Here is a 57,424-nt window from a genome sequence, read left to right as displayed (position 1 = left end):
CTTTCTAATGTTTGCTTGGTGCCAGCCAGCGTGAGGTCGCCGACCGGCATCGAGCGATACCAATTGCTGCTTCTCGGTCACTCAGCCGAGAGTCTGAGCTCATATCACGCTTCGACTTTAGTACGCACAAAGGGAGATTGACGCTTTACTTTTGAGGTGAGAATGTCGTCAGGAGGATGGGAAGTGAAGGTAAATGCCTTTTTTGTGAGCATAGGTTGGATGGCGCTGTTTGCAACTTCGGCAATGGCCCAGGTCTACCGATGCGAAGTGAACGGAAAAGCCAGCTATTCAGACGAACCATGCCTGGGTGCCAAGCGTGTGGATGTCACTCCTACTCGCGGGCTGGACAAGCTTTCCGGTAAAAGTCAGAAGAGCAGCGAGGTCCGTCGGGAAGAACACAATAAGCTACTGGCTGATTTCGAGCGACCGATACTGCGGAGAACGCCCGAAGAACGTGCGACGTACAGCAGGCGTGCACGGAACAATCTGACCCCCGAGGAGATGGCCGAGTGCTATGTGAGAGACCCTCGAATCGAGAGCCTTGAAAAAGAAGAAAAGACGGCAAATGGGGCGGAGCTGAAGCAAGTGCAGCAACAGCTTTTGAAGGAACGCAAGCGTCAGCGGGAGTTGAAGTGTTGAGCGGCTTCGCGTCCATGTCATAGCGGAGTTTCGTCGCAGCGTCTTGCCGACGGGACGCCCTCAGCGTTAAGGCGCCCTGGCCACAAATTCCAGCGCTCCATTGTTACGGAGTGGCCACACAAAATCTGGACGACTACTTTGGCTGGCAGAGCATCATCGAGTTGGACGATTCCGTAGGCTGCAAGGGGCTCTTGACTGCTTCATTTCGTTAGGCAATTGAATGCGCTGATTGGGGAATGAATTCCGCCGAAAGCGCAATCAACTTATTGAGTTGCCACGAGAATTCACCGTCAAACGCTTCGTGATGCGCCACCGCGCCATATCCGCCGTCCGCATACACCATTGCATAGGCCGAGTAGCTTGCCGCTTGTATCGCCTTCCCATTGACGGCATTCGCAATGGCGTAGCTTGCTGATACTGCCGCATGGCCACATCCGTCAATGGACTTCGATCCGCGATGCCGGTTGGCAAGCTGATCCGCGTCCTTTTGAACCTGCAAAAGGACCACGGCATCCAGAGTGCCCTCCAGATATTTTCCCAGAAGGTTCAGGCACTCCACGACTTCCGGCTCTTCCAACAAATGCTCGATGCGCTTGGCGCAGGCATATCCAAACGCCAGTCTGAGCCGCTCATTCTCGGGGGCAGAAAGACAAATGCTGTTTGCGTAAGTTTCAAGCTGCTGGTTCATTTCAGTTGATCCTTGAATGCCTATGGCAAATATGAATCATTCCGAAAGCTTTTGCAAATCCTTCTCTGCGAACCGATCTGGCTGGGGCACACACCTCAAAAATTCTGGAACTCAGGCTTTTGGCTTGACCTGCCTCTTTTGCGCGTGATAGGTGAGGGAGGCGCCGATACAAAATGCCAATTCATCCGTAGGCAAGTCGTCGGAGATGTTGAAAAGCAAAGCGCGATTACCTTCAAAGTTGAAATCATCTCGGAACAGGGTGCGAAATGTATCAACGAGGTTCGTATTGCAATTGAAGTAGAGCGCAAATTGTTCAGGTTGCTTGCTCTTCCAGTCCATTCTGATGGTGCTGCCACTCTTGCTTGCTGCCGTCACATACGCTGGTTCGCCCCATTTCAGGGTCTCCTGGATTTCGCCAACGCCATCTGTCGCAGCCGCCACTTTGAATACCAGATCTCGAAGGGACAGCATCTTTTTGCGCACAGGCGGCGGATAGGCACTGAAGCGAGCTTCAACCGCAGGGTCCGCAAAGGCCTTCATAAAAACTCTCCAATGCGCCAATAACTGGCTCACTGCAAGTTTAAACAAAGTACGGCCTAACGCAACTTGCAAAGGGGCAGAGTTGCCAGCTTGTGATTCCGATGTCAGGCAAGCGAATACTTGAAGCTGCGGGCCAGGAATTCCAAAGTGCGGTTATCCGCCAGCTCAGCCGATTCGGTGTGAAATTCAGTCCGGTCACGGTTAGCAAAGCCGTGGTCTGCATCGGGGTAGACGATGACCTCTGCGTCGTCCAGGCCCGCCAGTGCTTCACGCAACGAGCGGCGGAATTCGGGCTTGGTGCGTTCGTCGTGGTACGCCAGATGGATTTGCTGCGGAATGCCGATGCTGCTGGCTGTGTCAATGCCGTTGGGTAGATTGCCTGGGTAGTAGGAGACGATGGCGGCCGCCGTGGCCAGGCTGGCGGCTTGGTACGAGTAGAGGCCACCCCAGCCCAACGCGACGATGGCCAGTGGCAGGTTCTCGCCTTGAGGAATGTGGGCACGCAGGGCCTGGGCTGTTTGGGCGATGTCGGAGACGATCTGGTCAGATTGCAATTGGCCGATGGCTTTGCGGGCGTTGTCGCGGTCGGCGTATTCAAAGTCCAGATTGGGCGCTACGCGCCAGAGCAGATCGGGGGCCGCAGCGGCATAGCCTGCCCTGGCCAGCCAGTCAGTCACGCGGCGCACTTCCTTGTTCACGCCGTAGATTTCCTGGGTGACGATGATCAGGCCTTTGGCCGGGCCTTCTGGCAGCGCCAGGTAGGCGGTGAAGTTGCCTTTTTCGGTTTGGATCTTCAATGTCATGGGGTCGGTGTCCTTGGGGCTTGGATGGGATAGGTGATGAGCTCGCGCTAGTTCGTGGTGGCTTCTTCGATTTCAGGCTTTGCGTCAAGGCCTGAGCCTGGTTGCTCATCTGGCTCGGCCGCAAGCAGGAAGGCATCTACCTCGGTCCAGTCCTGGCCTGGCTCCAGAAACACGGCGCAGGAGCGGATGCGGGCATAGTCGACGCTGGCCGCGTCGCGCAGACCCCATGGCGCCTCACCGCGTTGAACCGCGTCTGCGGCCTTGAGTAATTGGCGCCTGACGTGGATGATGGTCTTGTCGCTCTGGCTCAGGTATTCACGCGTGCGGTCGACAATGGAGCCCATGGACTCTTGCACGATCATGTCTTCTTCAAAGAAATGACGGTTGGGGAACCCACTGAAATGGCCTTCCTTCATCGCGGCGCGGTCTTGTCCCCACATGTCGTCCGGGCCGCTGGTGGGGTTGAGGAAGTTGTCTGGGTCTGGGTTGGCATAACGCCAGAAATCATCGATCTCTCCAGGCTCAAACGCAGCGTCTGTGCGGTAGTTCAACACCCACTGCGTGCAGGTCTCGTCATCGATGGGCACGGACATGACCAGTTTGCGGCGCGTGGGCTTGCCAGGAAAGCCAGGCAGGAACGAGCAGTAGGGCGCCACGAACTCGCGGATCTTGGCAAAGCGGCGGCCATCACCAAAATCACGCACCGCACCTTCTCGGAAGCCGTAGGGCTTTTCCAGAATTTCGAATGTGGGGGACGAGACGGAAGTCGTGGCTGTGAAGTTGGCACGCATGCCTTCAGACATGGGTGATTCGCTTACGGGGCGGCTGAAGAGCACCCCGCTGTGCAGAAAGCTCAGGTGCGCTGAATCAAGCACGGATTCCAGCAGTTGGAGCCAGTTGCTTTTGATGAGGCCGGAGCGCACGTCAATCTGGTCGTCTTGCAGGTCGACGAACTCGAAGGCAGGGAAGGGCGGTGCCGGATTTTCTTTGTCTATGTGTACCCAGACCATGCCGCCGGCTTCACGCACGGTGTAGTGTTTGAGTGGCACTTTGCGCGCAAAGGCTTCGCGGCGTTCGGGCTGTTCTGTGGGCACGTCTACCGTCTTGCCACTGACGTCAAACTTCCAGCCGTGGTAGAGGCAACGCAGGCCATTGCCTTCGTTGCGAGCCAGCGCGAGAGACGCGCATCTGTGCGGGCAGGCTTCGTCAAAGAAGCCCACTCGGCCATCGGTGGCGCGAAAGACCACAAAGTTCTCACCCAGCAGTCGTATGCGCAGCGGCGCCCCGTCTCTTTCCAGGCGAGCTGAGCGGGTCACAGGGTGCCAGTAGCGGCGCAGAGTCTTGCCCATAGGCGTGCCGGGCCCTACGCGGCACAGTTTTTCATTGTCTTCGTGGGTCAGCATGCGGCCTGCTCCTGTGTGCGCTGCGGTGGATGAATCAGTTGACGCAAGCGCGGTAGAACACGCGGCTTTGCTTGGCGAAGTCGCCGATGCCGCGGTGCTGCACGGTGCGGTTGTCCCAGAGCACCAGGGTGCCAGGTGTCCAGCTGAATCGGCCTTGTACTTCGGGTGACTTGATGGCTTCAAACAAGATGGTGAGCAGGCTTTGGCTGACGGTGCGGCTGACGCCCTTGATGTAGGTGGTGTAGGACTCGTTGACGAAGAGTTGCTTCTTGCCGGTCTCGGGGTGCACCCGAACGATGGAGGTTTCAATGGGTGCATTCAGGGCGCGCTGGCGTGCGTATTCCTGCTTGTCGAGAAAGCGGTCAGACATGTGTCCGGTGGCGTCCCAGTAGTGCACTGCCGTCAACGTTTCCAGGTACGCTGTAAATAGCGGGTCCAGTCGCTCGTAAGCGGCTACGGCGTTGCTGAAGAGCGTGTCGCCACCGAACTCGGGAACGGCCTTGCCAAACAGTGCGGTGTAGTTGGGTGGGTTGGGGCGGAAAGCCTGGTCGATGTGCCAGATGTAGTTGCGGGCTACTTTTTTGTCTGTGGAGTCAACGATGTTGGCCTGGGTCTCTTTGGATACCGCAGGGGTTTGAGGGCCACTGTAGAGCACAACCTCCCCAAAGGCTTCCAGAAACTCCGTGAAGTTCTGCCCGGTGACCGTGCCGGGTTCGAACGACAGAAGGCCGTGCTGGAGCAATGCCTGTTTCAGTGCGTGTTGAGCTGACTCTGGTAGCGTGCCTCCGCTGTATCGCAAGCCTTTGACAATTGCCCCGACAGCAGGTTGCCAAGGCGTGATGGTGAAGTCCAGCGCAGGGGTGTTGACTGCGATGGGGTTCTCTAGAAGTTCGGCTTCAGCAACGGACACGGTGAGCTCCGGAACAGACTGTTGGAAGAGGGCGAGATTGGCTCTGGCGTGCTCTCGCTCGTTTTCATCCTTGCGCGTTGGATGAACTGAGTGCGGGCACAGAGACATTCTTCGCTTCTGCCATTCATCTGCAAAGGACGCAGTTCATGTATGAATAGTTGAAATCCGAGCTTGGGTGCTCACGGAGTCGACTCTATTCTTTGCTGCTCTTTCTTTATTTCACGACGGGGTTTTGATGACACGCAGTGCTTCTTCGGTAATCGACCTGGCAGGTCGATTTGCAAAAGCTGTTTCGCGATTAACGATCGTATTGGGGTTGGCGCTGGCCACCACGGTGACGTTTTCGCAGACCAAGATCAAGTTCGGTTTGATCGGGACCAATGAATCACAGCTGCCTATCTGGGTGGCGGTGAATGAGGGCCTGTTCAAGGCGGAGAAGATCGAGATCGACCCCATCGCGTTTCGGGGCGGTGGCGTAGCGGTGCAGGCTTTGGTGGGTGGGTCTATTGATCTGGCTGCGTTTGCAACGGACCATGTTCTGCGTTTGAACAACAGGGGAGTACAGGCGCGCTACCTGATTGGTATCGACCGCTTCATTACGCACATTCTGGTGATTCCTGCGAACAAGGATTACAAGAGCTTGCGTGATTTGAAGGGCAAGAAAATTGTGGTGTCTGCGCCTGGCAGCTATTCGGACAACGTGCTGCGTTGGTCTATTAAAGAACTTGGACTGGATCCGGACAAGGACTTCACCATCATTGGTACGGGAGGTGCTACGGCGGGACGTGCGGGCCTGGATTCTGGACAGGTGGATGCGCTGATGACCACGACGCCCGATCTCATCAACGATGAGATTGAGTCGCCTGGCAAGTATCGGATCTTGTACGACTGGCGCACGATTCCGCATTCTGGTCAGGCCGTGATTGGCAAGAAGGAATGGGTAGACAAGAACCCTGAAGTGGCCAAGGGGGTGGCACGAGCGATCTACAAGGCTGAGCAGTTGATTCAGAACGACCCAGCAGCTACGCAGCGCGGGGTGAAGAAGCTGTTTCCTGAGCGCAGTGATGAGTTTGTGAAGCGCTTTGCAGCGGCGGCGCCCAAGATTTTGTCGGCGGACGGGCAGATATCGCCACCGGGGTTTTTGAAGATGATTGATATCTTGCGGTCGGTGGAGCCGGATTTGAAACCTATCAAGCAGGTGGATGTGGACTTGACGGATAAGCTGTTGGGGCGCTGATTCTCGGGTTCATGCTTTTTTGAGAATGCCAGGCGTTTGCTTGGCATTTTTTTGGGTGTACCGTTGTGCAAAGAGGTTTAAGGGTTGGGTGTTCGAGGTTTGATGGGACTTGGTTTTGGGGCGTGCGGAGGAGGGGCAGTGCCCGATGGACCTCCAGCTCCGGCGTGGCGGTTTGGTGATTGGGAACGGGGAGAATTGCCGAGCAGGAGCTCGGCGGTCCCAGGAAACAGCCGAACAGCCACTCCCGGCCAAGTCTGGGTTTCAGCTTGTGTGTGCTTCGCTTGAGGGAAGTTGGTTGGAGGCTTCGTGGGGGAAGCGCTTTGCGACTGCCAACCACCTGTTTGGAATTTTTTGGCGGTAGAAAGGATGAGGAAGATGCCAAGCTGGAGCTTGGCGCTCCCAGGGAACAGCCAATGCCGGCTAGGTCCAGGTCTCGGGCCGGAGTGCTTGGGTTTAGGGAAGATGGTTAGGGTGCTTCGCGGGAAGCCTTCTACAGCTGCCAAGAACTTGCTTGGAAATTTTTTGGCGATAGAAGGGGGATGAGTTGCCAAGCTGGAGCTTGGCGCTCCCAGGGAGCGGCTAATCCGTCGGGCGGCGCAACGGGTCAGGCGGCTCGGACTGACTCGGTCATGATGTCGTTCCAGATGGCGTCGACATACCGGTGGAATGCGGGCAGCTTGCGCACATTGCGTGAATCGCGTGGGCGGGGCAGGTCTATCTGGTATTCAGACTTGATGCGGCCAGGCCGGCCAGTCATGACGACGACGCGGTCTGACATGCTGACGGCCTCTTCAATGTCATGCGTGACGAACACAACGCCTTTGCGGAAGCGGCTCCAGATACTCAGCAACTCTTGACCCATGAGCAGCTTGGTCTGAGCGTCCAGTGCGCCAAAGGGTTCATCCATCAAATAGATGTCTGGTGAATACGCCAGCAAGCGGCAAAGCGCCACGCGTTGGCGCATGCCTCCGGAGAGGGCGCGGGGATAGTAAGCGCCAAACTGTTCCAGGCCGATGAGGGCGAGTAGTTCGTCTATACGTTTCTCGCGGTCGTTGACCGGATACCCTGCGCACTCCAGGCCGACGGCTATGTTTTCACGTACGTTGGCCCAGGGCAAGAGGACATCACGCTGAAACATGAAGCCAATGCCGGGCGGTGTTCCTCTGACGGGTTTGCCCCGCACCAGGACTTCACCTGACGCCGCTTCAGCCAAGCCGGAGATCAGCTTGAGCAGTGTGGATTTTCCGCAGCCGCTGGGGCCGACGATGGAGAGAAACTCACCCTCCTTCAGGTTCAGGCTGACATCTGCCAGGGCCAGCACCGTGCCGCCGTAGTCCATGGCGACATTCTTGATTTCCACTGCAGGCTCAGCTGAATTCAGGGCAGCTTGCCGCAAGAGTTCGGGGTCGGAGACGATCGCATTCATGGTGTCTTGCCCAGGTCAGTAGCGGTTGCGAATCAGGCGGACTTCGGCGAGCTTGACCAGCTCGTTCAAGACGATGCCGACCACCATGAGAATGACCAGGCCGGTAAAGACCCCAATCACATCTATTCGCCCGGCGGCATGCTCTACGTACCAGCCCAGGCCACGGTTGGAGCCGAGCAGTTCTCCAACCACTGACCCAATCAGGGCCAGGCCAACCCCCACACGAATAGAAGCAAAGATCCACGGCACGATGGAGGGCAGGGTCACCTTGCGGAAGATATAGGTGCGAGAGGCCCGCATAGCCTTGAGCATGTCGACCAGGTCGCGGTCCACACCGCGCATGCCTTCATAGGTGTTGAGGATCACCACGAACACCACCAGTGAAAAAGCCATGACGATCTTGGACATGGGGCCAATGCCAAACCACAGGATGAACAGCGGCGCGAGGGCGATGCGCGGAATGCTGTAGAGCCCCAGGAAGAAAGGCTCCAGCACACGTTCCACAAACTTGCTGTAGGCGAACAGCAGGCCCACAGGAACACCCACCACCAGACTGAGCAGCAGCCCTGCGGCGGCCTGGGTGACGGTGGGCGTCAGGTGCCAGAGCAAGTCGTTTGAGACGATCAGGCTCCACAGGCGCTGCGCGACCTTGCTGGGCTGGCCTATCCAGAACGGATCCAGCAGCCAGCGTGCGGCTGCTTCCCACAGCAGAACGAAGGCGACCGCAAATACAATGCGGGCGATGATGACGCGCGTGTTCTCACGGCGAGCCCTGTACTCGGCAGGGGTAAGCGCGGGGCGAAGCGCCTGCGCCTGCGGGGGCTCGGGGTTCGCTGCTCTGTCTTCGGCGTAAGAACCCGGTGGCTTGGCGCGGTAGATAAATGTCGGTGCGGTGCTCATGTGCTGACCGCTTCTTTATATGGGGCTGCAGCACGAGTCGGGTGTTCCAGCGGCAGGTCTTCACGATTGCCCCATTCGCCCCAGGAGCCGGTGTAATTGCGCGGTGCGGAGAAACCTGCCAGCTTCAGCGCAAAATAGGTATGCGCAGCCCTCACACCGCCCCCGCAGTAAACCGCAACTTCGCGGTCTGGCTGAAGGCCCAGGTCGTAGAAGGCCGCGCGCAGTTCGGACGCTGGTTTGAAACGCCCCAATGCGTCAATGTTGTCGACGTAGTCGCGATGGGACGCACCGGGAATGGCGCCGGCGCGATTGGCGCGGATCTCTTCGCCAAAGTATTCGGCGGCGCGTCGGGTATCCAGAATTTGCAGATGGGTGTCGTCCTGGCGCGTGAGAATTTCTGCGTGGCCAATGACGGCCTGAGGCACTGGAATGGCCTTGAAGTGAGTCGGAGCGTAGATCGGCGCTTGAGTGGTCAGTTCGGTTTGCTGGAGCGCGGCAATCCCGCCGTCGAGCAGGGAGACGGCTGGGTGGCCCAGGTACTCCAACAGCCATGCGCCGCGTGCGGCGCGTGAGTCAGAGCGGTTTTCGTAGAAAACCACGCGTTGTTCACGCGTGATGCCCAGCAGGGAAAAGATCCATTCATACTGGGAAACCAGAGCCTTCAAGCCTGTGGGAGACGTGTCGTGATGGGCGAAAAGACCGACGTCCAGATGCCGCGCACCGGGAAGATGGCCTTGCCAATAATCGTTGGCAGGCCGGGTGTCGATCACCACCACATTGGAGTCTGACAAATGGGCTGAGAGCCATTGTTCGTCGACCAACAATAGGTGCAGGCTGCCTGGGGCGGCATCGTTCTTGATAACTGCTGAGCTCACGCTGGGCTACTCCTGAAACATTGAGGCTGGAAGGCGTTCAATGAGAATAAGAGTTACCTTGCAGTGTCAGAAGGACTATTTCCGTATATCGTTATTTCAAACGAGATGGGGCATGTGGGGGGCGAGTCAGCGCCCGGGCATGCGCAGCGCCTGAATGGAATCGTGCTTGCGGACTGGACTCGACAGTACCAGCGATGTCGTCACCGAGCCATGCACGGCCAAGGCGTCTACCACGCGCTCTAAATTTGCAGGTTCTGCAATGGCGCAACGCACCACGAAACAGTCCTGCCCGGTCACGCGGTCAACTTCCAGCACTTCGGGCATGCTCTCGAACAATTTCAGATAGGGCGCTATGCCTTGGTGATTGGTTTCAATGCGAATGATGGCGTTCAGGCTTACGCCAATCTTGCTCAGATTCACGCGTGCGCCGTAACCCTCGATCACGCCCGCTTCCTCGAGCTTGTGTACGCGTTCGCTCATGGCCGGTTGCGAGAGGCCAATGCGCTTTCCCAGTGCTGCGAGACTTTGTCGCGCATCTAGCTGCAGTGCCTGAACTATCAACCAGTCTTTCTTGTCGAGTTGCATAGATTCAAAAGGAAATAGGTGCGCGACTCTTAAAGGCTGCCGATACTTTATCGGTTTGCGAAGCATGTTTCCGATGTTTTGCCCTGTTCGATCAGAACCTTGTCGCCTATCGTACAAGCTCAACCCCAGTTTATTAAAGAATATCAATGCAACTCATCGGCATGCTCGACTCGCCCTACGTTCGACGCGTGGCTATTTCTCTGCACCTGCTGGAATTGCCGTTTGAACACCAGCCCCTCTCCGTGTTCAGCACCTTCGAGCAGTTCAGCCAAATCAACCCGATTGTGAAAGCTCCCACGCTAGTAACTAATGATGGTACGGTGCTGATGGACTCAACACTGATCTTGCAATGGGCCGAATCACTCTCTTCGCATAGTCTCACTCCTGCCGATTCAAGGCAGCAGCTGCGCGACCTCAGGCGCACCGGACTGGCCCTGGCAGCATGTGAAAAGGCAGTACAGATGGTTTATGAGCGCCAATTGCGGCCCAGCGAAAAACAGCACCAGCCGTGGCTGGACCGGGTGGGCCGCCAGTTGGATGCTGCTTACGCTGCTCTGGAGACAGAGTTTTCGCGCGGCTCAGAAGAAGTCGAATCCAACCGAATGACGCATGGCCAGATTGCTACAGCCGTGGCCTGGAGCTTCACTCAGTTGGTGCTGCCTGGACGGATACTGGCGTCAGCGCACCCTGCCATTGAGCAATTCACGACAACAGCCGAACAATGGCCCGCCTTCCGTGCCTGTCCTCAGGTGGATTCCGGCCAGTGAGGTTGGGAGCAGCGTTAGCGCCGCTACCCCATCACCGGTTGGCAGGCCCCCAATCCTCTGCCTCAGGCAGAGGGGGCTAAGACATTCGAGCAGGGGAGGATGAAGAGGAAATGGCGCTGCGCCAGCCTTCCTGGGTGATCATTGAAGCGGACGGTGAAGCGGCTCAGCGCCGCACTTCATCTACCAGGGCGCGGAACTCGTCGATGTCTTCAAAGCTGCGGTACACGCTGGCAAAACGTACGTAAGCGACTTTGTCGAGCTTCTTCAATTCGCGCATGACCAGCTCGCCTATGCGGGAAGAGGGCAGCTCGCGCGCGGCGGCGGAGAGAATTTTTTCTTCTATGCGCTCTATGGCAGTGTCTTGCTGCTCAGTACTGACCGGGCGTTTGCGTAGCGCGAGGTCCAGGGAGTCTTGCAGCTTGGCGCGGGAATACGGCACCCGCCGGCCGTCTTTCTTGACGATGCTGGGAAAGCTGACGTCAGGCCGTTCGTAGGTTGTAAAGCGCTTGGCGCAATGAGCACACTGGCGGCGCCGGCGGATGAAATCGCCTTCGTCGGAGACGCGGGTGTCGACCACCTGCGTCTCGTTATGGGCACAAAAAGGACACTTCATCTGCTTGCTCGGTAATGACCGGCGCTACCGGCGTGGCCGCCGATGAGAAACGACGGATGGGCCATGGTAGCGCTCATTGGTCACACGTGGCAAGCAGCTGGTTTGCCTGTCAGCCGCGGTAGACCGGGAAGCGGCGTGTCAGGTCGGCCACCTTGGCGCGCACGGCGTTCAGGTTGGCTTCGTCGCGTGGGTTGTCCAGCACGTCTGCCACCAGGTTGGCCGTGGCACGGGCTTCTTCTTCCTTGAAGCCGCGCGTGGTCATGGCGGGAGAGCCGATACGCACGCCACTGGTCACCATAGGCTTCTCAGGGTCGTTCGGAATCGAGTTCTTGTTGATGGTCATGTGCGCTGCGCCGAGAACGGCTTCAGCTTCCTTGCCGGTGATGCCTTTGGGACGCAGGTCCACCAACATCACATGGCTTTCAGTGCCACCGCTCACGATGCGCAGACCACGCTGGGTCAGCGTCTCGGCGATGACTTGCGCGTTCTTGCGAACCTGAATGGCGTATTGCTTGAACTCTGGCGACAAGGCTTCCTTGAACGCGATGGCCTTGGCTGCAATGATGTGCATCAGCGGGCCGCCTTGCAGGCCGGGGAACACGGCACTGTTGATGGCTTTTTCATGCTCAGCCTTCATGAGGATGAAGCCGGAACGAGGACCGCGCAGGCTCTTGTGCGTGGTGCTGGTCACGATGTCGGCGTGAGGTACAGGGTTGGGGTACTGGCCGCCAGCGATCAGGCCGGCGTAGTGAGCCATGTCCACCATGAAAATCGCTCCGACGTCTTTGGCCACTTTGGCAAAGCGTTCAAAGTCAATGGCCAGGGAGTAGGCGCTGGCACCGGCCACGATCAGTTTTGGCTTGTGTTCGTGCGCCTTTTTCTCCATCGCGTCGTAGTCGATGGCTTCTTGTGCGTTCAGGCCATAGCTGACCACATTGAACCACTTGCCGCTCATGTTCAATGGCATGCCGTGGGTCAAATGGCCACCTTCAGCCAGGCTCATGCCCATGATGGTGTCACCAGGCTTCAGGAAGGCCAGGAACACGGCTTCATTGGCAGAGGCGCCGCAGTGGGGCTGTACGTTAGCGGCATCTGCGCCAAAGAGTTGCTTGACGCGGTCAATGGCCAGTTGCTCGACCACGTCCACATGCTCGCAGCCGCCGTAGTAGCGACGGCCTGGGTAGCCTTCTGCGTATTTATTGGTGAGCTGTGTGCCGGCGGCTTCCAGCACGGCTGGTGAAGCGTAGTTTTCGCTGGCGATCAGTTCGATGTGGTCTTCCTGACGTTGGTGCTCAGCCTGAATGGCGGCCCAGACTTCAGGATCGGTTTGTGCAGTGAGGTTTTTACGGTCGTACATGGTTTGGCAGTCCTTCGGTGGAAGGGAACGTCCCAGGGACGCAATGAGTAACAAGCGTCCCTTGCGGGCTGCCCAGGCGAACGGCTGAATCGCCAGCTAGAAGTTGCCAGCGGTGCGCTTCCCAGTGGTGTTCGGAGGCGTAAAGCACCTGATCCACGTCAGCGGCATGAAAACCGCCTATCGCCAGTCGCGCACCTTGCCAAGTTTATCCGACAGCGGTGCCCATCGCTTCTGAAAGGCCGCAAGCTGTCGCTTAAAGAACGCATGTGTGCAAAAGAAACTTCCTCGTGCTACATTAGAATGCGAATGACTTGCATTGTCATTAGCGTTGGCATTCGCATTCGCGACCACGCCGCTGTCGAAATTCCCACACCTACCTCATGCCTGTTTCTTCTTTTCGCTCCGCGCGGTGGTTGCTTCCCTGGCTGGCCGTAGCCTCGGCTCAAGCGCAAACCCAACCCCAGCCTCAAGAAGCGGTGTCCGCTACCTTGAAACCGGTGGTCATCACGGCCACGCGCACTGAGCGCGACATCGACGAAGCTCCTGTACGCACTGAGGTCGTGACAAGAGAGGAGATTGAACGCACCAATGCCCATACGCTCAAGCAAGCGCTTGAGAACGTGCCTGGCCTGCAGATGCGGGAAGTCCTGGGTAAATCGGGCTACGAGCTGTCTTTGCAGGGCTTGAGTGCCGACCAGGTTTTGGTGTTGATTGATGGCTTGCCCATCACGGCCAGCACCGGCTCGACGGTAGATTTGAGCCAATACCTGCTGGACGAAGTCGAGCGCATTGAAGTGGTCAAGGGCGCCAGTTCGGCCCAGTACGGAAGTTCCGCCATGGGCGGCGTGGTCAACGTCATCACGCGGCGCCAGGCTGCCGGGTTCGGCGGCACGGCTTCTGTCGATGGCGGCAGCTATGGCAGCCAGAATGACAGCGGAAGATCCTTCAATGCGAACAACCGCAACGCTCGCTTCAGCCTGGGCGGAGGCGGCGAGAAGTGGCGCCTGTCCGTTTCTGGCGAGCGCCTGGATGGTGCGGGCTTTGGCGTAGACCCCAGCAGCTACCCGCGTCAGGGCGATGCCAGCTTGCGCCAGCAACTGGCTGCCCGCGGTGAGTGGATTCCCAGCAAAGACGGGCGCGCCTGGCTGGAAGCTTCGCACTACACAGAAGACGATACCCAGCGCTACAACCTGTTTGTGCCGCCTAACCAGGTGCCTCAGCGCAAGTTGGAGAACATCACGCGCGACCGGGTGAGTGGCGGGGTGGATTGGCGCTTTGCCAATGGCATGCGGGCGCAGGTCAAAGGGGTGAATGAGAGCTACGACAGCCATTCACCAGGCTATTCCAACGAAGTCCTGGCTACGGACCGCCGTTCAAGCCAACGCATGCAGCACTTGAGCAGTCAACTCGAGCTGCCGGCCTGGGGGCGTCAGCTCTGGATGATTGGTGCGGACTATCACCACGAGACCCTGTCTCAGACCAGTAACGGCTCTTCAGAGTTGGTGACCCTGGGCAATGCCAAACGCAGCAATGCCGAGTTGTTCGTTCAAAACGACATCATCCTGAATGACACCTGGGAAGTGCTGCTGGGCTTGCGCGGCCAGAATGATTCTGACTTCGGCAGCCACTGGGCACCCAAGATCAGTGTTCGGGCCAATCTGCTGAACACGCCTGAATGGACGGGTGTGTTCCGCGCCAGCCTGGGCCAGGGCTACCGCGTGCCTAACCTCAAGGAGCGCTACTACCTGTTTGACCATAGTTCACTGGGCTACAAGGTGGTGGGCAATCCGAATCTCAAGCCCGAGTCTTCGACCAGCTTGCAACTGGGCGCTACTTTGAAACGCGGCGAGCGTCTGACCATTGACGTCAACGGTTTCTACAACCGCGTGCGCGATCTGATCCAGACCGACGACGTCAACGCTTCGGTGGTGGATGGCATTGCCACCTATACCTACGCCAACATTGCCCGTGCGCGCACCAGCGGCCTGGACACCAGCGTGTTCTGGCGTGCCAGCCCCGCGCTTTCACTGAACGCGGCGCATACGTATACGTCTACGCGCAACGAAACCACGGGCCAGGAGCTTACGCGCCGGCCGCAACAGATTGTGCGTGTGGGGGCGGACTGGCGCGTACAGCCCAATACCGTTTTGGGCCTTCGCCTGCGGCACCAGAGCAGCGAACTGGTAGATACCGCCACACGCGCCCGCTCGCCTGGTTGGACCACGGTGGACTTCAGCCTGAACCATCGCATTGGCAAGCAGGTCACGCTGTTCTTTGGCGTGAACAACCTGACCAACCGCCAGCGTGACTTCGTCAACACCAACGATTTCGGGCCCATCTCCGGCCGCTACATCTACCTCGGCGCCAGGTTCGCATTTGGCAATGCCGTTCGTTAAACACATTCACAGTAAGGAGCTAGTCATCATGAAATCCCATTACCTCAAGTACGTTTCTGTGGCCGTGGCCGCATTGGCTCTTAGCGCCTGCGGCGGCGGTGGGGATGACTCCCCGGCACCTGCCCCGACGCCAACGCCTGCTCCAACACCCGCTCCTACGCCAACGCCCGCACCATCGCCTACCCCTGCGCCTACACCTGCTCCAACGAGCAAATTCACGCAGAACGCCACGTGGGCCGTCACCTTGCCTGCGTCCGGCCAATCGGTCTGCTATGACTTCGACGCCAAGACAGAAGCTGCCTGCACAGGAGCGGCCTGGGACATCAAACTTGTGAGCGGTGGCCGTTCGGCGAGCGTCTTCACCAACAGCGGCCCTAGTGGTAGCGGCACGGGCGGCGCGTTCGGCGGCCCCTTCACCCACACCTGGGCGGATCTGGAAAAGTGGAACGATGCGCTGATTGATCCTGTGAGCGGTGCCATTCCGGCCACCCTGTACGCAGCAGACACCGCCAAGAGCGCGTTCACAGGCGTTAACGCCATTCAAGCGGCTGCGTTTGAATACGACCTCAACGGTACGCATCAACTGCACCCCAACTTCCGCGTGTTCCTGGTCACGACCAACAGCGCCTCCGCTGTCGTCACAGGCGCCGATGGCCCCGTGTTCGCGTTGCAGATGACGGGCTACTACGGCGGCCCCACAGGCACAGCGTCCGGCTGGCCCACATTCCGCTGGGTCGATACAGCCAACCCTGCCGTCGTGAACACCGCGAGCGTGAACGCCTCTGCGGGCTGGGTCTACTACGATCTGGTCAGCAAGAGCGTTTCTACCGAAGCAGGCACATGGCATGTGGCTTTCAACCGCTACAACGTCAAGCTGAACGGCGGCACTTCTGGCGCAGCCAAAGTGGCTGGCTTCCTGAGCAAGACACCTGATGGCTTCTATGCTGCTGACGGCACGACTCCTGTCGTGGCCAAGTTCAATGCAGCGACCAACCTGGCAGATACGCTGGCCGATTTGCAGGGCAGCCTGACGGGGCCAAGAGCAGCTTCCGCCTGGGTGGTGGACTCTATTGGTTCGCAACTGTCGCCCAACTACACAGGCACCTACCCGAACGCTCTGAACTACGGCTGGTACAGCTACTACCCCACTGACGCAGCAGCTGCGGCCGTGGGCCTGACTCAGCACATGTTGAAAGCCCACCCTGAGGCTGCTTCGCTGGTGAAATCCGGCACGGGCAACAGCTATGCCCGCGTCCGCTTGGCCAGCATTGCATATGCACCGGCCACGCCAGCTTATGCCGGCGCACAGACCTGGACGTTCGACTTCGGTATCCAGCCCGCTACGCCCTGATCGTCAACGTCTCTCACTGCCCCTTGCCCGCTTTGGGCCAGGGGGCCTGCTTTTCAAACAAACTCTAATCGTCCCAACCCATGAACGTAGAAACATTGAGAACCCGTTTCGCCGAAGCCCGTGCTGCAGGAAAACGAGCGCGTGACGCCGCCGAATCCATCGGCGTGAGCGAAGGCGAAGCTGTTGCAGCGCATGCCGGTAATCACGATGGCGCTTTGAAAGCAGTGCCGCTGACCAAGTCCTGGCTGGATATTTTGAAAGCCGTGGGCGAATGTGGTCCGGTTCTGGCGCTGACGCGCAATGAAACTACGGTGCATGAGAAAACCGGCGTCTATGAAAAGCTTTCTGCGCAGGGCCCTGTCGGCCTGGCGCTGGGTGGCCCCATCGATCTGCGTCTGTTCTTTATGCATTGGCACGCTGGCTTCGCAGTGACCGAAGCGGCTGCACAGCCTAATTCGCCCGCTGCTTTGAGCCTGCAGTTCTATGACGCCAGCGGTCTGGCGGTACACAAGATCTATTGCCGCGATGCGACCGATAGAGCAGCCTTTGAGGGCGTCATGCAGCGTTTTGCAGATGCTTCGCTGGCCCCCGAATTCAAGCCCCGTCCAGTGGCTCCTGCGGTCAAGAGCGATGACGCCATTGATGCCGATGGGCTGCTGCAAGCATGGGCTGGCATGAAGGACACCCACGACTTCTTCGAAATGCTCAAGAAGTTCGGTGTGGAGCGCCAGCAGAGCTTCCGCCTGGCCGAAGGCCGCTTCACGCGCCGCGCACCCGCCAACGTGGCGCGCCAAGTCTTGCAAGAGGCTGCATTCGATGGCGCACCGATCATGGTTTTTGTGGGAAGCCTCGGTTGCATCCAGATTCACACAGGCCCTGTGACGCGCGTTGAACCGATGGAAATCCGTGGTATTCAATGGCTCAATGTGCTGGATGCGGATTTCAATCTGCACATGCAGGAAGATGCCATTGCCAACGCCTGGGTGGTGGAAAAGCCCACGACCGACGGTACCGTCACTTCCGTCGAACTGTTCGACGCCAAGGGCGACTTGATGGCCATGTTCTTTGGCGAGCGCAAACCCGGCAATCCCGAGCGTGAAGATTGGCGTGCCATCGTGCGCAAGGCGGCGCCGACTGCGGCTGTTGCTGCGTAAGGCCAGGAGCGCGACGGTCCATGTTGTCAACTCCTTCGCGCCGCCAACTGCTGGCGGCGGCTCTTACCGCCAGCCTGCCGCTGGCGGCAAATGCCCAGCCGGCACCTGCCCGCTTGCCTCGTCTGGTCACCATCAACGGCGCGATCACGGAAGTGGTCTATCTACTGGGGGCGGAGGCTCAACTGGTGGGCACAGACACCACCAGCCTGTATCCGTCAGCCGCCCAGAAAACGCCCAAGGTCGGCTATTTGCGCCAGCTTTCTGCAGAGGGCGTGCTTTCGCTGAAGCCTGATGCGATCATCGCAACCTCCGATGCGGGGCCTCCTGTGGTACTGGATCAGTTGCGCAGTGCAGGTGTTCAGGTGGAATTGGTGAAATCAGATTACACCTGGAACGATGTGACTTCCAAAGTCCAAGCCGTGGGCCGCGCAGCTCGGCGCGAAGCCGCAGCACGTGATCTGCAGGCCAGGCTTGACGCGGAATGGGCTCAAGTGGGTCGCCAGGTGGCAGGAGTGACGCGGACCAAACCACGCGTGCTGTTCATTCTTTCCCACGGCGCTTCCGCTCAGGTGGCAGGGCAAGGTACAGCGGCGGAAGCCATGATCCGGTTTGCAGGCGGGGTCAATGCGCTCTCTGGTTTTCAGGGCTACCGCCCCATGACCGCAGAAGCCATGGCCAGCGCAGCCCCCGACATCATTCTTTCAACCGACCAGGGCATTGAGGCCATAGGGGGCGTAGACAAGCTTTGGCAACGGCCGGAACTGGCGCTGACGCCCGCGTTTCGCCGCAAAGCCTTGGTGGTGCAGGATGCTCTCTTGTTGCTTGGTTTTGGCCCGCGCTTGCCGCAGGCTGTACGAGAGCTGCATAGTCGGTTCTACGCGTGAGTGGCCTGGTATCGCCAGCTCGGCTGGCACCCCGCAGCGCGCTGGTGCTGGGGCTCTTGCTGGTGGCCGTGGCTTTTCTGGCGGGCAGTGCAAGCGGGGCGTATCACATCTCGCCTGGGCAGCTCTTGAAGCTGCTGGGCGAAGCGCTGTCCGGAAGCATCACGGATTCTCCGGAGCATCTGGTGTTCCTGAACATTCGACTTCCCCGCCTGGTACTGGCGGTGGCTGCTGGTGCTGGCTTGGCCATGGCTGGCGCCTTGATGCAGGGCATGTTCCGAAATCCTCTTGCAGATCCCGGTCTGATTGGCATCAGCAGTGGTGCTGCCTTGGCTGCGGGGGTGGCGATCGTGTTGGGGCAACGCTGGTTCCCAGACCTGCCCCATTCCTTGGGCAGCTGGACGCTGATGGTCGCCGCTTTCCTGGGCGGCTTGACCGTGACCCTGGCGATCTACCTCTTTGCGCAGGGACCTTCGGGAACGCACATTGGTGTGATGTTGCTGGCAGGCGTGGCAGTCAATGCCCTGGCCGGCGCGGGCCTGGGGTATCTCAATTTCGTGGCCACAGACGAGCAGCTGCGCAACATTCAATTTTGGCTCCTGGGCAGTTTAGGCGGGGCGCGCTGGAGTGCAGTGGCTCTGGTCGCCGCGGTGGTAGGCATCACTTGCGCGGCGGGCATGGCCTGGGCGAGGCCGCTCAACGCCATTGCGCTGGGTGAGGCACAAGCAGAGTTGCTGGGAGTCAATGTGGAACGCACCAAGCGGGCCGTGGTGGTCATCACCGCACTCGCAGTCGGGGCGGTCACGGCGACCACGGGCATCATCAGCTTCGTGGGGCTGATTGCGCCGCATTGGGTCCGTCTGGTCGCGGGGCCTGATCATCGGGTGGTGCTGCCCGGTTCAGCATTGTTGGGTGCGACCCTGGTTTTGACTGCTGATGCGGTGGCTCGCACTATCGTGTCGCCGGCAGAGATGCCTCTGGGCGTGCTCACGGCATTCATTGGTGGACCCATGTTCCTGCTGATGCTGCGCCGATTCAGGGGGCGAGTATGACGCTGCAATGCATGGGCGCGCGCGTAGGCCTGAATGGCCGGACCCTGCTCGAAGGCGTTTCGGCAACGCTTCGTCCGGGTCGCTTCACGGTCATTCTGGGCCCCAACGGTGCCGGAAAATCCACACTTCTTTCCTTGCTGTCTGCCCAGCGGCGTCCCGACGCCGGTCAAGTGCTGCTGGATGGTCATTCTTTGGCAGGCATGTCAGCGCACAAACTTGCACTCCGTCGGGCGGTCATGCCTCAGGAAAGTGCAGTGGCTTTTGACTTCACGGTGCGTGAGGTGGTGGAGCTGGGGCGCTACCCTCACCGCCAGCGCCCGGATGCCAACGAAGCCGGGATCATTGCGCAGGCGCTGGCGTCTACCGATGTGACGGCTCTTGCCCCGCGTATTTTCAATACGCTCTCTGGCGGTGAGAAAGCGCGCACGCATCTGGCCAGGGCTCTGGCGCAGGTGTGGACAGCCCGGCCAGATGGTGCTGCACGCTGGCTGTTATTGGATGAACCCACGGCGGCCCTGGATTTGTCGCACCAGCATCAGGCCCTGGGCTTGTTGCAGAACAGAGCCCGGCAAGAGGGAATAGGGATCATTGCGGTGCTTCATGATCTCAATCTGGCTTTGCGGTACGCAGACGACGCCCTGTTGCTGGCCAGCGGGAAGATTGCTGGATTCGGCCCAGTGGCTGAGGTGTTGACGCCAGAGCGCATGGCGAACATCTGGGGTATTACCTGTACACCAGTCAAAAATGACCAAGGTTTGTTGCAATACCTTTTCGAACCTTCGAAGGGGTAGGGTGAATTCACGCTGAATTCGCCTTGCGCGCACCCCTGGCTCAGGCCTGGCACACGCTATGAGTTCTGTAGTGTCTGCAATCTCAAGCAATAAAGTGTGATATAGGCTATACTGCATCATTGGCTCAAGGCGTGTTCGCTGCGTTGAACCAGCGTTTGACCTGATTGAAGCCTTAGCTTCGCTCGTTTGGGGCCACACCTCCCCCAAGCCAAAGACTGTCAACACTCTCTTGGCGAGCTCCACTCAATTTGCATGTTTTCTGCAAATTGACCTCTTCCGGCCCACAGCATTTGCCTTTTTGGCTCGGGTTCTCAAACCCCCTCTGTGAAATGGCCGGTTCCTTTTAGAAAGTTAAATGGTTAACTCCACAGCCCAAAATATTGGGCGGTATCTTGTCACGCCGATCACCCGCCGCACAGAGTCTGGTCTCTACCAGGCTTCGGTTTCGATCCGCCGTGGCATGCATGATCGAATTTTTCGCTTTATTCCGCAGTTTTGCAGTGATAGTGGGGCGCAGTTGTATGCGCTGGACCAAGCTCGCAGCATGGTGCTGAACCGACAGATCGGCTGAGCCGCCTATTCCCCCCCCTTATTCAAAAAGGACACTAATGGCAAAAGAAGAACTAATCGAGATGCAAGGCAAGGTAGACGAGGTTCTGCCCGATTCACGTTTCCGCGTCACGCTGGAAAATGGTCATACGCTGGTCGCCTATGCTGGCGGCAAAATGCGTAAACACCGCATTCGCGTGCTCGCCGGTGATCGCGTGTCTCTGGAGATGTCTCCCTACGACCTTAATAAAGGTCGTTTGACCTTCCGTCATCTCGAGCCGAGGAATTCGTCTTCGGGCGCTCCTCGGTCAGGCGCTCCGCGCCGCTGATCTTCCCCACCATTCATTGTTAAGCCAATCAGCCTTTTCTCTCTCTCAGGACATTTATGAACAACAAACTCTACGTCGGTAACCTTTCCTACAACACCCGTGATGACGACCTGCAACAAGCGTTTGCTGAGTTCGGCACCGTCAACTCCGCCAAAGTCATCATGGAGCGTGACACTGGCCGCTCCAAAGGCTTTGCCTTCGTTGAAATGGGTAGCGATGACGAAGCTCGCGCTGCTATCGAAGGCATGAATGGCAAGAGCGTTGATGGCCGTTCAGTGACCGTGAACGTGGCACGCCCTATGGAGCCACGTAGCAACGACCGTTCCGGTGGTGGCGGCTACGGCGGCGGCGGCGGTGGCTACGGTGGTGGCGGCGGTGGCCGTAACCGCTATTGATTAGCCTTTTGCCTCCTTTTCGGAGGTAAAAAAACAAAACGGCCTTCAGGCCGTTTTTTTTTGTTCACGTCAAAAGGTAGACACCAGGCAGACCTTGGCAGGCGCTGACCTGGTACCACCCTTTTGATCAGCCTTGGCGCCTTCTGGCGTTCCAGAGCAGCAAGCCCATCAAGAGGCTGAGCAGCACCAGGCCGGACTCAGAAAGGGACGGGATGGGCTCAATGCCGTTTCCGACTCGGCTGCGTACAGGTGTGCGTACGCACAAGGGGTCGTTTGCGGCGCACTGGGCTGCCGGTATGCAGGAAGAACCGCTGCAAGCAGGTGGCGTGGGCGGTGCTTCACAAGTGGCGCCCGTGCAAGCGAGGGGGGCGGTTACAGCGTTCACGATCTGAGTCAGTTGGGCTGACACGTTGTTCAGCACCTGGAAGGTGACGGTCACTGCGATGCTGCCGCCCGCCGCAATGGTGGGAAAGCCAATGTTGCACAACGATCCTGCGGGAGCATTCGCTGCACACGCCGTGGTGCCACCGCCCACAGACACCAAAATCGTGCCTGCTGGCACTACTTCGTTCATGCTGTAGCCGGTGACTGCTGTGCCGCCAGTATTGGTGGCTGTCAACAGGTAGCTCACGGTCTGGCCCGGTTGCAATGGTTGCTGGGTTCCAGGCGCCAGCGTTTTGCTGGCGGACACGTTGCCACCCAACGCCACTGTGATGGGCAATTCCGCGCAATGACCAGGCACGGCTGGGTCAAGTGAGGCGCAAGTTCCACCCGGCGCAGGGGTGACCCCGTTGTTGAAGGGATCTCCCCCGCCTCCGACAGCGGCCTGGCTGGCTGCACCTGCGGCCACTGCCCCCGTGATGCTGAGCGGTAAGGGGATGCTGCTGCTGGCGCCATTGGCAAGCGCGGAGGCCGAGGTGCAAGTGACGGTCTGCCCAGCCGCTGTGCAACTCCAGGCTCCTACGGTTTGCACACCTGTCCACCCAGGTTCAACCCCGGCAGGCAAGGTGTTGATGACCGTCGTGGTCCCTGAGGTGCTTACGGGGCCTGTATTGCGCACGTTGAGCGTCAGTACCGCTCCCGTCTGTCCAATAGTCCACGGGCCATTGGCGCTGTTGGTGATCTGCAGCTGCGGCGCACTCACAGGACTGACGACGGTGCTTCTGCAGTTGTCAGCATTCGGGCAAACGGGGTCACCGCCGCCCAGAACCGTGGCGGTGTTGCTCACGCTGGGGGCGGCCGCCGCCGTAGGCGTGACCGGAATTGACCAACTTGTGCTCTGTCCGGGCGTCAGGCTGGTGGTTCCGACACAAGTCACTTGTTGACCGGTCCTCTGGCAACCAGTGGGCACGCTGGAGATAGTCAAGCTCGCGGGAATAACGTCGATCACGGAAATATCACCCACAGTGGCGGCACTGCCTGTGTTTTGAACCTGCAGCACATACTCGCCCAGCACCCCGACCGCCAGGTTGGGGCTGGCCGTCTTGGTCAACTTCAGTTGAGGTGCACTGATGGGGGTTGTCACAGCGGCTTGGCAGCGTGCCGGCAAGGAACTTTGAGCGGTCCCTGGGACGCAGCCGGGGTCTCCACCACCGGTGGCAGTGGCGGTGTTCTGGATGGACTGGCCGTTGATCGAGTTTTGCGCCGTCACTGGAATGACCATGCTGGTCGAGGCGTTGATGGCAAGGCTGCTGACGGTACAGGTCACGGTTTGGCCGGTGGCCAGGCAATTGGTCGGAATGGTGCCTAGCGTCAGGCCAGCAGGCACTTCATCGGTGACGGTCACGTTCGCATTGGTAGCTGCGCTGCCGTTGTTGGTCACGGTGAGGGTGTAGTTGGCGGCTTGGCCCACCACCAGGGTGGTGGGATCAGCGGCTTTGGTGATCAGCAGCTGCGGTGCGGTGATCGTGCCGCTGGCGCTGCCCGAGCAGTTGACTCCCGTTGGGCAGGTCGGGTCACCGCCGCCCGTGACGGTCGCTGTATTGTTGGCCGCCTGGCCGACAGCGCTGGGCAGCGGCGTCACTGGAAGGCTATAGCTGACCTGGCCACCAAAAGGCAATCCAGCGGGAACATCGCAGCGCACGCCTTGCCCGCCCGTGCTGACGCAACCAGGGGGTAATGTGCCAATGCTGAGCGAGGACGGAACCACGTCATCGATCTGACCTGCCAGCGTGGCGGCTTGGCCGTTGTTGGTGACGGTGATGACGTAGGCGTTCGGGACGCCAGCGACCAGTGTCGTGTTCTGCAGCGTTTTGTTGACGTTGAAGCTAGGAGCGTTCACAGGTGTGACCACTGCGCCCTGGCAACTCTGGGCGAGAGGTCCCGTAGCCGGACATTGGGCATCTCCACCCCCTCGGACGAAGGCGGTGTTGGTGGCGGGCGAATTGGTGCCTGCTGCAATAGCGACGGGTATGGAGATGGTCGGAGCTGACGTGTTGAAAAGCAACGCTGTTGCTCGCGTGCAGGTGATGGCGGTCGTCGTGCTCGCGCTGCAGTCCCAACCTGCGCCCGTGGGTGTGCCGGTTGCTGTAATGCCTGCCGGTAGCGTGTCAGTGACGGTGACGGTGCCACTTGTGATGCTGGTTCCGTTGTTGCTTACCTGAAGCGAATAGAAGCCAGTCTGGCCAACCGCGAAGGCGGCAGGTGTTGCTGACTTGGTGATGGTCAAGTGAGGGCTACCCGCGTTGGTGTTCGTGGCTGTAGCAGACTTGGCGCACGGCGTGCTTGTGCAGGCCATGCTCGCCGGGGGCGTGGCGGTAACCGTATTGACGATGTCGCCCGTCGCGGAAGGCGCTGCCATCCCGGAAATGACCATTGCAATGGCAGAACCCGAGGGTAAGGTGACGTTGGTCAGATTGATGCTGTTTCCCGTGCCGTTGGCGTTCACTGTAGAGCCGTCGCAAGCCCCGCCGGCACTTCCTGCGCAGGTCCAGGTGCTCACGTTCACGCTGGATGGGACGCTGTCTGTCACGTTGACGCCAGCTACATTGCTGGGCCCGTTGTTCTGCACCGTGATGGTGTAGTTGAGTGCCTGGCCAGGAAGATAGGTGCCATCTGTCGGCTGTGTCGCAGTTTTGCTTACCTGCAAGTCAGCCCGGGGCAGCGAAGTGTTGCTGTCTTGCGCGGTGACGGTGGCTCCGCCTGCGGGTGTGGCAGATGCCGTATTGATCAGAGGCGAGGTAGTCATCGAGGACGAAAAGCGCACCGGAAGAGAGTAAACCAAGGCATTGCCTGCGCCGCCGCCCACAGTGGCGCCGGTGGCTCCGAAAGTGCTTGCGCCTGAAGCGCCCGAGATGGTGCCGCAGACGCCAGTCCCGGTCACGGTGCACGTGGGTACTCCGGTCAGCGTCACTCCCGCAGGCAGGTTGTCTGTCACGCTAATTCCGGTTGTGTCGCTGAGGCCGACGCTGCTTACGGTGACGACATAGGTGCCGGTGGCACCTGGGGTGTAGGTTGTGCTGTTGTCCGTTTTTGTGATCGAAATCCTTGAGTCCTGAGTGACGGAATTCGTGTCTGTCTCAGAATTGTTGGCCGAGTTCGGGTCTACGACGGTGGAGGGCGGGGTGATGGTCGCGGTGTTGGAGATCGATCCGGTGACGCTCGCGGCGATCTGCGCGGTGACGGTGAAAGTCACCTGTCCGGTCGTGGCGGGAATGGTCACAGGCGCTGCAATCGGTCCGTTACCACTTGCTGCGGGGCAGACTGCGCCGCCGGTGGCCGCACACGTCCAACTGGTGAAGGTCATACCAGGCGGTGGCGTATCCGTGAACTGAGCGCCAGCAATGTTGCTGGGGCCGGCGTTTCGCAGTACCACGGAGTAAGTGGTGGAGCTGCCCGCCGTGACTGTCGACACGTTGTCAGTCTTGGTGACGCTCAGATCACCGCTGCCGGTCGCTGAGAGCGTCGCAGACACGGGGTCGGGGTTGCTGGGGCCTTGATTGGTGACGAGGTTGTTGGCAGGCACCACGTTGATAAGATTGCCCGCATCATTGGCCCGAACGTTCACTGCAAGGGTACAGACGCTGCCTGCGTTGATACTGGCGCCGGCACCCGTGAGGCCGACTGTACCGCTCCCGGCGACGGCGCTGATGACCGCAGATGACGCTGTGCAGCCCGTACCCGTGAAGGTCGCGGAGGGCGGTGTGGCCACCACCATGCCACTGGGCAGCGTATCACTGAGCCTGACACCGGTCAGATTGATGGCGCCCGCGCTATTGTTCAGAACCTGCAGAATAAGTTGCGATGTTCCGCCCATGGCCACGATGGTGGGATTGAAGCCCTTGGCCAGGTTGACTGAAGGGTCTCGGGCCACCAGATTGGCAGACGCGGCCGAATGGTTGATGACGTTTTCATTGCTGGAGGTGACGGAACCTACCGGTAAAGTATTGACAGCTGTTCCGTTGGACAAGGCGGGCGCGGTCACTGGAACTGAAACTGTGCACGAAGTGGCTGCGTTCGCGGTACCTACTGGAAGCAACCCCCCACTCAAGCTCACACTGCCGCCGCCCAACGGGGCGGTCACCACACCGTTGGTACAAGTGGTGGTGGCTGCGCCTGCTATCACCATGGCATAGGGCGTCGTTGGCAGCGAGTCGGTGAATGACAGATTGGTCAGGGCGGCCGCTTGTGCTGCGCGTGTCAGGGTAATGGTGAGCGTCGAGTTCTGAAGGCCGGAGGCAATGGGTGTCGGTGCAAAAGCCTTGGAGACGGTCAGGGCCCGTGTCACAGCGAAAGTCGCAGTGGCGCTGGACGTGTTGTTGCCCACGGTGGTGACCAGTCCCCCTACCGGGATGGTATTGGTGCGGTTGGTCAACGCCGCGTTGCCAGCGATGCGGACAGGAACCGTGATGGTGCACGTGCCTCCTGCGGGTATGGCTCCGTCTGTCTTGGTGACCAGGGTAGCGCCCAAGGGGGCGTTGACAGTTCCTCCGCAGGTCGTGGTGGCTGCCCCACCCACCGTGATTCCGGCACCCATGGTTCCCAGGTTGTCCGTGAACGAGGTAATGCCCGCGGGAGAGGAAGAGTCGTTGCGCAGCGTAATGGTCAGATTCACCAAGCCTGTCTGGACTGCCGTGCCGGTGAAGGTCTTGCCCACATAGACCACCCCTGACGGATTGATAACCACGGTAGCAGGCACGATGGTAGGAGTGACGCCACCGAAGTTGATGCCTGTGATCTGAGTCGCCCCATTGGTGCTGCTGATAGCAGATCCACCGCTGTTGATGGCTGTGTAGTTGATGCTGATCGTGCAGGATGTGGCACCGGTGCCTGCGGGGGCAGAGGCTACGCTGCCACCCGCCACCGTGACCACGTTGGCTGAAATCGACACCGATCCACCGCAGGTATTGCTGGCCAGACTTCCAGGAATGACGCCGGCTGGCAAAGTGTCAGTGAAGTTGATGGGCATGGCCGAGCCCACGTTGTAGTTTTCAATGACGAGGTTCAGCACGGACGATGTGCCGTTGAAAATCGGGCTGGCCGCAAACTGCTTGACGATACGCGCTCCCGTCTGCACTGTCGTATTGGCGGCAAACGCTGCGTTATTGCTGGCGAGCGGGCCTTCAGCTGCGGTAACGCCCCCGACGGGAATGGTGTTGGTCGCCGTGCCACTGGAAAAAACGTTGGGATTGGATGGCGTCACTTGAGCCGTGACTGTGCAGCTCGAGTTGGGTGCTATGGTGCCGCCCGACATGGAAATAGACGAAGCATTTGCGACAGCATTGAGTACGCCGGCGCCGCACGTCGTGGTGGCATTGGGAGGGGAAGCGAGCCTGAGCAGTGGGGGCAGGTTGTCCGTCACTGCGACGTTATTGAGCGCAATGGTATTGTTGTTTCGCAGCGTAATAGTGAAGGTGTTTGTTCCGTTGCCATGGACGATGGCCGGAGAGAAAACCTTGGTGCCCACAATGGCTGTGAGGCCTACGACGGTCAGACTGGCGTCCGCTCCTTGGCCATTTACACCTTCCGAAGAGGTGAGTGCACCCGCAGGGATTTCATTGAGATAGGTGTCACCTGCAGCGGCCACTACATTGACGCTGAATGAACAAACGCCCGGTCCGGTGGAGGAGGCTGGAACCGTTGCACCGCTCAGGGTGACAGCGTTGCCGCCGGCTACGGCGGAAATGCTTGCGCCTGCGCAATTCGTAGTGGCGTTGGGCGGACTGGCGATGACGAGGCCCGCTGGCAGGGTATCCGTGATGCTAGCCCCCGTAGCTGCCACGCTGTTTGAATTGAAGAGAGCCACCGTCAGCGTCGAAGGCTGGTTGACGGCTGTGGATATGGGGTTGAAGCTTTTGTTAACTCCCATGGCTGCGTAACTCGAGCCACAGAGTAAAAGGGCCAAGCCTGCTGCCAAATACTTTGGTTGTATTATTTTGCTGGAAAATTTAAACATTTTTCCTCACTTCTGGTATTGAGCTGCGAACCCGGAAAATCAAGGGTGCTGGGGTTGGCTTGTGGTTCGGGGACTGGTCTTGTCTCGTGCTTTTTCGTTCAAACAAACACGACCGGCCCAGACCTCCAGCGTGTTTAGCTACGTGGGGATTGATCCATTGAAATAGCCAATGACGCGGCTGCTTCATTTTGTTCAGGTTTACTGAAAACAGAAACTTCCGCACACCAGGAATTAAGGCTCAACGTGAATTTTTTCTCGATTGCGGCTTAGCGGGAAAAGCACGGATAAACCCGGCCGGGTGAGCTCGGAAAAGTGCGGGCGGGGGATTTGGCGAGCGTGACGGTGCCTGCCCAGGAGGGAGGCCGTGCTGCGCTAGTGGGGATGGCGTGCCAAGACTTGCGTGATGAGTCTGGCGGCGATTTGAAGCCTCAGGTTAGGAGGCTAAATCGGGTGGCCGATATTCGAGGGAAAACCCGGGCTGCTGTGGAGCTGGGGTCATTGAATAAATCGAACATGTAGACCAGATTTATTCCAAAGATCTAATTAAAAAACAATTCTGGCCAATAGTTTTTTTAGTAATTTTTCATTCAGGGAGAAGCCTGGTGCGGTCTAAGTCGCGATGAACAATTGAGGTCTTTTTTTGAATTGATTTTCCGAACGAGTAATTAAATTTCATTCAACTGAAAAAGTAATCCAAAAAAGTAAAAACCCCTCGCGGGACCAATTGTTGGCCGCCGTGAGGGGTTCGAGAATTAATTAACGGGTTGCTGTATTTTCGCGAAATAGGCCCGAACCGATACGGATCCAGATTTCTTCAATTCAAGAATCAACCGGGCTCAAGACAGTGAAGCCACCTTGGTGTCAGTGGTTTGTATGGGCGGAGTTGCGGGGATGGGAGTGGGCGGCGGCACCACGGCTGCACGAAGGCCGGGGGTGTTGCTGGGCAAGGGACGACCCTTGGCTACCTGATACAAGCGAGAGTGTTCCTGCAGCACTTTTTGCGCATAGCCTCCATCGCTAGGTAGATTTGCGGCGCCCACGTAGTAGCGCAGGCCACCTTCCACCGAGCCTGCACGGGCAATGTAGTCCTGCAGGATTTTGACGCCCACGCGCAAATTGGTCTTTGGATCGAACGCCGCGTAGTGACCGCCGTAGTCCATGTACTTTTCCGAGTGCACAGAAGTCATGACTTGCATGAGACCCTGCGCACCCACAGAACTTTGTGCGAAAGGGTTGAAGCTGGATTCAACAGCCATCACCGCCAGGATCAATGTGGGGTCCAGACGGCTGCTACGGCCAACTTCATAGGCCTCAGCGACCAGCGCAGCCAATGGCTCTGGGGCCACTCGGTATTTCTTGGCGATCCAGAACGCCACATTGGCTTGTTCGAGAGGCAACTCGCCCGGGTTAGCCGCGGTGGCGCGATCGATGGCACCTGGCTCAGGCCGGACGCCGGTCGCTGCCACTTTGCGCTCGGTCAGCCAACTTGTGAGGCGTTCCTCGCCTTGCGCACGCAGATCGGGCCTGGTGCTCAGCATGACTATGCCGAACACAACAGCCAGGCCAACCAGGGCAAAACTGTTGTGCATGATTTCGAAGAAGCCTTCAGCCACGTCACCGCAGAATGTGCGTATGCCGCGCGCCACAGGGCTGCCAGCAGAACCAGATGCTTTCATCGCATTCCTTATCTAGCCACCAACGCACTCCCCAAACCTTGGCACTGAGGGTGGCGGCCAAGGGGGGCGAGGCTCGTTGACGGAGTCGCTTAAGAGGGTGCCCATGTACGCGTGCGCCGAAACGACCGGCGCTGCATGCGTTTGTTCTTCTTGGAACGGGGCCTGCCAGAATTGGCAGCAGACCAGGGTTTTCCTGGGTTTGGGTTGGATGGCGCGATTCTAGAAGCGTTCCAAATACTCAGTCAAGTATAAGAAACAGAGAGAACTGTCTAAAAATGATATAAAAAAGCTAAAAGGTGTATCTGAAGGCTGCTTTAGGACGTACTCCAACGCATTGACTGCGTCAATCGCGAGCGTGGGAGCATTGATACTTTCATTTGACTTGAGACCTTGAGCGGGATTACAGTGAAGTTGTCCGATGCTCTCGGGCAAACCTAGGCGCAAGGGCCTGCCTGATGTAGCTGATACATCGGGACAGGAAACCTGAGTCAACCCCTTGAAGGCAATACATTGCCTTCTCCCGCTTTCTGGAAACATCAAGCTTTCCAGAGCGGACCCGGTGGTCATTGACGCTTTTGTCGCACCACCTAGGGCCCGGCGGCTTGACTTCAGGTCGGGTCGCCGGGCCTTCTGATTTAGATTTTGCCTAAAGTTGCACTTGGTATAGGTTTTTTTCATTCGACTGGGGCCTGGATGCATGGACAATCCGCTCCTGATGGAAGAAAACGGCGCTCACCCCAAACCCCAGCCTCCAGTAAAAAGATTTCTCGCGAACCGATGGGCTCGCCGGGCGGTCTACCTGCTGGGCACGCTTTTGACTCTCTGGATACTGGCTTGGCTGGCCCTGCCGCCACTGGCTAAATGGCAAGGCGAGAAGATTGCGAGTGAGCAACTGGGCCGCAAGGTCAGTATTGGCTCTATAGATTTCAAGCCCTGGAGCCTGGAATTGACCTTGCGGGATCTGGCTTTGGCCAGCGCGGATGGCAAGACCCAGCAGTTGACCGTCAAGCGGGTGTATGCGGATGGCGAACTGGAATCTCTTTGGCGCCTGGCGCCTGTGGTCGATGCGATCCAGATCGAAGAGCCTGTGTTGCGTGTGGCCCATCAGGGAGAAGGCCGTTACGATTTTGACGACATCCTTGCACGCCTGGCTGCGCAGCCCAAGAAAGAGGACGATGGCAAGCCAGCACGCTTTGCGTTCTACAACATCGACCTGAAAGGCGGCACGCTCGATTTCGACGATCGAGCGGTTGGGCAGAAGCACGAAGTGCGGGATCTGCAACTCGTCTTGCCTTTCATCAGCAACTTGCCATCGCAGCGTGAGATCAAGGTGCTGCCGCATCTGGCATTTGTGGCCAACGGCAGCCGATTCGATTCAACTGCACAAACCTTGCCTTTTACCGATTCACGGCAGACTGATGCGGTGTTCAGGCTGGCCAAGCTGGATCTGTCTCCTTATCTCGGCTACATCCCGTCAAGCCTTCCCGTGCCGTTGCGGCTCAAAGCAGCCATGGTGGATGCTGAACTGACTTTGGGATTCGAGCAGACTCCCAAGCCGTCCCTGCGCCTGGGTGGGAACTTTCAAGTCAGTGGACTGAAGTCTGTTGACACAAAAGGTGCTGATGCGCTGACCTTCGATGCGCTGAAAGTTGAACTGGCCGACGTCCGGCCTCTGGAGCAGCGGGTGCACCTGGCGTCGGTTGAGCTGAACGGACCACGCGTGGTGGTGCACCGTGACAAGCAGGGCCAGATCAACCTGTTGGTGTCTACGAGCGAAGAAACCGGATCGAAGACAATTGCCAAGGGGGAAGTCGTCACCGTGGCAGCGGCGCCAAAAGACCCACAGGGTAGGGCTGCTCCGGGATGGCAGGTGTCCATTGACAAACTGGCCGTGCACGGTGGTACGGCGGCTTTCACGGATGAGACCACGGCTGAAGGGGCCTCATCGGCGGCCACGCTGCAATTCGACAAGTTTGAGCTGGCGGTAGAGTCTGTAGGCTATCCATTTGCCAAGCCGCTCTCCTTCAGGGGCTCTGCCGCATTGGTTGGCGCCGAAGGCCTGACGCCTTTGCTTGCGCAAGCCAGAACTGCGGTAGGCGGTCGACAGTCAAAGTCTCCGGCGGCGGAGGTGGCTCGAGGGGCGCCTACCTTGGCGTTCGAAGGTACTGCGACCGATCGCGTGGCCGATGTGTCGACGAGAATCGAGCACGTGCCAGTCGCATTGGCTGCCCCTTACCTGGCGCAAATCATCCATCCTCGGTTGACGGGTAGCCTGGACGCGCAGTTAGCCTTGCATTGGGCAGCGCCCATGGCTGCAGACCTGCCGGCCAACCTCAAGCTGAAAGCCGAGCGCGTGGCGCTCAATAACTTGAGTCTGACGGAATCAAATTCGGCCAGGGCCAGCGCTCCAAAAAATGAGCGGCCAAGAACCTCGCGAACCAACGCAAGGCGCGACTCACTCGCTTCCGTGCGTCAGATTGAAGTGGTGGACGCCGAAGTGGATCTGCGCACCCGGGTGGCAAGAGTCGGCAAGCTTTCCATTGGCGAACCCAGCATGGATGTGGAGCGTGGGTCTGACAAGCGCTGGATGTTCGAGTCATGGCTGCGCCAGACAACCGAGTCATCAGCTGCTCCTGCGACAACCGGCAAGGCAAAGGCATCTGGAAACCCGCCACCTGGCGCGCCCTGGAAGTTCGCCATCGATGAGTTTTCACTGAGCGGAGGCACTGTGGGTTGGCGTGACGCGGCCACGACGCGTCCTGTGAGAGCCGAACTGACCCGCCTCAAACTGGAGGCACGCCAGCTTAGCCTTGATTCTGGAAAACCCATGCCCGTGACCTTGTCGACGCAATTGGGCGCGGGCCGGGCTGAGCCCGGTTCCATTTCCTGGCGAGGCACCGTGGGTTTGACACCGATAGCGGCCAACGGAGCGGTAGATGCGCAGCGCTTGCCCGTACACGCTTTCGAGCCCTACTTTGATGACGCCATCAACCTGGACATATTGCGGGCCGATGCCAGTTTCAAGGGGCAGGTGGCTTACAGCGATACAGCACAGGGCCCTCGTCTGAAGCTCAATGGCGACGCTCTGCTGGAAGAGCTGAGAACCCATAGCCGACCTAATTCGACACTGGATGCTGGTGCGGCTCCGGCGGACGCCACGGCGACGGCCCGTTCCGCAAGCGGCAGTGCGCCTGCGCTCACCGCACCCCCACCATCAAGCAGGGGGGCTGAATCAGGTCGACCTGCGGGCGAGATGACTGCTTCGCAGGCGTTGGTGGCGCCGTCTGCGGTTCGAACCAGCACGGGCTCGAGCAGGACCAATGTTTTGGGCGAGGAGTTACTCAGCTGGAAGCTTCTGAGGCTTGCCGGGCTCGATGTGGCGCTGGAGCCTGGGAAAGCGCCGCGGGTCGAAGTCAAGAATACGCTGCTGTCGGATTTTTACGCGCGGCTCATCATTGATCCGAATGGCCGAATCAACCTGCAGGATCTGCTGAAATCGGGAGCAAGTGATGCTCCCGCCTCTGCTACGTCGACCAGATCGGGTGCCGGTTCGCCTGTCAATGGGATGCCCGCATCGGGAGAGTTTTCTGCAGGTGGGGGCGCATCAGCCTCACCGGCCGCATCGTCGGCCACCTCAGCCGCCGCTGCGACTGATCCGAATGCCCCGGTCATTCTTTTTGGACCTGTGGAGCTGGTCAACGGCAAGGTGCTGTTCTCAGACCGCTTCATCCGCCCGAACTACTCGGCCGATTTGACTGAGTTGAATGGCAGCCTGAGCGCGTTTTCTTCCATCGCACCCGCCGGGGCGCCGCAAATGGCCGATTTGAAAATTGTGGGCCGCGCCGAAGGAAGTGCGGCGCTCGAGGTCACCGGCAAGCTCAACCCGTTGGCTAAACCGCTGGCATTGGATATCAAAGGTAAGGTGAGCGATCTTGAACTACCGCCACTGACTCCCTATTCTGTGAAGTACGCCGGGCACGGCATTGAGCGAGGCAAGCTCAGCGTCGATGTTTCTTACGCCGTGCAGCCCGACGGCCGCCTGACGGCTACCAATAGGTTGGTGTTGAATCAACTCCAATTCGGCGAACCGGTGCCTGGGGCGCCCGCCAGCCTGCCAGTCAAGCTGGCCACCGCGCTGCTGGCCGATAGCAATGGCGTGATCGACCTCGATCTTCCGATCAGCGGGTCCTTGAACGATCCGCAGTTCAGCCTCGGTCCTATTATTTTCAAGGCGGTGGTGAACCTCATCGGTAGGGCCATTACCGCGCCGTTTACGCTTTTGGCCCGTGCGCTAGGCGGAGGTGCCGGCGGGGATGATCTGGCACAGGTTCCTTTTGCGCAAGGAAGCGCCGCTTTGAACGCTGAGACGCGTGCGAGGCTGGACAAAGTTGCCAAAGCGCTCAACGATCGTCCAGCTCTGAAACTCACCGTGGTTGGCACGGCCAGCTTGTCTGTTGAGAGCGATGCCTGGCGACGTGAACGTTTGAAGGCCCTGGTCGCAGCGGAAAAACGCAGTGAAGGCGGCGGGGGTACGGTTGGCCAAGGAGCGCAAGGGGGTTCAGCACCTTCGGCCACCGAGAAGGCGTTGCCTGCCGCAAGCGCGGCGTCGGCGGCTGAGCGCGCGGTGGGTGAATCAGACTACCCAGTGCTGCTCAAGCGGGTGTACCGACGTGCAGATTTGCCGAACAAGCCACGCAACGCGCTGGGTTTTGCCAAGGACGTCTCCGTGGCTGAGATGGAAGCACTCTTGCTGGCCCACATAGATGTGGGTGAAGACGCCATGCGTCAGCTCGCGGTGCAGCGCGGCGTGGCCGTGAAGGACTATTTAGCCAGCAAGAAGTTGCCAACGGACCGCCTGTTTCTGGGGGCAGCGCGAACCGGAGGGGCCGCTACTGAGGGGGCGACACCTGCAGCGAGTGAGGCGGGTGCACAAGGCGCGGCAGCCAAGTGGGCTCCTCACGCCGAGTTGAATTTGAGCGCGAAGTAAGTCAATTTACGCGTCGCTGAAAGTCTTCGTAGGTCAGCCGAAGTCCTTCTGCCAGGCCCATGCGGGGCTCCCACCCCAGGCTTTGTAAGCGCGTGCTGTCGAGGAGCTTGCGGGGAGTGCCGTCTGGTCGCTCGGGGTTTAGCTCTATGCGGCCTTGAAAGCCCACGGTGTGCGCCACTTGCTTGGCGAGGTCCAGGATGCTGATGTCTTTGCCAAATCCCGCATTCAAATGACGCAACCTCGGCTGTGTGTGCTGTCTATATACCTGCGGATCGAGGTTCATGACGTGCACGCAAGCGGCTGCAAGATCGTCCACATAGAGGAATTCGCGCCTGGGTGTACCGGTGCCCCATAGTTCGACTGCAGGCGCGCCACTGCGCTTGGCTTCGTGAAAACGCCGGATCAGCGCTGGTACGACATGCGAATTCTCGGGATGGTAGTTGTCGCCCGGACCATACAGGTTGGTGGGCATGAGGCATCGGTAGTCGATGCGGTGGCTGTCTCCATACTGCCGGTTGTAACTCTCACAGAGTTTGATGCCGGCAATCTTGGCGATGGCGTACGACTCATTGGTGGGTTCCAGCGAGCCCGTCAGAAGCGCTTCTTCGGCCATAGGTTGGTTTGCTAGCCGAGGGTAGATGCAACTGCTGCCCAGAAGCAGCAATTTCTTGACTCCTGCGAGAAATGACCCGTGGACGACATTGGCCCCTATCATCAAGTTCTGAAACAAGAACTCTGCGGGTAGCGTGTCGTTGGCATGAATGCCTCCTACCTTGGCCGCGGCCAGATATACCTGACTGGGGCGCTCCCTTTCCAGGAAGGCACGGACGGCAGCCTGATCCGTCAGATCAAGTTTTGCTCTGGTGCGGGTGACGATGCACTCCGCGGGATAGCCTGCAGCCAGCAGTTGGCGCACGATGGCGGAGCCCACCATGCCTTGATGACCCGCGACATAAATGCTGGAGGGTTTACCGGCAGAAATGGTGGTGTGGGCAGTCATGAAGTCGTCGAGATGCTTAATTCATCTGAAATGACCATATTCTGTCCCTGAGTTGCACCGAGCCTGCCTTGAGCCATGAGCAGCAGCAATAGGTAGCTGTTCAGTCTTTCGAGCAGGAAGCCCATGGCCCTGCGCTGGTAACCTTCGCGACGCTGATAGTACGGACTCTCCGTAAAAGTGGCCGCGCGGCGCAGGACTGAGAAGATAGCTCGGAAGTTCTCCTTGCCATAGGTTGCGATGCTGCTCGATGGAACGAATGCTGTCATGTTCAGGAACCCCACCACCTGTTGATCAGGAATCACCTTGGCCTGGGCCAGAAAATGGCCGAAGTTCACTATGTCTTCGAGCACATGGACCTGAGCATATTGTCCAAGAATTCCCTGATCCAGGCTTATTTGCGTATTGGTCAACTCAGTCTCTTCGGAGCGATCAAAGGCTGATTCATACTGGTCCAGCTCGTGCGCCTGGATGACCATGGCCCATGGCTGATTAATGGCAGGTGCCGCCTGGGCAGGTTTTTTTGGAGCGATGAAACGGCGATAATGGAAGACCCGCAGAAACCGATGTCCGGCTAATATGTCATCAAGGTGGTCCAGCAACCAGAAGAGCTGGGCATACTCTGACAAGGTGTCGCCGTAGGGCCCGAAGGTGTTGTCAGGTACGTGAACGGATCTTGCCCGAGTGTTCAATGGCACTGGAGAGAGCATCAAATCCACGTATCTTGCGAAATTTTCCGGAAAGGTACGATGTCCGACGCAGATGTTGATGGTGCTCACAATTCGATCCAGTTAAGCCTATTATCAGATGTGGACAGCCAAATGACTCCCTTGCTGGCGCCTTTAAGCTCTTCACCTCCACTCAAAAACCGGGGCCAAACTGCTGGATGCGGATCGCCAGTTTGAGGGTTTTGTCCCGGGTTCGCCCAATCCGGCGAAAATAGCGTGTTCGAGCCGCTTCGGCTCCTCTTTTTTTTAGACTTATGTTTCCCTTTTCTCGCGATCACAAAGACCAGCCAGAAGAACCGCAGGCTGCCCCCAAGCCAGCGCCTGAGGCGCATCCGTTGGACGCACTCACCGGAGGCGTGTTCTCGGCCGCCACTTCAGGTGAGCGCGCTCAGCGTGTTCGCGAGTGGCTGACCACAGAACCTTCTGCTGACCAGATGCAGGAGGTATTCAAAGAGCTGTCCGGCAAGGATAAAGGCGCTGCCAAGGCACTGCGTGAGAAGCTCGATGACCTGCGGCGCGCCAAGGGTCAGGAAGCCGTAGCGGCGGAATGGGCCAGCAAGGCCGAAACCCTTTTGAAAGCTTCGCGCTTGAATATTGCTGATGCGCTGGCGTGGCAGCGTGATGCAGCCAAAGCGGGGGCACCTCTATCCAGGGAGCCCTTGTCCAGGCTGCGCACTGAGCTGGTCGAGCGGATCAAGACCGTGGAAGATCTTCAGCAGCGCGTGATGGTTCAGCGTGAAGCCGCCATGCTGCTGGCTCAGCGCATTGAACTGCTCTCTACGAAGCCTTGGCGTGATGCCCAATCGGCGCAGCCGGGAATTGAATCAGATGTGGCGCGCTGGCTTGGTGAAGCGCAGGCGCTGCCTGAAGACGCCCAGTGGCTCAGCGTCGACGCACGTTTTCCACCCCAATTGGAGTCTGCGCAAAGCCAGTTGAACGCTGTCTGGGAAGCCTTCAGCGCTGTGCTGGCCCAGGCCGTCGTGGCATCAGAGGACAAAAGCGCTGCACTGCCAGCAGTGCCAGTATGGGCGGACGAACTGCGCGCGGAGCGTGGTGAATCTGCCCCGCCTGCCGCCAGCGACAAACCAGAGCGTCAACCTAAGCCCGCCGTTGCGCCCGAGCAACGCGCGGCCGCGTCCAAAGCGGTTGAAGCGGGCGTCATGCTGCTCGAGCAGGCTGTGAGCAGCGGCAACACCAAAAATACGCACAGCGCGACCGCCGCATTGCGTCAGTCATTGAAGGCTCATGGCCGACTGATCGATGACGCGCTGGAGGCCCGTGTACATAGTGCGCTGGTTTCCGCTGGCGAGCTTGAAGGCTGGCAGCGCTGGAGTGCTGACAAGGTGCGTGAGCAACTGGTGGCCAAAGCTGAGGCTCTTTTGGTCAAGCGCAAGCTCAAGGGTCCTCGGCCTGTGGCCGCGGAGGCTCAGGCTGAATCCGGCTCGGCGACTGAACAGACTGCTGAAGCTGCCGATCAAGCAGCCACTGAAGCCGCTGTGGTTGCACAGGCCGAACCTGCCGCTCCAGCAGACGCTGCGTCGACTGAAGTGGAGTCGACCCCCACAGAAAACGCAGCAGAAAGCTCAGTGTCCGGTGAGGCCTCCGCTCTGGAAGCCGCCACAGAAAGCGCCGAAGCAGCGACTGATAAGCCGCTGGACAAGGCCACTGAGAAAGCCGCAGCCGCCGCCGAAGCTTATGAAGTGGTGCCTGCCATGGGTGGGCGCAAACTGCAGGAAACCATTCGCAAACTGCGTGAGGAATGGAAGGCTACCGATCAAGGTGGCGCGCCTAACCACGGTCTGTGGAAGCGTTTTGACCGAGCTTGCAGCGAAGCCCACAAGTTCGTGGAGCAATGGCTGACCACCGTACGCGCGGAAGCGGCAGCGCACAAGGCTGAACGCCTGGCCCTGATTGAGGAAGTCAAGGCGTGGGGCGCGAAGAACGTGGGCGCAGGCGAGGGTGCTGATTGGAAATCCATCAATCGTCAATTGCATCAGTTCTCTGAGCGTTGGCGCAACGCCGGCCATCTGGCCGAGAAGGCATTTGCCGAACTGCAACCCCAGTGGAAAGAAGCCATCCACACGGCTGCGGCTCCCATCGAGAACGCCCAGAAGCTCAGCACCGAGCGCCGTCAGGCCATGATCGCTGAAGCCGAGGCATTGGGTTCCGCGCCTATGCTGCGTGTTGATGCCGTGAAGTCTCTGCAGCAGCGCTGGCAAGCTGAGGCGCAAACTGTGCCGCTGGATCGCCGATTTGAGCAAAAGCTCTGGGATGCCTTCCGCAAACCCATTGATGAGGCGTTCAACCGCAAGACTCAGCAACGCGAGCAAGCCAATGCGGCCATGAGTGCCCATGATCGCGCTGTGCTCGACGCAGCCAAAGCTTTGGAGGCAGCCAATGCCAGCGGTGATGGCCAGCGCATCCGCGCGGCTCTTGCCCAGCTGGAAGCGGCCACACGTGGGGAAGCTGTGGCTGCCGCCGCACCCGCTCCATCCACGTCACCCGCTGCTGCAGCTGAAGCGGTCTCTGGCTCTGACGCACCAACTGGTGATGCACCGGCAGAGGATGCTGCGCCCGAGTCCGCAGATGCACCTGCGCCTGCTCCGGTGGCGCCGCCGAAACCTGCCAAGCCCCTGGTTGCCATGCGCGGGGACGACCGTCCCGGTGCTCGGAAAATCGAGCCAGCGGCACCTGCTCGCGGCGGCAAGTTTGGTGATCGCCGTGAAGGCCGTCCAGGTGATCGCCGCGACGGCGCCGCCAAAGGTGGCTTCGGCAGAGACGCGCGGGGTCCCGGCGGTCCCGGTGGGTTCGGTGATCGAGGCGGCCGGTTCAACGACCGCCCCGAGCGTGGGCCACGCCTGGGGGATGCAGCTTTCCGTGCCCAGCGCGACGCCATGGAACACGCACAGGCTCAGCTGCGCAAGCTTGCTGCACAAGCGCACGGTGAGACCCTGACTCAACTGCTGTCTGCCTGGTCTGCCCGCCAGGCCGATCAATTGCCTAGTTCGCAGGAACTCGGCCGTAGCGTCAGTGGCGGCACACGCAGTGCGTGGGCCCAGGCACTGCAGGCTGCTCCGCAAGGCAACGCTGCCGAGCCTTTGCTCCGCCTGGAAATGGCTGCCGAGGTGCCTACGCCAGCTGAGCAATTGGATGCCCGCCGGGCTCTGCAGCTTCAGCTTCTGACGCGCCGCAATGAGCCGGGCCCGTCCGAGACCTGGGCTGCCGACGCAGGCAAGGTGCTGGCCGCGCCGCATGATGAAGCCGCAGCGCGGCGCTTGCAGAACGCGTTGAAGGTGTTGATGCGCAAGTAAGCAGGAAACATGGGGTCCACACGTACCCCATGCTCGGAAAGCAAAAATCCCGGTACATGGCCGGGATTTTTGCTTTCTGAGGCTGAGCTGACAGACGGGGGAGGTTCTGAAACGGGATGGTCAGAGATCGTCCAACATCAGTACATTCACTTCGTCGCCTGCTGCCACAGGACCCTGTTCATGCTCGAGTACGAGCAAGCCGTTGGCTTGCACCATGGATGAGAGCACGCCCGAGCCTTGATTGCCGGTGATCCGTACAGTGGGTTGGCCATCTGCGCGCGGCGTCACGATGCAGCGCTGATACTCGGTGCGGCCTGGTTTTTTTTGAATCGGGCTTTCACTGACTGCCCTCAGCATGATCTGGGGCTTGGGGGAGGCTCCCATCATGCGCAGCAAGGCCGGGCGAACGAAGGCGATGAAGGTGACCATGACGGCCACTGGATTGCCTGGAAGGCCAAACAGCAGGGCACTGGACGTGGGCGCTATGACCCCATCGCTGCTTTGCGCACCAGCAGCCGGGGCCGAAATATGTCCGACGGCCATGGGGCGACCGGGCCTCATGGCAACGCGCCAAAAGGCCATGTCACCGAGTTTTTGCATCAGTGTTCGTGTGTGATCGGCTTCGCCAGCACTCACGCCGCCACTGGTGATGACGGCATCGGCGCGGGCGGTTGCTTGCAGCAGAGCTTTTTCCAGCAGTGCAGGCTCATCACGGACAACGCCAAGGTCGACCACCTCGCAGCCCAACTGCTTGAGCATGCCAATGACCGTGTATCGGTTGCTGTCGTACACAGCGCCTTCGCGAGGAGCCTCTCCCGCAGAGAGAATCTCGTCGCCGGTGGAGAAGTAGGCGACCCGGATGCGCCGATAAACCTGAACTTGGCCAAGGCCCAGGCTGGCCAACAGGCCGAGGGCGGCAGGCCCCAGGCGTTCACCCTGGGCAAGCGCCGTATGCCCGGCCATGAGGTCTTCACCCAGATGTCGCCGGTTGTCACCGCACTTGAGGACGTTCGCAGGAATACTGACGGCGTCGCCTTGGACCCGTGCGAATTCCAGCGGTACAACAGTATCCAGCCCTGCAGGCATGACGGCACCCGTCATGATCTTGACGCACTTGCCAATGCCTACTGTGCCTTGCCACGCTTTTCCTGCGAAGGCCGTGCCCACTACCTGGAGCCGCAGAGGCAAGTCAGGCTGCAACTGCGCACCATTGAAAGCGAACCCATCCATGGCGGAGTTGTCATGCGGGGGAACACTCACGGGGGAGACGATGTCTTCGGCCAGCACACGCCCCAGAGCGTCAAACAAGGCGACCTGCTCAGTTTCGGTGACCGGTGCCACCAACTCGTTCAAGAATGCGCTCACACGCTCGGTGGTCAGCGATTGAGGGTCGTAACCCTGCAGCCTGGCTGCGATTTGCGCAATGCTTTTCATATGGATTTAAAACTTCTGCTCCAGCGCTTGCAGCAAACGGCTGACCGATCTCAGTCGTCTGAAAACCTAACCGCCGATGTAGCTCATCTCCACTCGCCGGGCTGTTCTGGGGCCCGAATGGTCAGGCAGGCTGGCGCGCAGCTCGCTGTAGCGATCGGCTCGGCCCTGCCAGATGGCGGCAATGGCCTCTCTGATGTGTTCGTCGCTGGCCCCTCCGCGCAGCATGGAGCGCAGATCGTAGCCCTGGCTGGCGAACAGGCATAAGTAGATACTTCCCTCTGTCGAAAGCCGGGCGCGATTGCAATCGCCACAAAATGCATGTGTGACACTGCTGATCACGCCGATTTCTCCCAAGGCCGCATCGTGCTTGCCGTCTTGGCCTACATAACCCCAGCGTTCGGCAGTTTCACCGCGGGCGGTGGGCTCCAATGGCATCAGCGCAAACTCTGGTTGAAGCCTGCTGATGACCTCCGCGGAGGGCAGCACCTCATCCATGCGCCAACCGTTGGTAGCGCCGACGTCCATGTACTCAATAAAGCGCAGCGTAATACCTGTACCCCGAAAATGTCGCGCCATGGGCAGGATCTGATGGTCATTGGTGCCGCGCTTGACCACCATGTTCACCTTGATCTGCTCCAGTCCTGCAGCGCTGGCGGCCTCGATGCCCGCAAGCACATCGGCCACTGGGAAATCGACATCGTTCATGCGGCGAAATACGTTGTCGTCTAACGCGTCCAGGCTGACGGTGACTCTCTTCAGCCCGGCCGCTTTCAGAGCCTTCGCTTTTCTCCCAAGCAAGGTGCCGTTGGTGGTGAGTGTGATGTCGAGCGGATCACCGTTCAGGGTCTGCAATGCGGACAACTGCTCGATCAGCGTTTCCAGGCCTTTGCGCAAAAGAGGCTCACCGCCTGTCAGACGGAGTTTGCCCACGCCATGTCCCACAAACAACCGCGCCAGACGCGTAATCTCTTCGAAAGTCAGGAGGCTGGCGTGTGGCAGGTACTGGTAGTCCTTGTCGAACACCTCTTTGGGCATGCAGTAACTGCAGCGGAAGTTGCAGCGGTCCGTCACGCTGATCCGCAGATCACGCAGCGGGCGGCCTCGCGAATCGACCAATTGCCCGGGCGCCGGAAACGGCTGTGCCGCGCGCGGCACAACAAGGGGCCGGCTGCGCTGGTCGATCAGAGGGATCACGCGTTCAGCCATATGAGCTTAATTATCTCCCAGTGTGCATTTGCGCGTCAGAAGCTAGGACATCCAGTTCCCGGGAGGTAACATTGCTCTGATTGTCCACCTTGAAACCTGCCATGTCCCTTTCTCGTCGTCGATTTGTCCAGGGAGCGTGCCTTGCTGCACCGTCGCTCGCGGTGCAAGGGCAAAAACCAACCGCGCCGCCGATGCCGGCAGATGGATCGGTTTTCCGCCTGGGTGCGGTGCCGCTGTTGGACGGCGGCCGCTTTGAGCCCGCACAGGCGCAGGGAAAGGTGTTGGTGGTGTACTGGTGGGCCAGTTGGTGCCCTTTTTGTGCGCTTCAGAGCCCCGAGATGCAAAAGCTCTGGGACTCTCAACGCGCTCGAGGCTTGCAGATGCTTGGCCTGTCTATCGACAAAAAGCCTGAAGAGGCCGTGTCTTACCTGAAGAAAAAAGCTTATACGTTTCCGTCTGCCTGGATGAGCCCTGAAGTAGCTCGTCTCTATCCCAAGCCCGATGGCCTGCCCGTGACCATTGTGATCGGCAAGGATGGGCGTGTAGCGCAGACCGAAAAAGGACAGCTGTTTCCTGAAGATGTGGAGCAGTTGGCGCGGTGGATTTGAGGCTAGGGGCTCAACGCTAAACGCTAAACGCTAAACGCAGCGCGCGCCATCCACCTCGATGCAGGCGCCGCTGATGAAGGCAGCTTCATCACTCAAGAGGTAGAGCGCTGCATTGGCCACATCAAGTGCGGTGGAAAATCGGCCAAGGGGTATGGTGGACAAGAATTTTTGCCGCCGCGCTTCATCCAGCGTGCCACCAGCAAATTCGGCTGACAGACCAGTGTCGGGGTTGAACACTGGGTTGATGCAATTGACTCGAATGTTGTCAGGACCCAGTTCGGCAGCCATGGATTTGGATGTGACTATGACCGCAGCCTTGCTGCCGTTGTACCAGGTAAGCCCTGGGCGTGGCCTGATGCCAGCGGTGCTGGCGATATTGATGATGCTTCCGCCACCTGCTTTTTTCAAGGCCGGAACCGCATGGATGGCGCTCCAGTAGATGCTCTTCATGTTCACCGCATAGACCTTGTCGAACTCAGCTTCGCTGACTTCCAGCATGGGACGATTGCGATGTGTCCAGCCCGCGTTATTGACCATGGCGTCCAGCTTGCCGTACTGAGCGATCGCGGTCTCAACCAGGGCCTGCATCTGCATTCCCTGGGTGACATCGGCGGCGACGAAAGCGGCCTGTCCACCCGCCGCGCGAATGCTGTTGGCGACCTGTTCGCCTGAGTCGGGATTGACGTCATTGACGATCACGCGGGCGCCTTCCTCTGCCAGCCTTCGCGCAATGCCCTCACCGATGCCGCCACCTGCACCCGTGACGATGATTGATTTTCCTGAAACGCGCACGATCTTGGCCTTGAGTGTTGTCTGGATAGACGCAGGATAACGAAAATACAGGCTTTTTATCGGACCACGTCCGCCATGGCTTTCTCAGACAGGGCCGTGCTTGACGGCCACGGTTTTGAGGGTCGTGAAGCCGTGCAGCGCTTCGAACCCCTTCTCTCGCCCGTATCCAGACGATTTGACGCCGCCAAAAGGCAACTCCACGCCGCCCCCCGCGCCGTAGTTGTTGATGAACACCTGCCCGCTGCGGACCCGGCGGGCCATGCGGAACTGGCGCGCGCCGTCTGCAGTCCAGATGCCGGCAACCAGCCCGAAGCGGGTGGCATTGGCCAACTCTACTGCGTGATCCTCGTCGGTGAACGACATGGCTGAAAGCACGGGGCCGAATACTTCTTCCTGCGCAAGCCTGTGGTGGACTGGAACATCGGCCAGCAGCACAGGCGCCTGGTAAAAGCCGGCTTCTGGCGCATGTTCGTCGATGGTGCCCTGAGCGACCAGTGGGATTCCGGCTGCCTGTGCGTCGCTCAGGAAATCCCATACACGTTGTTGTTGCGACTGACGGATCAGCGGACCGACGTCCAGGTCCATCGCTGCCGGACCTACGCGAAGCGCTTCAAAGGCCTGGCACAGGCGGCCAAGCATTTTTTCATAGATGGCCTGCTCAATCAGCACGCGAGAACCCGCCGAGCAGGTCTGACCGGCGTTTTGAACAATGGCGTTGATCACGACAGGAAGGGCAGCATTGAGATCAGCGTCCGCGAAGATGATCTGAGGGCTTTTTCCACCGAGCTCCAGCGTGACCGGGCAGTGCCGCTCCGCCGCAGCTTGCTGGATCAGGGTGCCCACGCTGGGGCTTCCTGTGAAGCTGATGTGGTCGATTCCGGGATGGCGTGCCAATGCGTCGCCCACCTCGTGCCCGTATCCGGTCACGATATTGATGGCGCCAGCGGGAAAGCCCACTTCCGCCGCCAATTGAGCCACCCTGATGACGCTCAGGCAAGCATCTTCCGATGGCTTGACGACACAGCAATTGCCCGCAGCAAGCGCACCACCCACGCTTCGGCCGAAGATCTGCATGGGGTAGTTCCAGGGGATGATGTGACCCGTGACTCCGTGGGGTTCCCGCCAGGTGAAGACACTGTAGCCCGCCTGATAGGGGAGTGTTTCCCCATGCAGTTTGTCGCAGGCGCCCGCATAGAACTCAAAGTAGCGGGCCAGCGCTGCGGCGTCTGCGCGGGCCTGCGTGGTGGGTTTACCGCAGTCTCGTTGTTCCAGCGCGGCCAATTCATCCGCATGTTCGAGAACCTTGTTCGACAGAGCCATGAGAAGTCGACCTCTGGCGGCGGCCGAAAGATCGCTCCAGGGGCCGGCAAAGCACTGGCGAGCAGCCCGAACTGCGGCGTCGACGTCGCGCTCGTCGCTGCGCTGAATTTCATCAAAGGTCTGGCCGTCAGAAGGGTCTGTCACCTGCAGGGTCTGGCCCGAAAGTGAGGCAATGGAGCTGTTGTGGATGAAGTTGAGCTGCATACCCTCCATTGTGCGATGGTTGTGCGATGGTTGTGTGTTGTTGTACCAAGATCGGGATATTGGAATGGCTTCAAGGCAGGGCATTGCCTGCCCTTGGTGGTGCCCTTGCCACTGCTGTTGGTCGACCGATAATGGGGCGTCTCCGGCTAGAAAGCCGCTGAAAAAAAGTGATCCCCGTGACCGACATTCTTCCCGCGCGTTTCCCTTCTGACCTTCACGAGGTTATTGGCATCTTTCGCGAGTATGTGGCGAGCCCGACGGTCAGCCTCGATTTTCAGGATTACGAGGCCGAGTTTGCACAGCTTCCGGGCAAGTATGCGCAACCTCAAGGGCGCATCATGCTTGCCTGGCAGCAAGGCGTGGTGGTGGGTTGTGCGGCGCTGCGCGCAGTCGACAGGGCTCACTGTGAACTCAAGCGGGTGTACGTCCGCCCTGTGGCCAGAGGCCAGCACATTGGCCGCCATTTGGTGGAGAAAATGATTCATGAAGCCAGGTCCGCGGGCTACACGAAAATGTCCCTGGACGTATTGCCCGAGTTTGCGGCCGCCCAGCAGCTCTATGAGTCATTGGGGTTTGTGCCGGCGCAAGCGGTCAGCTACAACCCTGTCGTGGGAACCAAGTTCCTGGCTCTCAGCCTGTAGACGGGCGCAGCGTGCTACGGAGCAGGGCAGGCCGGAAGTTCAGTGCACAGCGGTGACTGCTCCGATGCGCGCAGGACCTGCCCGCTTTTCGATTTCGTCTTGCAGCTCGCGGCGCAACCCCATCAGAAAAAGCAGTTCAGCCGCGACGAACAGGGGCCCGATCAGCAAGCCCATGATGTCGTCCACAAAGGCGGGTTTGCGTCCTTCGAAGATATGGCCGACAAATTGAATGACCCAGCCCACGAGAAACAAGCCTATGCCTATCCAGAGCCAGGTGGCGGTGGACTGGCCGGCTGCCGCGTCGGCCACCAGCAGGCCCACCAATAGCCATCCAGCCATCAGCCAACCGAGGGGTCGGTCTAGCTTAAGGTAGTAGAGAGCCACCAGCACGCTAAGCAAGAGGGCCGGTGTGAGTGGAACGGGCCCCAGCATCCACGCCGGGCGCGCGAGCAAGACCTGAACGGCCAGCACGATCATGGGGATTCCCACAAAATGCGTGGCAATGTTGCGCTTTTCCCGGTGGTAGGCAGCGTAGTTAGCCAGTTGATCGACCAAGGTTTTCATGCAAGGCCTTCTTTCCTGAATGGGTGCAGATCGCGTGCACACATCCTAAAGCGGAACTGGCCTGGATTCAATCGGTCATTCCCAGGGGCGCAGATCAAGAAAGCGCTGCCAAAGGACCAGCCAGGGTGCCCATTGATGACCGCCCGGCGTGACGAACACCTCTTGGGGCGGCAAAGCAGCTGCCAGAAGCTTATGGCTGAAAGCGAATCGGTCGCTGTCGCCATAGCCAAGGTAAAGTGGAACACGTGGGCCAGCGGAGCCGGCATGCGCACGCAGCCATCGCCAGAGCGCGAGATCGTGCGCGTCGGCATTCGGCATCTCTCCACTCCAGGAGCCCAGGCCTCCGGCGTCGTGGATCGCCGCCGGCAAGTCTCGTCTTCCCAGAAAGGGGGCCATGACAAACACGCCGTCAATCAATTCCGAGTGCTCGCGGGCAAACAGCAGCGATCCATAGCCGCCCAATGAAATACCCGCCATCCATATGCGTTTGTAGCCCTGGGCGCGAGCCGGCGCCACGACTTCATCATGCAGGCGATGCACGATTTGCTGAGCCGTGTAGTAGCCCGTGTGGGCGTCTACAAGTTGCAGGTCGACGGGCAGTTTCCGCTCGCGCAGGGCTTTGACAAACCCTTGGTCCACGAAGTCCTGGGGCGTGTCATAGGCGCCCGGGAGCAGAACAATCAGCGTATCGGAACGGCGTGCGGGGTCTGCACGCTCCATCTGGCTATCCATGGGTGTTTTAAGGGGACGTGGCAGCAGCGCGCATGAAGAAATCCAGGGTGCCAGCGCCAGCACGGCGGTGAAGCCGCGCCGACTGGTGGGCAGGGCCATAGCGTCCCCGTCGTTCATGTCGCTGTTCAGTTGAATGATGAACCGATGAACCGCACGTGCAGTCTCAGGCCACAGGCTTTAGAGCGGTTTGCGAGCGCGGTATTCGGAGAAAATACCTAGTTCCACGTACCGGTTGACATCTTCCAGTCCGGCAGCGTTCATGGTTTCCATGATGCGCGCGGGCGGGGCACAGGCTTCAATGCTGTCCCAGTAATAGCGCCATATGCGCGGAGTGTGAGCGCCAGCCCCTCGCAGCTTGGCCACAAGGGGTACCCAACCGCGCATGTAGCCCTTCAAGAGGACCGTTCCCAGCCCGCTTTCGGGTTTGGTGATTTCCAGTACGCACAGTCGGCCGCCTGGCTTGAGCACGCGATGAAACTCGCTGAACGCAGCGCTCAGGTCGCTGATATGGCGAAGTGCATAACCCATGCTGATGAAATCAGCGCTGGCATCTGGCAGCGGGATCCTTTCCGCCTTGCCTTCGACCAGCTTGACCTTGGAAGCCAGTGGACTGGCACCCATCATGGCGGGGCTCGGATCTACGCCCGTCAGTAAATCGGGGCTGCCGATGATGCTGATGGCCTGTGTAGCCACCAGCCCCGTTCCAAAGCCCACGTCCACCACCCGCATGCCTGGCGCAAGGCCGGCCCGTTCAAGTGCCCGGCGCCGATACCAGGGACCGCTACCCAGGGCAAGTGTGCGCTCCACTCGGTCATAGTCAGACGCAGTACTGTCGAAAATCTCGCGCAGAAAGCCTGCGCGTTCTTCCTCGGTACGGTAATAGCCTTCGATAGGCTGATGCGGCGCGCGCACTGGCTCCGCAGATTCTTTTGAGGCGCTCATGAAAGGGTTTACCGGTTGTGTTTTTGGTCGACTGAAGCACGCACGCGCATGACTCCAAGAAGGTGTTTACGATCTATTCCCGACCCCGGATAGATCGTAAGCACTTTCCAAGCGCCCTATCTTGCCATGGCCGTGTCTATTTGGGTGACTGGGTGGCGCGGCGCTGCACACTTGCCACGTAGGCATCGCCGTCGGGCGCCTGACGACGGCTTTGAGCGTCGGCCAGCATTTGGCCCAGGCATTCCATGACTTCATGGTGGGCTTCATGCAGACTGCCTCGTTTGGCCGCAAGCAGCTCGACTGCTTGCCGAATGCCTCGTGGCTGGTCAATGCTGCACTGCTCACTGATGGCCAGATGCATGGACAGGTGCAAAAAAGGGTTGCCGCCAACGGCTCCGTCGCCGTAGTTGCGTGCTACAGCGGCCTCGGCATCAGCGAAATCGGGGTGCCATTCTGGGTGTTCGGCCATCCACCCTGAAGCCAGCGTTTCGATGGCTTCCATGGGTTGGCCGGACCTTGATTTGGCCCAGGCGCCGCAAAAAAAACGGCGAACGTCGGCTTGGCTGGGATTGAACATGGGCGGCAAGCGTAGCACGTGGCGCCGACGGACAAACGCACAATCGCATAACATCGTCGGTTGAGCCCGTAGGAACTCCCTTCAAAACCCCTCGCGGCGCCAGGTCATAGCGGCCCGTATCGGCGACGAGTTTTAAGGAGAATTCCTAGTCAATTGTTCCAAAGAGGAGAATTTTTCCGTGAAACAAGCCTTCATCTGTGACGCTATCCGTACCCCTTTTGGTCGCTATGGCGGCTCTCTTAGCAGTGTCCGCACAGACGATCTCGGCGCTATTCCCCTGAAGGCACTGATGGCGCGCAACCCCAATGTGGATTGGCAAGCGGTGCAGGATGTGATCTATGGCTGCGCGAATCAGGCGGGCGAAGACAACCGCAACGTGGCTCACATGAGCAGCCTGCTTGCCGGCCTGCCAATCGAAGTGCCTGGCGCCACCATCAACCGCCTGTGCGGTTCTGGCCTGGATGCGGTGGGCACTGCAGCACGCGCCATCAAGGCCGGAGAGGCGCTGATGATGATCGCGGGTGGTGTGGAAAGCATGAGCCGCGCTCCCTTTGTCATGCCCAAGGCAGAAACCGCCTTCAGCCGGGCCAATGCGGTCTACGACACGACCATCGGCTGGCGCTTTGTCAACAAATTGATGAAGGCGCAATACGGTGTGGATTCCATGCCTGAGACGGCCGAAAACGTGGCGACCGATTACAAAATCGAGCGCGAAGCCCAGGACAAGATGGCCATGAACAGCCAGCTGCGCGCCGTGGCAGCCCAAAAGGCCGGCCATCTGGCGCGGGAAATCACGCCCGTGAGCATCGCTCAGAAGAAAGGCGATCCGCTGATCGTCGACAAGGATGAGCATCCTCGCGAGACCAGTCTCGAGAAGTTGGCGGCGCTCAAAGGTGTGGTTCGCCCTGACGGTACTGTGACTGCCGGCAACGCCAGTGGTGTCAATGACGGTGCCTGCGCCTTGCTGCTGGCGGACGAGTCCAGTGCGGCCAAGTATGGACTGACACCCAAGGCTCGCGTGGTGGGTATGGCAACTGCAGGTGTGGCTCCACGCGTGATGGGTATTGGTCCTGCTCCTGCGACCGAGAAAGTCCTGGCGCTGACTGGTCTGACGATGGACCAGATCGACGTGATCGAACTCAACGAAGCTTTTGCCGCGCAGGGTCTTGCAGTGCTGCGTATGTTGGGTCTGAAAGATGAGGACGAGCGCGTCAACGCCTGGGGCGGCGCGATCGCCCTGGGGCATCCGCTGGGCGCCTCTGGTGCACGCCTGGCTACGACCGCCGTGAACCGCCTGCACTCGCAAGGTGGGCGCTACGCTCTGTGCACCATGTGTATCGGAGTGGGCCAGGGCATCGCAGTGATTCTCGAGAAGGTGTGAATTAGTTTCCGCGCGGTCCATGCCGCGCGGAGTCTCTTTTCTTCGTCGCTGCTAAGAAGTTGGAGTAAGTTTTGCTAGGGAAAGATGTGAGTGCTGAGAAACGTTTGAATATTCTTTTCACCAATAATACGCTGGATATTAGAGGTGGGTCGGAAATGGTTATTCTGGATTTGGCGAAAGAGTTTCGCCGCCGAGGCCATTTTCCTATAGCGTTCAGCACGAAACTGGGACAAATCGAGAAAGAGCTCAAGCAGGCGTGCATACCCGTGGTGTCCAATCTGGATGCCATAGGGAATGCCCCGGACATCATTCATGGCCAGCATCATCTGGAGGCCATGGCTGCCATGGCCTATTTTCATGACACGCCTGCCGTTTATGTATGCCACGGGTGGTTCCCCTGGGTGGAGACCCCGCCAGTATTCTCAAATATAAAAAAATATGTGGCTGTTGGTGAGTTGACTCGCGAGCATATTTCAAATAGCTGTGCTGTCAAACGGGAAGATATATCCATTATTCCAAATTTTGTAGACCTTGAAAAATTTGAGGTCAGGAAGAGCATAAACAAAGTTCCCGTTAATGCAGCCATATTCGGTAACGGTATCGGCAAGAACAGCACACTGGTGCGGTCGGTTGCTGAAGCCTGTAATCTGGCTGGCATGAAAAGGCTGGATTTATTTGGACTGCGAAGCGGAAACCCCATCAATAATCCGCAGGAAGTGCTGCCGAACTACGACATTGTCTTTTCGGTAGGCCGGTGCGCAATCGAGGCCATGGCCGTGGGTAGCGCGGTCATCATCTGTGACGAGTCCGGTGTGGCGGAGATGGTCCGGCCGGAAAACATGTCGGCCATGTTTGGGCGCTTTGGTTCCAGCTCTCTGCGCAAGGAGCGCTTGAATGCGGATTTTCTCTGCAGGGAGATCAGAAAATACGACGCAGCAGGTGTTCGACAAGTGACCGATTGGATCCGCGAGAAGGTCGATCTTCGACATGCCGCAGATCGTTACGAAAGCGTCTATCGCGAGGCTATAGGGCGTGCAAGCATAGAGACGCGAAATAATGTTTCGGGAAGAGATCCGCGCTTTGTCGATGTGGGCAAATACATTGCTTCTCTTGCCGCAACGATTAAAGGCATCGAGGCAGAGAGCCACGGGCTGAACCGACTGGTGGATGAGTTGCAAGGACAACGTAGTCCCGCCAATCGATCAACTCCGCCAAACCGGCAATTGCCAGCCATGGTGCACCGACAACATGCGCAGTCCGGCGGTGACCGCCACAGTGGTGCTGAGGGCAAGCCAGGCGGGGCTACCCACATCCAATAGCAACAAATGCAGCCAGCCGCCTACGAACGCCCAAAGGGCATAGGGGCGGTGGTCGCTCAAGGCCTTCGGGATCTCATTGCACAGCACATCGCGCAGCACGCCGCCAAAGCAACTGGTGGTCACACCCATCAGTACGGCTATCAACGCGGGCTGCTGGAGGCTCACACTCAGGTCCACGCCAACGGCCGTAAACAGCCCCAAGCCAATGGCATCTGGCCATAAGATGGCTCGTTCGGTGAGTTTCAGGTGGCGCTGGCGCATGAAAAACATGGCTAGCACGCACAACGCCATTGTGGCCCACAGGAACTCAATGTGGCGCACCCAGAAAAATGGCCGTTGATCAAGCAGCAGGTCTCTCAGTGTTCCGCCGCCAAATGCAGCAGCGAAGGCCACAACGCAGACGCCTACCGCATCCAGCCGCTTGCGCCCGGCTTCTATCACACCCGAAAGCGCAAATGCCAGCGTCGCCGCCAGCTCCAACGCAGTATTCAGGTGAGAGCTCCAGGCGAGCTGCGTTGGATCGGGCAGGTTCATGAGCCGGTATTGTGCCTACAGGTTTGGTCACTGTGTACAAAACCAAATATGCGTACAGTTGCGCGCTGTGCACAAAACCCTTAATCCACGCCCTGGGAGAGTTTTTCCTTGAGCCTCCCATTGATCACGGACTGGCAGTTCTATGCTGCAGCGGTCCCCGCAGTGTTGTTGCTGGGTATAGGCAAGAGTGGTTTCGGTGCGGGCTTTGGGTCGTTGGCCGTGCCACTGATGGCTCTGGTGGTCAGCGTGCCTCAGGCGGCTGCGATTTTGATGCCGGTTCTCTTGCTCATGGACCTCCTGGGGCTTGCTGCATTTCGTCGGGACTTTGACAAAGCGCTTCTGAAGTTTCTCCTGCCATGGGCTTTAGTCGGTACCGTGATCGGCACGCTCTCGTTCAAACTTCTCGACGCCAGGTGGGTCGCTGGCCTGGTCGGGGTGTTCACGCTTCTTTTTCTGGCGCAACGCCTGTTGTTCAAACCAAAAGCCGGGGGCGAGCCACCTGCACGGTGGGTCGGGGTGATGCTGACCACCATCTCTGGTTTCACGAGTTTTGTCGCCCACGCGGGTGGGCCTCCACTCAACGCCTACGTCATCCCACTGGGGCTTAAGCCGGTGGTTTTCACAGGGACTATGGCTTATCTGTTTTTTGTGGTCAATCTGTCGAAGTGGGTTCCGTATGCCTGGCTTGGTTTGCTGGATTTGCGCAACATGCTTACTTCATTGGCCCTTCTGCCGCTGGCGCCGCTGGGGGTCTGGATCGGAATTCGCATCGCCCGGCGTATCGATCCAAGGCTTTTTTACCGGTTGATCTACGTCGGCATGTTTCTGACTGGCGTGAAGCTGGTGTGGGACATGTTTTTGTGATACCCCCAGATTTTTGATCACACCGTGTCTTAATCCGCCAGATGCTATGAACCAGAGCTAGGTTCCAACTTTTCCCTGGCTGCGTTTTCGACCCGGGCTGCCCGGTCAGCAGCCATTTGATCCTGCAACTCCCGCCTGCCACGCCGGGCGAGAGCCAGCACAGCTTCTTCATCCCGGTAGATCGGATGGGCGAGTTCAAGCAGGTCAAGGTTGTGCTCTCTAAAGCTGTGCACACGATCTGCGGCTTCGTCATCGTCCATTCCCAGCGCGTGCATCACGTCCTTGGCAGACAGCAGGCTGCTCTCGAACACCTCACGTTGAACGTAAGTCACGCCTCGCTCCTTGATTTCGTGCCACTGTGTGACGTCACGAGCGCGCGCGACGATTTGCAATTGTGGAAATTGCTCGCGTGCCAGTTCGATGATCTTCAAGGCTTGCTCAGGATCATCGACGGCGACTACGAGTACCTTGGCTTGCGCGGCACCAGCGGTCCGCAGCAGGTCCAGGCGCGTGGCGTCACCATAGAACACCCGGTAGTCAAATCGGCGGGTTTGCTGGATCAGCTCGGCGTCATGATCAAGCACGGTCACCTTCATTCCATTGGCCAGGAGCGTCCTGCCCACGATTTGTCCGTATCGTCCGAACCCGGCAATGATGACTGGCGCGGCCTCCGGGGCTTCTGTCTCGTCCAACGGCATCCCGGATCGTGCAAGGCGTGGCACCACCCAGCGGTCGGCCAGCAGAAGCAAGATAGGCGTCAACAGCATGGAAAGGACCACGGCGCCAGTCAGCAACGAGGCTGTGGCCTCCGAGAACACACGGGCCCCTACGGCAGTCTGAAACACCACGAACGCGAACTCTCCCCCTTGTGCCAGAAGCAGAGTGAAGACGGGGCGTTCCTCCCGTGGCAGGCGCATGACCCGTGCCAGAACGGCGACGACTACAAGTTTCGTGAGCATGAAGCCGGCGAGGATGCCAAGTACCTTGAGGGGGGAATCCAGAAGCACATTGAGATCCAGGCTCATGCCTACGGCCATGAAAAACAAACCGAGCAGCAGGCCCTTGAAGGGTTCTATGTCGGTTTCCAGTTCATGGCGGTACTCGCTGTCAGCCAGCACCACGCCGGCAAGAAAAGCGCCCAGGGCCATCGACAGGCCCACAGCCTCCATGAAGGCTGAGACGCCCACCACAAACAACAAGGAGGCTGCAGTGAAAATTTCCTGCCTGCCGCTGCGGGCAATCCAGTGCAAAAATGGATTGAGCAGCAGACGCCCACTCGCCAGGATGGCGACCACCGCGCCTATCGCACGCAGGGCGTGTGTCCACCCATCTCCGCTTTGGGTCGGGCTATTTCCCAGAAGCGGTAACAGAGCCAGGATGGGAATCGCTGCCACGTCCTGAAACAAGAGGATTGAAAATCCGGCTTCTCCGCTGGTGGTGCGCATGAGGTTGCGCTCCTGAATAACCTGCAGCGCGCTGGCGGTCGAAGAAAGCGCCAGGCCCAGCGCTGCGGCCAGTCCGATTTGCCAGGAAATGCCAAATATCCCCACAGCGGCGCCGGTCATCACGGCGGCACAGCCGATCACTTGAATCGATCCCCAACCAAAAATGGGACGTCGCAAGGCCCAAAGCCGGCGCGGGTCCAGTTCCAGCCCGACCAGGAAAAGCATCATCACCACACCGAACTCTGCGAAATGCAGCGTGTCCTGGACATCACTCACCAGGGCCAGGGCATGTGGCCCGATCACAATCCCGGCAGCCAGATATCCCATGATGGAGCCCATTCCCAAACGGGAAAAAAGCGGGACAGCAAGGACGGCAGCGCCCAGGAAAACAAGGCTGAAGAACATCCAGCTGGAAGGGTTGTGCATGCCGCTAACATACTGGAAAGCAAGGCGGGTGTGCAAAATCCCGCTCAAACATTTGAAAAAGGCGGTCCAATGCCGGTGATAGTTATCGCCAATCCAAAGGGCGGCGTGGGTAAATCCACACTTGCCACCAACGTCGCAGGCTATTTTGCGACGCAGGGCCACTCGGTCATGCTGGGTGACATCGACAAGCAGCAATCGTCTCGCCTCTGGCTTGACTTGCGTCCGCCTGCCGCGGCTCCTATTGCCGCCTGGGAGGTGGCGCGCGACGACGTGGTGCGCCCACCCAAGGGTACGACCCACGTGGTCCTCGACACGCCTGCCGGCCTGCATGGCAAGCGGTTGAAGGACGTGCTGCGCATTGCAGACAGGGTGTTGGTGCCTCTGCAAGCCAGCATTTTTGACATCTATGCCACGCGCGCTTTCCTGGACCAGGTCATGGACCAGGGCAAGGAGCAAGCCAAGGAGCAGAAGCCACGCCTGGGAATTGCGGGCATGCGCGTGGATGAGCGGACCATTGCCTCAGAGCAACTGCAGCAGTTTGTGGCCGGTCTCGGCCTACCCGTCGTTGGAATGCTGCGGCCAACCCAGAACTATGTACATCTTGCCGCGCGAGGACTGACGCTGTTTGATGTGGCGCCCGGCAGAGTAGCGCGTGATCTGGAGCAATGGACCGGCATTTGCAAGTGGCTGAGCTAGGGCGTCGTAACACGTCCTGGCGTGCTGCCAAAATCGCTAGCGCAGGACATTTCCCTCTACCGCAAGGCCTTTCAAGGTTCAAGTGACCGTGTTCAAAACTCCCGGGAAGCTCCACTATGAAAACATTTGACACCCTCGATGAACTTATCGCCCTGGTAGGGCAAGACATCACGACCACTGACTGGTTCACCGTCACTCAGCAGAACATCAATCAGTTCGCGGACGCCACCGGTGATCATCAGTGGATACATGTCGATCCGGAGCGGGCCAAGGCAGGCCCCTTCGGTACGACCATTGCACACGGGTATATGACTCTGTCCCTGCTGGCCGGTTTCTTTGATCGATCCATTGCCATCAAAGATGTGCGGATGGGCATCAACTACGGGCTCAACAAAGTGCGGTTCATGGCGCCTGTTCCTTCGGGCAGCCGGCTTCGCGCACAGGTCAAACTGCTTAGCTCTACCCCCATCGAGGGTGGCGTACAGATGGCCTGGCAGTGCACTATCGAGTGCGAGGGCCTGGATAAGCCTGTCTGCGTGGCAGAGCCTTTGTCACGCTATTACCGCTAGCCTTCCCAAGTCTGCTGGCGTCAAGCAAATCCTATCTGTCGCCAGGCCTCGAACACGGTGACGGCCACGGCGTTGGACAGGTTCAAACTTCTTTGGCCTGAGCGCATGGGAAGGCGCAAGCGTTGCTCTGGAGCAAATGATTCACGCAGCTCAGGACTGAGCCCGCGTGTCTCCGATCCGAACACCAGGGTGTCGCCGGACTGAAAGCTGACGTCGTGCACAGCGCGCTCGCCGCGAGTGGTGAGTGCAAACATACGCAGTGGATCTGGGCGAACGGTCTCCATGAAGGCAGACCAGTTCGCATGCCTTTGCAGCTCTGCATACTCGTGGTAGTCCAGGCCCGCGCGACGCATGTGCTTGTCATCCATTGAAAAACCCAAAGGCTCAATCAAATGGAGTGCGCAGCCGGTATTGGCCGCCAGGCGAATCACGTTGCCGGTGTTGGGCGGTATTTCTGGTTCTACGAGGACGATGTGGAACATGGGGGATCGCCAGTTTGGGAGTATGGATTTTGCGTCAGTGCCCAGTACGCGCTATGACCAGGGCCGTGATGTGGCGGGGGTTGGCTTTGCGTAACTCACCTGCGGCAGCGCGAAGAGTGGCCCCGGTGGTCATCACATCATCAAGCAGCACGACGCGTTGGCCGCGAAGATCTCCCGCGCGCGCAGGGTGGACGCTGAACGCGCCGACCAAACTCTTCAGACGCTGCTCGCGTGTCTTCTCATGTTGAGGCAGCGTGTGGCGCGTGCGTTGCAGCACATCGGCACGCACCCGGCCAGGGGCCAGCCGGCGCGCCAACAACAGCGTCTGGTTATAGCCTCGTTCGGCCAAACGGGGCGCTGAGAGAGGAAGTGGCACCACCGCATCGGCAGCGGCCAGCACCGGGGCCACTCCCGGAGTACGCATCAATATCTCCGCCAGAGTGGCCGCGAGTCCCGTGTCGTTCTTGAACTTGAATCCTGCAATGCAGTCCGTCCATGGCCACTGATAAGTGACTGCGCAGAGACAGGCGTCCATGGGGGGTGGGTGGCGCAGGCAGGCACCACACACCTTGGCTCCGCCACTGAGAGGTAGCGCGCAACGCTCGCAGCGTGGCTGCCGCTGCGTAAACTGGGTGATGCAATCTTCGCAAAGCGTCGATGCCGGCCAGGTATGGCATATCTGGCATCGGCTAGGCAACCAGCGCTGTAGAAGCATTTTCGGGCGCAACTGGCGGTAGTTCTGCGCTTGGCTATGCGAGCGCTCATTCAGCGGGGAATTACTCGGACGGGGCGGTAAGGTCATGGGGCGGTCAATATACTGCGCCTACCGCGCCGATTCACCGCAATTCATGATTTCGCGGTAGTTCTGCTCCCTTTATGTCTGATTCTCTACCTCCTAGCATCGACCCCAGCGCTGCCGCGCGCTGGGCATCACTGGCCTCGCGTGCCACCGAT

At 59.2% G+C, this 57,424-nt stretch carries 49 protein-coding genes, 1 pseudogene and 1 riboswitch (1 of these 51 cut by a window edge); of the genes and pseudogenes, 22 read left to right on the top strand and 28 right to left on the bottom strand.

Annotation, left to right across the window (positions count from 1 at the left end):
• Positions 1-183: 183 nt before the first annotated feature.
• Complete coding sequence (locus ABIE13_RS22270) at positions 184-639, top strand: DUF4124 domain-containing protein (protein WP_354447533.1); 456 nt, start codon at positions 184-186, stop codon at positions 637-639.
• Positions 640-847: 208 nt separating this feature from the next.
• Here ABIE13_RS22270 and ABIE13_RS22265 read toward each other — a convergent pair whose 3' ends face one another.
• The 5 genes from ABIE13_RS22265 to ABIE13_RS22245 all read right to left on the bottom strand — a co-directional run bounded on the left by ABIE13_RS22265 (position 848) and on the right by ABIE13_RS22245 (position 4,983).
• Positions 848-1,327 (bottom strand): hypothetical protein, encoded by a 480-nt coding sequence (locus ABIE13_RS22265; protein WP_354447532.1) that lies wholly within the window; start codon positions 1,325-1,327, stop codon positions 848-850.
• Positions 1,328-1,438: 111 nt separating this feature from the next.
• On the bottom strand, positions 1,439-1,939 hold the full coding sequence (locus ABIE13_RS22260) for a DUF1801 domain-containing protein (RefSeq protein WP_354447530.1): 501 nt from the start codon (positions 1,937-1,939) through the stop codon (positions 1,439-1,441).
• Positions 1,940-1,971: 32 nt separating this feature from the next.
• Positions 1,972-2,670: a dienelactone hydrolase family protein gene (locus ABIE13_RS22255; protein WP_354447528.1), complete on the bottom strand. Its 699-nt coding sequence runs from the start codon at positions 2,668-2,670 to the stop codon at positions 1,972-1,974.
• Between the two features lie 47 nt (positions 2,671-2,717).
• The gene (locus ABIE13_RS22250; protein ID WP_354447526.1) at positions 2,718-4,073 is read right to left on the bottom strand and encodes a Rieske 2Fe-2S domain-containing protein; all 1,356 of its coding nucleotides are present in this window, start codon (positions 4,071-4,073) and stop codon (positions 2,718-2,720) included.
• Between the two features lie 34 nt (positions 4,074-4,107).
• The gene (locus tag ABIE13_RS22245; RefSeq protein ID WP_354447524.1) at positions 4,108-4,983 is read right to left on the bottom strand and encodes a TauD/TfdA dioxygenase family protein; all 876 of its coding nucleotides are present in this window, start codon (positions 4,981-4,983) and stop codon (positions 4,108-4,110) included.
• A gap of 235 nt (positions 4,984-5,218) precedes the next feature.
• Here ABIE13_RS22245 and ABIE13_RS22240 point away from each other — a divergent pair, with 235 nt between their 5' ends.
• Entirely contained in the window at positions 5,219-6,220 is a 1,002-nt protein-coding gene (locus ABIE13_RS22240; RefSeq protein WP_354447522.1) for an ABC transporter substrate-binding protein, read from the top strand.
• Between the two features lie 604 nt (positions 6,221-6,824).
• Here the strand turns inward: ABIE13_RS22240 and ABIE13_RS22235 are convergent.
• The 4 genes from ABIE13_RS22235 to ABIE13_RS22220 form a co-directional block, all read right to left on the bottom strand.
• A complete protein-coding gene (locus ABIE13_RS22235; protein WP_354447520.1) occupies positions 6,825-7,646 on the bottom strand; it encodes an ABC transporter ATP-binding protein in 822 nt (273 codons plus the stop codon).
• Between the two features lie 15 nt (positions 7,647-7,661).
• Entirely contained in the window at positions 7,662-8,546 is an 885-nt protein-coding gene (locus ABIE13_RS22230; RefSeq protein WP_354447518.1) for an ABC transporter permease, read from the bottom strand.
• Positions 8,543-9,421 carry a sulfurtransferase gene (locus ABIE13_RS22225; protein WP_354447516.1) on the bottom strand — a complete coding sequence of 293 codons (879 nt, stop codon included), beginning with the start codon at positions 9,419-9,421 and terminating at the stop codon, positions 8,543-8,545. Before ABIE13_RS22225 ends, ABIE13_RS22230 begins: the two co-directional genes overlap by 4 nt.
• A 126-nt stretch (positions 9,422-9,547) precedes the next feature.
• Positions 9,548-10,006 (bottom strand): Lrp/AsnC family transcriptional regulator, encoded by a 459-nt coding sequence (locus ABIE13_RS22220; RefSeq protein WP_354447514.1) that lies wholly within the window; start codon positions 10,004-10,006, stop codon positions 9,548-9,550.
• 146 nt (positions 10,007-10,152) lie between these two features.
• On the opposite strand from ABIE13_RS22220, the gene ABIE13_RS22215 reads away from it, so the two are divergent.
• On the top strand, positions 10,153-10,773 hold the full coding sequence (locus ABIE13_RS22215; RefSeq protein ID WP_354447512.1) for a glutathione S-transferase N-terminal domain-containing protein: 621 nt from the start codon (positions 10,153-10,155) through the stop codon (positions 10,771-10,773).
• Between the two features lie 163 nt (positions 10,774-10,936).
• Here ABIE13_RS22215 and nrdR read toward each other — a convergent pair whose 3' ends face one another.
• Positions 10,937-11,386, bottom strand: coding sequence for a transcriptional regulator NrdR (nrdR, locus tag ABIE13_RS22210; protein ID WP_354447510.1), 450 nt, complete (start codon positions 11,384-11,386; stop codon positions 10,937-10,939).
• Positions 11,387-11,495: 109 nt separating this feature from the next.
• The gene (glyA, locus tag ABIE13_RS22205) at positions 11,496-12,743 is read right to left on the bottom strand and encodes a serine hydroxymethyltransferase (RefSeq protein WP_354447508.1); all 1,248 of its coding nucleotides are present in this window, start codon (positions 12,741-12,743) and stop codon (positions 11,496-11,498) included.
• Positions 12,744-12,806: 63 nt separating this feature from the next.
• Positions 12,807-12,944, bottom strand: a riboswitch (ZMP/ZTP riboswitch).
• Positions 12,945-13,123: 179 nt separating this feature from the next.
• Here glyA and ABIE13_RS22200 point away from each other — a divergent pair.
• The 9 genes from ABIE13_RS22200 to ABIE13_RS22160 all read left to right on the top strand — a co-directional run bounded on the left by ABIE13_RS22200 (position 13,124) and on the right by ABIE13_RS22160 (position 21,641).
• A complete protein-coding gene (locus ABIE13_RS22200) occupies positions 13,124-15,139 on the top strand; it encodes a TonB-dependent receptor plug domain-containing protein (protein ID WP_354447506.1) in 2,016 nt (671 codons plus the stop codon).
• A gap of 28 nt (positions 15,140-15,167) precedes the next feature.
• The gene (locus tag ABIE13_RS22195) at positions 15,168-16,490 is read left to right on the top strand and encodes an HmuY family protein (RefSeq protein ID WP_354447504.1); all 1,323 of its coding nucleotides are present in this window, start codon (positions 15,168-15,170) and stop codon (positions 16,488-16,490) included.
• Between the two features lie 80 nt (positions 16,491-16,570).
• Positions 16,571-17,644 carry a hemin-degrading factor gene (locus ABIE13_RS22190; RefSeq protein ID WP_354447502.1) on the top strand — a complete coding sequence of 358 codons (1,074 nt, stop codon included), beginning with the start codon at positions 16,571-16,573 and terminating at the stop codon, positions 17,642-17,644.
• Between the two features lie 20 nt (positions 17,645-17,664).
• A complete protein-coding gene (locus tag ABIE13_RS22185; protein WP_354447500.1) occupies positions 17,665-18,528 on the top strand; it encodes a heme/hemin ABC transporter substrate-binding protein in 864 nt (287 codons plus the stop codon).
• Positions 18,525-19,577, top strand: a complete 1,053-nt coding sequence (locus ABIE13_RS22180) for a FecCD family ABC transporter permease (protein WP_354447498.1) — start codon at positions 18,525-18,527, stop codon at positions 19,575-19,577. The genes ABIE13_RS22185 and ABIE13_RS22180 overlap by 4 nt, the downstream gene beginning before the upstream one ends.
• Positions 19,574-20,368: a heme ABC transporter ATP-binding protein gene (locus ABIE13_RS22175; RefSeq protein WP_354447496.1), complete on the top strand. Its 795-nt coding sequence runs from the start codon at positions 19,574-19,576 to the stop codon at positions 20,366-20,368. Before ABIE13_RS22180 ends, ABIE13_RS22175 begins: the two co-directional genes overlap by 4 nt.
• 355 nt (positions 20,369-20,723) lie before the next feature.
• Positions 20,724-20,939, top strand: coding sequence for a hypothetical protein (locus ABIE13_RS22170; protein ID WP_354447494.1), 216 nt, complete (start codon positions 20,724-20,726; stop codon positions 20,937-20,939).
• Positions 20,940-20,976: 37 nt separating this feature from the next.
• Complete coding sequence (infA, locus tag ABIE13_RS22165) at positions 20,977-21,246, top strand: translation initiation factor IF-1 (RefSeq protein ID WP_354447492.1); 270 nt, start codon at positions 20,977-20,979, stop codon at positions 21,244-21,246.
• 56 nt (positions 21,247-21,302) lie between these two features.
• On the top strand, positions 21,303-21,641 hold the full coding sequence (locus tag ABIE13_RS22160) for an RNA recognition motif domain-containing protein (RefSeq protein ID WP_354447490.1): 339 nt from the start codon (positions 21,303-21,305) through the stop codon (positions 21,639-21,641).
• A 127-nt stretch (positions 21,642-21,768) separates the two neighbouring features.
• On the opposite strand, the gene ABIE13_RS22155 is transcribed toward ABIE13_RS22160, so the two are convergent.
• Together ABIE13_RS22155 and ABIE13_RS22150 are read right to left on the bottom strand one after the other, a co-directional pair.
• Entirely contained in the window at positions 21,769-27,948 is a 6,180-nt protein-coding gene (locus ABIE13_RS22155; protein WP_354447488.1) for a beta strand repeat-containing protein, read from the bottom strand.
• Between the two features lie 923 nt (positions 27,949-28,871).
• Positions 28,872-29,711, bottom strand: coding sequence for a lytic transglycosylase domain-containing protein (locus ABIE13_RS22150; RefSeq protein ID WP_354447486.1), 840 nt, complete (start codon positions 29,709-29,711; stop codon positions 28,872-28,874).
• Between the two features lie 697 nt (positions 29,712-30,408).
• Here ABIE13_RS22150 and ABIE13_RS22145 point away from each other — a divergent pair.
• Positions 30,409-34,698 carry a DUF748 domain-containing protein gene (locus ABIE13_RS22145; RefSeq protein ID WP_354447484.1) on the top strand — a complete coding sequence of 1,430 codons (4,290 nt, stop codon included), beginning with the start codon at positions 30,409-30,411 and terminating at the stop codon, positions 34,696-34,698.
• 1 nt (position 34,699) lies between these two features.
• Here the strand turns inward: ABIE13_RS22145 and ABIE13_RS22140 are convergent, their stop codons facing one another.
• Complete coding sequence (locus ABIE13_RS22140; protein ID WP_354447482.1) at positions 34,700-35,698, bottom strand: GDP-L-fucose synthase family protein; 999 nt, start codon at positions 35,696-35,698, stop codon at positions 34,700-34,702.
• Entirely contained in the window at positions 35,695-36,474 is a 780-nt protein-coding gene (locus ABIE13_RS22135) for a hypothetical protein (protein ID WP_354447480.1), read from the bottom strand. The genes ABIE13_RS22140 and ABIE13_RS22135 overlap by 4 nt, the downstream gene beginning before the upstream one ends.
• A gap of 203 nt (positions 36,475-36,677) precedes the next feature.
• Between ABIE13_RS22135 and ABIE13_RS22130 the strand changes: the two genes are divergently transcribed.
• Positions 36,678-39,734, top strand: coding sequence for a DUF349 domain-containing protein (locus tag ABIE13_RS22130; RefSeq protein ID WP_354447478.1), 3,057 nt, complete (start codon positions 36,678-36,680; stop codon positions 39,732-39,734).
• 120 nt (positions 39,735-39,854) lie between these two features.
• On the opposite strand, the gene moeA is transcribed toward ABIE13_RS22130, so the two are convergent.
• Both moeA and moaA read right to left on the bottom strand, forming a co-directional pair.
• On the bottom strand, positions 39,855-41,168 hold the full coding sequence (gene moeA, locus ABIE13_RS22125) for a molybdopterin molybdotransferase MoeA (RefSeq protein ID WP_354447476.1): 1,314 nt from the start codon (positions 41,166-41,168) through the stop codon (positions 39,855-39,857).
• A 66-nt stretch (positions 41,169-41,234) separates the two neighbouring features.
• Positions 41,235-42,374 (bottom strand): GTP 3',8-cyclase MoaA, encoded by a 1,140-nt coding sequence (moaA, locus tag ABIE13_RS22120; RefSeq protein WP_354447474.1) that lies wholly within the window; start codon positions 42,372-42,374, stop codon positions 41,235-41,237.
• Between the two features lie 101 nt (positions 42,375-42,475).
• On the opposite strand from moaA, the gene ABIE13_RS22115 reads away from it, so the two are divergent.
• Entirely contained in the window at positions 42,476-42,982 is a 507-nt protein-coding gene (locus ABIE13_RS22115) for a TlpA family protein disulfide reductase (protein ID WP_354447472.1), read from the top strand.
• A 30-nt stretch (positions 42,983-43,012) separates the two neighbouring features.
• On the opposite strand, the gene ABIE13_RS22110 is transcribed toward ABIE13_RS22115, so the two are convergent.
• Together ABIE13_RS22110 and ABIE13_RS22105 are read right to left on the bottom strand one after the other, a co-directional pair.
• Positions 43,013-43,774, bottom strand: a complete 762-nt coding sequence (locus ABIE13_RS22110; protein WP_354447470.1) for an SDR family oxidoreductase — start codon at positions 43,772-43,774, stop codon at positions 43,013-43,015.
• An 84-nt stretch (positions 43,775-43,858) separates the two neighbouring features.
• Positions 43,859-45,298 carry an aldehyde dehydrogenase family protein gene (locus tag ABIE13_RS22105; protein ID WP_354447468.1) on the bottom strand — a complete coding sequence of 480 codons (1,440 nt, stop codon included), beginning with the start codon at positions 45,296-45,298 and terminating at the stop codon, positions 43,859-43,861.
• A 176-nt stretch (positions 45,299-45,474) separates the two neighbouring features.
• Between ABIE13_RS22105 and ABIE13_RS22100 the strand changes: the two genes are divergently transcribed.
• Positions 45,475-45,939 (top strand): GNAT family N-acetyltransferase, encoded by a 465-nt coding sequence (locus ABIE13_RS22100; RefSeq protein ID WP_354447467.1) that lies wholly within the window; start codon positions 45,475-45,477, stop codon positions 45,937-45,939.
• A 39-nt stretch (positions 45,940-45,978) separates the two neighbouring features.
• Here ABIE13_RS22100 and ABIE13_RS22095 read toward each other — a convergent pair whose 3' ends face one another.
• The 4 genes from ABIE13_RS22095 to ABIE13_RS22080 form a co-directional block, all read right to left on the bottom strand.
• A complete protein-coding gene (locus tag ABIE13_RS22095) occupies positions 45,979-46,503 on the bottom strand; it encodes a DUF962 domain-containing protein (protein ID WP_354447465.1) in 525 nt (174 codons plus the stop codon).
• Between the two features lie 75 nt (positions 46,504-46,578).
• Positions 46,579-47,352, bottom strand: a complete 774-nt coding sequence (locus ABIE13_RS22090; protein ID WP_354447463.1) for an alpha/beta hydrolase-fold protein — start codon at positions 47,350-47,352, stop codon at positions 46,579-46,581.
• Positions 47,353-47,412: 60 nt separating this feature from the next.
• A complete protein-coding gene (locus ABIE13_RS22085) occupies positions 47,413-48,177 on the bottom strand; it encodes a class I SAM-dependent methyltransferase (protein ID WP_354447461.1) in 765 nt (254 codons plus the stop codon).
• Positions 48,178-48,313: 136 nt separating this feature from the next.
• Positions 48,314-48,754 carry a DUF1841 family protein gene (locus ABIE13_RS22080; RefSeq protein WP_354447459.1) on the bottom strand — a complete coding sequence of 147 codons (441 nt, stop codon included), beginning with the start codon at positions 48,752-48,754 and terminating at the stop codon, positions 48,314-48,316.
• Between the two features lie 178 nt (positions 48,755-48,932).
• Between ABIE13_RS22080 and pcaF the strand changes: the two genes are divergently transcribed.
• Both pcaF and ABIE13_RS22070 read left to right on the top strand, forming a co-directional pair.
• Complete coding sequence (pcaF, locus tag ABIE13_RS22075) at positions 48,933-50,135, top strand: 3-oxoadipyl-CoA thiolase (protein WP_354447457.1); 1,203 nt, start codon at positions 48,933-48,935, stop codon at positions 50,133-50,135.
• Between the two features lie 86 nt (positions 50,136-50,221).
• Complete coding sequence (locus ABIE13_RS22070; protein WP_354447455.1) at positions 50,222-51,454, top strand: glycosyltransferase; 1,233 nt, start codon at positions 50,222-50,224, stop codon at positions 51,452-51,454.
• Here ABIE13_RS22070 and ABIE13_RS22065 read toward each other — a convergent pair.
• The gene (locus tag ABIE13_RS22065) at positions 51,338-51,988 is read right to left on the bottom strand and encodes a trimeric intracellular cation channel family protein (RefSeq protein WP_354447453.1); all 651 of its coding nucleotides are present in this window, start codon (positions 51,986-51,988) and stop codon (positions 51,338-51,340) included. The genes ABIE13_RS22070 and ABIE13_RS22065 overlap by 117 nt on opposite strands.
• Positions 51,989-52,096: 108 nt before the next feature.
• On the opposite strand from ABIE13_RS22065, the gene ABIE13_RS22060 reads away from it, so the two are divergent.
• A complete protein-coding gene (locus tag ABIE13_RS22060) occupies positions 52,097-52,852 on the top strand; it encodes a sulfite exporter TauE/SafE family protein (RefSeq protein ID WP_354447451.1) in 756 nt (251 codons plus the stop codon).
• A 44-nt stretch (positions 52,853-52,896) separates the two neighbouring features.
• On the opposite strand, the gene kefC is transcribed toward ABIE13_RS22060, so the two are convergent.
• Positions 52,897-54,723: a glutathione-regulated potassium-efflux system protein KefC gene (gene kefC, locus ABIE13_RS22055; RefSeq protein WP_354447449.1), complete on the bottom strand. Its 1,827-nt coding sequence runs from the start codon at positions 54,721-54,723 to the stop codon at positions 52,897-52,899.
• Positions 54,724-54,792: 69 nt separating this feature from the next.
• On the opposite strand from kefC, the gene ABIE13_RS22050 reads away from it, so the two are divergent.
• Together ABIE13_RS22050 and ABIE13_RS22045 are read left to right on the top strand one after the other, a co-directional pair.
• Positions 54,793-55,419: a ParA family protein gene (locus tag ABIE13_RS22050; RefSeq protein ID WP_354447447.1), complete on the top strand. Its 627-nt coding sequence runs from the start codon at positions 54,793-54,795 to the stop codon at positions 55,417-55,419.
• A gap of 116 nt (positions 55,420-55,535) precedes the next feature.
• Positions 55,536-55,988 carry a MaoC family dehydratase gene (locus tag ABIE13_RS22045; RefSeq protein ID WP_354447445.1) on the top strand — a complete coding sequence of 151 codons (453 nt, stop codon included), beginning with the start codon at positions 55,536-55,538 and terminating at the stop codon, positions 55,986-55,988.
• Between the two features lie 20 nt (positions 55,989-56,008).
• Here the strand turns inward: ABIE13_RS22045 and ABIE13_RS22040 are convergent, their stop codons facing one another.
• The 3 genes and pseudogenes from ABIE13_RS22040 to ABIE13_RS22030 all read right to left on the bottom strand — a co-directional run.
• Positions 56,009-56,470: a tRNA (cytidine(34)-2'-O)-methyltransferase gene (locus ABIE13_RS22040; protein WP_354447443.1), complete on the bottom strand. Its 462-nt coding sequence runs from the start codon at positions 56,468-56,470 to the stop codon at positions 56,009-56,011.
• Between the two features lie 34 nt (positions 56,471-56,504).
• Positions 56,505-57,005, bottom strand: coding sequence for a ComF family protein (locus tag ABIE13_RS22035; protein ID WP_354447609.1), 501 nt, complete (start codon positions 57,003-57,005; stop codon positions 56,505-56,507).
• Between the two features lie 27 nt (positions 57,006-57,032).
• Positions 57,033-57,185, bottom strand: a pseudogene (locus ABIE13_RS22030) (double zinc ribbon domain-containing protein); the annotation flags it as partial.
• A gap of 161 nt (positions 57,186-57,346) precedes the next feature.
• Between ABIE13_RS22030 and ABIE13_RS22025 the strand changes: the two are divergent.
• Positions 57,347-57,424: the 5' end (the start) of a class I SAM-dependent methyltransferase gene (locus ABIE13_RS22025; protein WP_354447441.1), read on the top strand. It continues 849 nt past the right edge of the window; 78 of the gene's 927 nt are visible here — the first part of the coding sequence; the start codon lies at positions 57,347-57,349; the stop codon falls past the right edge of the window.

The sequence above is a fragment of the Ottowia thiooxydans genome, assembly GCF_040548795.1.
GTDB lineage: Bacteria > Pseudomonadota > Gammaproteobacteria > Burkholderiales > Burkholderiaceae_C > Ottowia > Ottowia thiooxydans_A.
Note: the sequence above shows the minus strand (reverse complement) of the source record. Positions and strands in the feature narration are given on the sequence as shown.

Bases quoted from the DNA above. Each gene is read 5' to 3' on its own strand.
- kefC (WP_354447449.1), bottom strand. From the start codon at position 54,723: ATGCACAACCCTTCCAGCTGGATGTTCTTCAGCCTTGTTTTCCTGGGC.
- ABIE13_RS22045 (WP_354447445.1), top strand. From the start codon at position 55,536: ATGAAAACATTTGACACCCTCGATGAACTTATCGCCCTGGTAGGGCAA.
- ABIE13_RS22035 (WP_354447609.1), bottom strand. From the start codon at position 57,005: ATGGACGCCTGTCTCTGCGCAGTCACTTATCAGTGGCCATGGACGGAC.
- ABIE13_RS22150 (WP_354447486.1), bottom strand. From the start codon at position 29,711: ATGAAAGCATCTGGTTCTGCTGGCAGCCCTGTGGCGCGCGGCATACGC.
- ABIE13_RS22265 (WP_354447532.1), bottom strand. From the start codon at position 1,327: ATGAACCAGCAGCTTGAAACTTACGCAAACAGCATTTGTCTTTCTGCC.
- ABIE13_RS22065 (WP_354447453.1), bottom strand. From the start codon at position 51,988: ATGAACCTGCCCGATCCAACGCAGCTCGCCTGGAGCTCTCACCTGAAT.
- ABIE13_RS22080 (WP_354447459.1), bottom strand. From the start codon at position 48,754: ATGTTCAATCCCAGCCAAGCCGACGTTCGCCGTTTTTTTTGCGGCGCC.
- ABIE13_RS22115 (WP_354447472.1), top strand. From the start codon at position 42,476: ATGTCCCTTTCTCGTCGTCGATTTGTCCAGGGAGCGTGCCTTGCTGCA.
- ABIE13_RS22235 (WP_354447520.1), bottom strand. From the start codon at position 7,646: ATGAATGCGATCGTCTCCGACCCCGAACTCTTGCGGCAAGCTGCCCTG.
- ABIE13_RS22230 (WP_354447518.1), bottom strand. From the start codon at position 8,546: ATGAGCACCGCACCGACATTTATCTACCGCGCCAAGCCACCGGGTTCT.
- glyA (WP_354447508.1), bottom strand. From the start codon at position 12,743: ATGTACGACCGTAAAAACCTCACTGCACAAACCGATCCTGAAGTCTGG.
- infA (WP_354447492.1), top strand. From the start codon at position 20,977: ATGGCAAAAGAAGAACTAATCGAGATGCAAGGCAAGGTAGACGAGGTT.
- ABIE13_RS22220 (WP_354447514.1), bottom strand. From the start codon at position 10,006: ATGCAACTCGACAAGAAAGACTGGTTGATAGTTCAGGCACTGCAGCTA.
- ABIE13_RS22130 (WP_354447478.1), top strand. From the start codon at position 36,678: ATGTTTCCCTTTTCTCGCGATCACAAAGACCAGCCAGAAGAACCGCAG.
- ABIE13_RS22170 (WP_354447494.1), top strand. From the start codon at position 20,724: ATGGTTAACTCCACAGCCCAAAATATTGGGCGGTATCTTGTCACGCCG.
- ABIE13_RS22140 (WP_354447482.1), bottom strand. From the start codon at position 35,698: ATGACTGCCCACACCACCATTTCTGCCGGTAAACCCTCCAGCATTTAT.
- ABIE13_RS22160 (WP_354447490.1), top strand. From the start codon at position 21,303: ATGAACAACAAACTCTACGTCGGTAACCTTTCCTACAACACCCGTGAT.
- ABIE13_RS22040 (WP_354447443.1), bottom strand. From the start codon at position 56,470: ATGTTCCACATCGTCCTCGTAGAACCAGAAATACCGCCCAACACCGGC.
- ABIE13_RS22145 (WP_354447484.1), top strand. From the start codon at position 30,409: ATGGACAATCCGCTCCTGATGGAAGAAAACGGCGCTCACCCCAAACCC.
- ABIE13_RS22085 (WP_354447461.1), bottom strand. From the start codon at position 48,177: ATGAGCGCCTCAAAAGAATCTGCGGAGCCAGTGCGCGCGCCGCATCAG.
- ABIE13_RS22105 (WP_354447468.1), bottom strand. From the start codon at position 45,298: ATGCAGCTCAACTTCATCCACAACAGCTCCATTGCCTCACTTTCGGGC.
- ABIE13_RS22195 (WP_354447504.1), top strand. From the start codon at position 15,168: ATGAAATCCCATTACCTCAAGTACGTTTCTGTGGCCGTGGCCGCATTG.
- moeA (WP_354447476.1), bottom strand. From the start codon at position 41,168: ATGAAAAGCATTGCGCAAATCGCAGCCAGGCTGCAGGGTTACGACCCT.
- ABIE13_RS22050 (WP_354447447.1), top strand. From the start codon at position 54,793: ATGCCGGTGATAGTTATCGCCAATCCAAAGGGCGGCGTGGGTAAATCC.
- ABIE13_RS22215 (WP_354447512.1), top strand. From the start codon at position 10,153: ATGCAACTCATCGGCATGCTCGACTCGCCCTACGTTCGACGCGTGGCT.
- ABIE13_RS22190 (WP_354447502.1), top strand. From the start codon at position 16,571: ATGAACGTAGAAACATTGAGAACCCGTTTCGCCGAAGCCCGTGCTGCA.
- ABIE13_RS22155 (WP_354447488.1), bottom strand. From the start codon at position 27,948: ATGGGAGTTAACAAAAGCTTCAACCCCATATCCACAGCCGTCAACCAG.
- ABIE13_RS22240 (WP_354447522.1), top strand. From the start codon at position 5,219: ATGACACGCAGTGCTTCTTCGGTAATCGACCTGGCAGGTCGATTTGCA.
- nrdR (WP_354447510.1), bottom strand. From the start codon at position 11,386: ATGAAGTGTCCTTTTTGTGCCCATAACGAGACGCAGGTGGTCGACACC.
- ABIE13_RS22090 (WP_354447463.1), bottom strand. From the start codon at position 47,352: ATGAACGACGGGGACGCTATGGCCCTGCCCACCAGTCGGCGCGGCTTC.
- ABIE13_RS22185 (WP_354447500.1), top strand. From the start codon at position 17,665: ATGTTGTCAACTCCTTCGCGCCGCCAACTGCTGGCGGCGGCTCTTACC.
- ABIE13_RS22200 (WP_354447506.1), top strand. From the start codon at position 13,124: ATGCCTGTTTCTTCTTTTCGCTCCGCGCGGTGGTTGCTTCCCTGGCTG.
- ABIE13_RS22250 (WP_354447526.1), bottom strand. From the start codon at position 4,073: ATGCTGACCCACGAAGACAATGAAAAACTGTGCCGCGTAGGGCCCGGC.
- moaA (WP_354447474.1), bottom strand. From the start codon at position 42,374: ATGGCTGAACGCGTGATCCCTCTGATCGACCAGCGCAGCCGGCCCCTT.
- ABIE13_RS22095 (WP_354447465.1), bottom strand. From the start codon at position 46,503: ATGAAAACCTTGGTCGATCAACTGGCTAACTACGCTGCCTACCACCGG.
- ABIE13_RS22175 (WP_354447496.1), top strand. From the start codon at position 19,574: ATGACGCTGCAATGCATGGGCGCGCGCGTAGGCCTGAATGGCCGGACC.
- ABIE13_RS22255 (WP_354447528.1), bottom strand. From the start codon at position 2,670: ATGACATTGAAGATCCAAACCGAAAAAGGCAACTTCACCGCCTACCTG.